54 protein-coding genes, 2 tRNA genes and 1 riboswitch (2 of these 57 running past the window's edge) are annotated in these 55,950 nt (G+C 63.0%); of the genes, 20 read left to right on the forward strand and 36 right to left on the reverse strand.

Annotated elements, in window-relative coordinates; all coding sequences use genetic code 11:
• The 10 genes from K7B09_RS06620 to K7B09_RS06665 form a co-directional block, all read right to left on the reverse strand.
• Nucleotides 1-2,084, reverse strand: the 5' portion of a protein-coding gene (locus K7B09_RS06620; protein WP_223628077.1) for a TonB-dependent receptor. Its footprint begins 796 nt before the window's first position; only the first 2,084 of its 2,880 coding nucleotides appear in the window; the start codon lies at nt 2,082-2,084; its stop codon lies beyond the left edge, outside the window.
• A gap of 253 nt (nt 2,085-2,337) precedes the next feature.
• A complete protein-coding gene (locus K7B09_RS06625) occupies nt 2,338-3,201 on the reverse strand; it encodes a Rossmann-fold NAD(P)-binding domain-containing protein (RefSeq protein ID WP_223628079.1) in 864 nt (287 codons plus the stop codon).
• A gap of 85 nt (nt 3,202-3,286) precedes the next feature.
• Nucleotides 3,287-3,841, reverse strand: coding sequence for a lipocalin family protein (locus K7B09_RS06630; RefSeq protein ID WP_223628081.1), 555 nt, complete (start codon nt 3,839-3,841; stop codon nt 3,287-3,289).
• 11 nt (nt 3,842-3,852) lie between these two features.
• Nucleotides 3,853-4,932 (reverse strand): SAM-dependent methyltransferase, encoded by a 1,080-nt coding sequence (locus K7B09_RS06635; protein ID WP_223628083.1) that lies wholly within the window; start codon nt 4,930-4,932, stop codon nt 3,853-3,855.
• 21 nt (nt 4,933-4,953) lie between these two features.
• Complete coding sequence (locus tag K7B09_RS06640; RefSeq protein ID WP_223628085.1) at nt 4,954-5,727, reverse strand: DUF1295 domain-containing protein; 774 nt, start codon at nt 5,725-5,727, stop codon at nt 4,954-4,956.
• A complete protein-coding gene (locus K7B09_RS06645; protein WP_223628087.1) occupies nt 5,724-6,257 on the reverse strand; it encodes a DUF2878 domain-containing protein in 534 nt (177 codons plus the stop codon). Before K7B09_RS06645 ends, K7B09_RS06640 begins: the two co-directional genes overlap by 4 nt.
• Complete coding sequence (locus tag K7B09_RS06650; RefSeq protein ID WP_223628089.1) at nt 6,254-7,507, reverse strand: SAM-dependent methyltransferase; 1,254 nt, start codon at nt 7,505-7,507, stop codon at nt 6,254-6,256. The genes K7B09_RS06645 and K7B09_RS06650 overlap by 4 nt, the downstream gene beginning before the upstream one ends.
• Nucleotides 7,504-8,280 (reverse strand): DUF1365 domain-containing protein, encoded by a 777-nt coding sequence (locus K7B09_RS06655; RefSeq protein ID WP_223628091.1) that lies wholly within the window; start codon nt 8,278-8,280, stop codon nt 7,504-7,506. The genes K7B09_RS06650 and K7B09_RS06655 overlap by 4 nt, the downstream gene beginning before the upstream one ends.
• Entirely contained in the window at nt 8,277-9,539 is a 1,263-nt protein-coding gene (locus K7B09_RS06660) for an NAD(P)/FAD-dependent oxidoreductase (protein WP_223628093.1), read from the reverse strand. The genes K7B09_RS06655 and K7B09_RS06660 overlap by 4 nt, the downstream gene beginning before the upstream one ends.
• A 1-nt stretch (nt 9,540) precedes the next feature.
• Nucleotides 9,541-10,464, reverse strand: a complete 924-nt coding sequence (locus tag K7B09_RS06665) for an acyl-CoA desaturase (RefSeq protein WP_425507845.1) — start codon at nt 10,462-10,464, stop codon at nt 9,541-9,543.
• A gap of 240 nt (nt 10,465-10,704) precedes the next feature.
• Between K7B09_RS06665 and K7B09_RS06670 the strand changes: the two genes are divergently transcribed.
• Entirely contained in the window at nt 10,705-11,280 is a 576-nt protein-coding gene (locus tag K7B09_RS06670; RefSeq protein ID WP_223628095.1) for a sigma-70 family RNA polymerase sigma factor, read from the forward strand.
• Nucleotides 11,277-11,951: a ChrR family anti-sigma-E factor gene (locus tag K7B09_RS06675; RefSeq protein WP_223628097.1), complete on the forward strand. Its 675-nt coding sequence runs from the start codon at nt 11,277-11,279 to the stop codon at nt 11,949-11,951. Before K7B09_RS06670 ends, K7B09_RS06675 begins: the two co-directional genes overlap by 4 nt.
• Nucleotides 11,952-12,044: 93 nt before the next feature.
• Here K7B09_RS06675 and folE read toward each other — a convergent pair whose 3' ends face one another.
• From folE to K7B09_RS06750, 14 genes are all read right to left on the reverse strand, one after another.
• Entirely contained in the window at nt 12,045-12,764 is a 720-nt protein-coding gene (gene folE / locus K7B09_RS06680) for a GTP cyclohydrolase I (protein WP_223628098.1), read from the reverse strand.
• Between the two features lie 158 nt (nt 12,765-12,922).
• Nucleotides 12,923-13,684 carry a hypothetical protein gene (locus K7B09_RS06685; protein WP_223628100.1) on the reverse strand — a complete coding sequence of 254 codons (762 nt, stop codon included), beginning with the start codon at nt 13,682-13,684 and terminating at the stop codon, nt 12,923-12,925.
• Nucleotides 13,681-14,256 carry a lipocalin family protein gene (locus tag K7B09_RS06690; RefSeq protein WP_223628102.1) on the reverse strand — a complete coding sequence of 192 codons (576 nt, stop codon included), beginning with the start codon at nt 14,254-14,256 and terminating at the stop codon, nt 13,681-13,683. The genes K7B09_RS06685 and K7B09_RS06690 overlap by 4 nt, the downstream gene beginning before the upstream one ends.
• 200 nt (nt 14,257-14,456) lie before the next feature.
• Nucleotides 14,457-15,872 carry a cryptochrome/photolyase family protein gene (locus K7B09_RS06695; RefSeq protein WP_223628104.1) on the reverse strand — a complete coding sequence of 472 codons (1,416 nt, stop codon included), beginning with the start codon at nt 15,870-15,872 and terminating at the stop codon, nt 14,457-14,459.
• Nucleotides 15,873-16,188: 316 nt separating this feature from the next.
• A complete protein-coding gene (gcvP, locus tag K7B09_RS06700) occupies nt 16,189-19,089 on the reverse strand; it encodes an aminomethyl-transferring glycine dehydrogenase (RefSeq protein ID WP_223628106.1) in 2,901 nt (966 codons plus the stop codon).
• A 33-nt stretch (nt 19,090-19,122) separates the two neighbouring features.
• Nucleotides 19,123-19,257: riboswitch (glycine riboswitch) on the reverse strand.
• A 395-nt stretch (nt 19,258-19,652) separates the two neighbouring features.
• Entirely contained in the window at nt 19,653-20,972 is a 1,320-nt protein-coding gene (locus tag K7B09_RS06710) for an amino acid permease (RefSeq protein WP_223628108.1), read from the reverse strand.
• Entirely contained in the window at nt 20,959-22,068 is a 1,110-nt protein-coding gene (locus tag K7B09_RS06715) for an aromatic ring-hydroxylating oxygenase subunit alpha (RefSeq protein ID WP_223628111.1), read from the reverse strand. Before K7B09_RS06715 ends, K7B09_RS06710 begins: the two co-directional genes overlap by 14 nt.
• Before the next feature lie 75 nt (nt 22,069-22,143).
• A complete protein-coding gene (locus K7B09_RS06720; protein ID WP_223628113.1) occupies nt 22,144-22,485 on the reverse strand; it encodes a carboxypeptidase-like regulatory domain-containing protein in 342 nt (113 codons plus the stop codon).
• 94 nt (nt 22,486-22,579) lie between these two features.
• Nucleotides 22,580-24,562, reverse strand: coding sequence for a M2 family metallopeptidase (locus K7B09_RS06725; RefSeq protein ID WP_223628758.1), 1,983 nt, complete (start codon nt 24,560-24,562; stop codon nt 22,580-22,582).
• A gap of 65 nt (nt 24,563-24,627) precedes the next feature.
• Nucleotides 24,628-25,179 carry a hypothetical protein gene (locus K7B09_RS06730; protein WP_223628115.1) on the reverse strand — a complete coding sequence of 184 codons (552 nt, stop codon included), beginning with the start codon at nt 25,177-25,179 and terminating at the stop codon, nt 24,628-24,630.
• Nucleotides 25,180-25,234: 55 nt separating this feature from the next.
• Nucleotides 25,235-25,498 (reverse strand): cell division topological specificity factor MinE, encoded by a 264-nt coding sequence (minE, locus tag K7B09_RS06735; protein WP_223628117.1) that lies wholly within the window; start codon nt 25,496-25,498, stop codon nt 25,235-25,237.
• A 3-nt stretch (nt 25,499-25,501) separates the two neighbouring features.
• On the reverse strand, nt 25,502-26,314 hold the full coding sequence (gene minD / locus K7B09_RS06740) for a septum site-determining protein MinD (protein WP_223628119.1): 813 nt from the start codon (nt 26,312-26,314) through the stop codon (nt 25,502-25,504).
• A gap of 88 nt (nt 26,315-26,402) precedes the next feature.
• The gene (gene minC, locus K7B09_RS06745; RefSeq protein WP_223628121.1) at nt 26,403-27,176 is read right to left on the reverse strand and encodes a septum site-determining protein MinC; all 774 of its coding nucleotides are present in this window, start codon (nt 27,174-27,176) and stop codon (nt 26,403-26,405) included.
• A complete protein-coding gene (locus K7B09_RS06750; protein ID WP_223628123.1) occupies nt 27,173-27,772 on the reverse strand; it encodes a GNAT family N-acetyltransferase in 600 nt (199 codons plus the stop codon). Before K7B09_RS06750 ends, minC begins: the two co-directional genes overlap by 4 nt.
• Nucleotides 27,773-27,904: 132 nt before the next feature.
• Here K7B09_RS06750 and K7B09_RS06755 point away from each other — a divergent pair, with 132 nt between their 5' ends.
• From K7B09_RS06755 to K7B09_RS06775, 5 genes are all read left to right on the forward strand, one after another.
• Nucleotides 27,905-29,095: a sensor histidine kinase gene (locus tag K7B09_RS06755; RefSeq protein WP_223628125.1), complete on the forward strand. Its 1,191-nt coding sequence runs from the start codon at nt 27,905-27,907 to the stop codon at nt 29,093-29,095.
• Entirely contained in the window at nt 29,092-29,733 is a 642-nt protein-coding gene (locus tag K7B09_RS06760; protein WP_223628127.1) for a response regulator, read from the forward strand. The genes K7B09_RS06755 and K7B09_RS06760 overlap by 4 nt, the downstream gene beginning before the upstream one ends.
• 133 nt (nt 29,734-29,866) lie before the next feature.
• Nucleotides 29,867-30,925, forward strand: coding sequence for a GyrI-like domain-containing protein (locus tag K7B09_RS06765; RefSeq protein ID WP_223628129.1), 1,059 nt, complete (start codon nt 29,867-29,869; stop codon nt 30,923-30,925).
• A gap of 84 nt (nt 30,926-31,009) precedes the next feature.
• Nucleotides 31,010-31,384 (forward strand): DUF423 domain-containing protein, encoded by a 375-nt coding sequence (locus K7B09_RS06770; protein WP_223628132.1) that lies wholly within the window; start codon nt 31,010-31,012, stop codon nt 31,382-31,384.
• Between the two features lie 3 nt (nt 31,385-31,387).
• Nucleotides 31,388-32,062: a DNA-3-methyladenine glycosylase family protein gene (locus tag K7B09_RS06775; protein WP_223628134.1), complete on the forward strand. Its 675-nt coding sequence runs from the start codon at nt 31,388-31,390 to the stop codon at nt 32,060-32,062.
• Here the strand turns inward: K7B09_RS06775 and K7B09_RS06780 are convergent.
• Nucleotides 32,043-32,456: a DUF488 domain-containing protein gene (locus tag K7B09_RS06780; protein ID WP_223628137.1), complete on the reverse strand. Its 414-nt coding sequence runs from the start codon at nt 32,454-32,456 to the stop codon at nt 32,043-32,045. The two genes, K7B09_RS06775 and K7B09_RS06780, sit on opposite strands and share 20 nt — an antisense overlap.
• Nucleotides 32,457-32,607: 151 nt before the next feature.
• Between K7B09_RS06780 and K7B09_RS06785 the strand changes: the two genes are divergently transcribed.
• From K7B09_RS06785 to K7B09_RS06810, 6 genes are all read left to right on the forward strand, one after another.
• Entirely contained in the window at nt 32,608-33,645 is a 1,038-nt protein-coding gene (locus tag K7B09_RS06785) for a TraB/GumN family protein (protein ID WP_223628139.1), read from the forward strand.
• Nucleotides 33,646-33,837: 192 nt separating this feature from the next.
• Entirely contained in the window at nt 33,838-36,483 is a 2,646-nt protein-coding gene (gene alaS, locus K7B09_RS06790; protein WP_223628140.1) for an alanine--tRNA ligase, read from the forward strand.
• Between the two features lie 129 nt (nt 36,484-36,612).
• Nucleotides 36,613-36,810, forward strand: a complete 198-nt coding sequence (gene csrA, locus K7B09_RS06795; protein WP_223628759.1) for a carbon storage regulator CsrA — start codon at nt 36,613-36,615, stop codon at nt 36,808-36,810.
• 56 nt (nt 36,811-36,866) lie between these two features.
• Nucleotides 36,867-36,959 (forward strand) — tRNA-Ser (locus K7B09_RS06800).
• 79 nt (nt 36,960-37,038) lie between these two features.
• A tRNA-Arg gene (locus K7B09_RS06805) sits at nt 37,039-37,115 on the forward strand.
• Nucleotides 37,116-37,308: 193 nt separating this feature from the next.
• Nucleotides 37,309-38,109, forward strand: coding sequence for a DUF3298 and DUF4163 domain-containing protein (locus K7B09_RS06810; RefSeq protein ID WP_223628143.1), 801 nt, complete (start codon nt 37,309-37,311; stop codon nt 38,107-38,109).
• 62 nt (nt 38,110-38,171) lie between these two features.
• On the opposite strand, the gene K7B09_RS06815 is transcribed toward K7B09_RS06810, so the two are convergent.
• Entirely contained in the window at nt 38,172-40,346 is a 2,175-nt protein-coding gene (locus K7B09_RS06815) for a M3 family metallopeptidase (protein ID WP_395648746.1), read from the reverse strand.
• A gap of 155 nt (nt 40,347-40,501) precedes the next feature.
• Here K7B09_RS06815 and K7B09_RS06820 point away from each other — a divergent pair, with 155 nt between their 5' ends.
• The gene (locus K7B09_RS06820) at nt 40,502-40,987 is read left to right on the forward strand and encodes a glutathione peroxidase (protein ID WP_288969325.1); all 486 of its coding nucleotides are present in this window, start codon (nt 40,502-40,504) and stop codon (nt 40,985-40,987) included.
• A complete protein-coding gene (locus K7B09_RS06825; RefSeq protein WP_223628146.1) occupies nt 40,984-41,388 on the forward strand; it encodes a hypothetical protein in 405 nt (134 codons plus the stop codon). The genes K7B09_RS06820 and K7B09_RS06825 overlap by 4 nt, the downstream gene beginning before the upstream one ends.
• Before the next feature lie 17 nt (nt 41,389-41,405).
• Here K7B09_RS06825 and K7B09_RS06830 read toward each other — a convergent pair whose 3' ends face one another.
• The 3 genes from K7B09_RS06830 to K7B09_RS06840 form a co-directional block, all read right to left on the reverse strand.
• Nucleotides 41,406-42,215 (reverse strand): ferredoxin--NADP reductase, encoded by an 810-nt coding sequence (locus K7B09_RS06830; protein WP_223628148.1) that lies wholly within the window; start codon nt 42,213-42,215, stop codon nt 41,406-41,408.
• 155 nt (nt 42,216-42,370) lie between these two features.
• A complete protein-coding gene (locus K7B09_RS06835) occupies nt 42,371-42,871 on the reverse strand; it encodes a TerB family tellurite resistance protein (protein ID WP_223628150.1) in 501 nt (166 codons plus the stop codon).
• A 64-nt stretch (nt 42,872-42,935) separates the two neighbouring features.
• Entirely contained in the window at nt 42,936-44,102 is a 1,167-nt protein-coding gene (locus K7B09_RS06840; RefSeq protein WP_223628152.1) for a PQQ-dependent sugar dehydrogenase, read from the reverse strand.
• A 77-nt stretch (nt 44,103-44,179) separates the two neighbouring features.
• Between K7B09_RS06840 and K7B09_RS06845 the strand changes: the two genes are divergently transcribed.
• Together K7B09_RS06845 and K7B09_RS06850 are read left to right on the forward strand one after the other, a co-directional pair.
• Nucleotides 44,180-45,700: a fumarate hydratase gene (locus K7B09_RS06845; protein ID WP_223628154.1), complete on the forward strand. Its 1,521-nt coding sequence runs from the start codon at nt 44,180-44,182 to the stop codon at nt 45,698-45,700.
• On the forward strand, nt 45,697-46,092 hold the full coding sequence (locus K7B09_RS06850) for a hypothetical protein (RefSeq protein WP_223628156.1): 396 nt from the start codon (nt 45,697-45,699) through the stop codon (nt 46,090-46,092). Before K7B09_RS06845 ends, K7B09_RS06850 begins: the two co-directional genes overlap by 4 nt.
• Here the strand turns inward: K7B09_RS06850 and K7B09_RS06855 are convergent.
• The 5 genes from K7B09_RS06855 to gluQRS form a co-directional block, all read right to left on the reverse strand.
• On the reverse strand, nt 46,080-47,111 hold the full coding sequence (locus K7B09_RS06855) for a mechanosensitive ion channel family protein (RefSeq protein WP_223628158.1): 1,032 nt from the start codon (nt 47,109-47,111) through the stop codon (nt 46,080-46,082). The genes K7B09_RS06850 and K7B09_RS06855 overlap by 13 nt on opposite strands.
• Before the next feature lie 34 nt (nt 47,112-47,145).
• Nucleotides 47,146-47,646: a DUF456 domain-containing protein gene (locus K7B09_RS06860; protein ID WP_223628161.1), complete on the reverse strand. Its 501-nt coding sequence runs from the start codon at nt 47,644-47,646 to the stop codon at nt 47,146-47,148.
• A gap of 80 nt (nt 47,647-47,726) precedes the next feature.
• Entirely contained in the window at nt 47,727-48,167 is a 441-nt protein-coding gene (locus tag K7B09_RS06865; protein ID WP_223628163.1) for a cytochrome c, read from the reverse strand.
• 70 nt (nt 48,168-48,237) lie between these two features.
• Nucleotides 48,238-48,978, reverse strand: coding sequence for an acetoacetyl-CoA reductase (phbB, locus tag K7B09_RS06870; protein ID WP_223628165.1), 741 nt, complete (start codon nt 48,976-48,978; stop codon nt 48,238-48,240).
• 40 nt (nt 48,979-49,018) lie between these two features.
• Nucleotides 49,019-49,927, reverse strand: a complete 909-nt coding sequence (gene gluQRS, locus K7B09_RS06875) for a tRNA glutamyl-Q(34) synthetase GluQRS (protein ID WP_223628167.1) — start codon at nt 49,925-49,927, stop codon at nt 49,019-49,021.
• 90 nt (nt 49,928-50,017) lie between these two features.
• On the opposite strand from gluQRS, the gene htpX reads away from it, so the two are divergent.
• Entirely contained in the window at nt 50,018-50,875 is an 858-nt protein-coding gene (gene htpX / locus K7B09_RS06880) for a protease HtpX (protein ID WP_223628169.1), read from the forward strand.
• Between the two features lie 60 nt (nt 50,876-50,935).
• Here htpX and K7B09_RS06885 read toward each other — a convergent pair whose 3' ends face one another.
• Together K7B09_RS06885 and epmB are read right to left on the reverse strand one after the other, a co-directional pair.
• The gene (locus K7B09_RS06885; protein WP_223628171.1) at nt 50,936-53,032 is read right to left on the reverse strand and encodes an EAL domain-containing protein; all 2,097 of its coding nucleotides are present in this window, start codon (nt 53,030-53,032) and stop codon (nt 50,936-50,938) included.
• Between the two features lie 40 nt (nt 53,033-53,072).
• Nucleotides 53,073-54,119, reverse strand: a complete 1,047-nt coding sequence (gene epmB, locus K7B09_RS06890; RefSeq protein WP_223628765.1) for an EF-P beta-lysylation protein EpmB — start codon at nt 54,117-54,119, stop codon at nt 53,073-53,075.
• Between the two features lie 91 nt (nt 54,120-54,210).
• On the opposite strand from epmB, the gene efp reads away from it, so the two are divergent.
• Together efp and K7B09_RS06900 are read left to right on the forward strand one after the other, a co-directional pair.
• Nucleotides 54,211-54,777, forward strand: coding sequence for an elongation factor P (efp, locus tag K7B09_RS06895; protein ID WP_223628173.1), 567 nt, complete (start codon nt 54,211-54,213; stop codon nt 54,775-54,777).
• Between the two features lie 3 nt (nt 54,778-54,780).
• Nucleotides 54,781-55,950, forward strand: partial view of a TRZ/ATZ family hydrolase gene (locus K7B09_RS06900; protein ID WP_223628176.1) — the 5' portion only. It continues 168 nt past the right edge of the window; the window shows 1,170 of its 1,338 coding nt (coding positions 1-1,170); its start codon is at nt 54,781-54,783; its stop codon lies beyond the right edge, outside the window.

Genomic DNA, 55,950 nt, shown 5'->3' on the forward strand with positions numbered 1-55,950 from the left:
TTGCAGTTGGCCACATCCGGGTTGTAACGACCATTCGGGCATTTGGCAGGATCGGCCAGATCCAGGCCGGTGTATTGGGTTTCGGTGATGCCACGGAACAATTTCGCAAAGTCCGGCACCTTGAATCCGGTGCTGTAGGCACCACGGAACACCAGCCAATCGATGGGGTGCCACTTGAACGAATATTTCGGGTTGGTGGTGCCGCCAAATCCGTCGTATTGGTCGTGACGCACGGCGATGTTCAGTTCCAGACTGTTGGTGACCGGCAGGTTGAATTCGGCGAATACGGCTTTGACATTCCGTTTTTTGGGCGACATGTAATTGGAAGCATCACCCGGGGCGCCAAAAATGAAGGCATTGCCCTGCGCCCACTGGCTGGGGCCATTGAACTCATATTCTTCACGCCGAATATCCACGCCGACTGCAGCTTTCACGTCTTCTTCGCCCCACAGCTTGAAGCCCAAGCTGCCACTGGCACTGGCATCCAGCGTGGTCGTGGTGGAGACACCTTTATACAGCAGCAAACCACTGGCGTCGGCTGCAGCCAACGCCGCATAGGCGGCTTGCGATTGATCTTGCCCTGGCATCAGAAACGGGTTGAGCAGCCCACTTTTCAAGGCGGCCTTCAGTTGCGGGGTGTAGTAATAACCACCGGCCAGCACCGATTGCGCACTGCTTTGCGCGCGCGACAGGCCCACGTCGTAGTCCCAGTTGGCAAGGGTGCCGGTCAGGCCAAACAACAGTCGGTACGCCTTGGTCTCGGTTTCCAGTTGGCGTGGGCCACAGGCGTAGCAACGCCAGCGGTAGGTGATCGGCTTGCCATAGGCCAGATTGGTCTGATCGCCGAAATAGGCGTGGATCTGGTTGTAGATCGCGTCGTAGGTGGCTTTGGTGTTGGCGTTCAGCTCATAGGCATCCAGCTGGGTGGCACTGGCATTGATGCTGGAGCTGATTTGCTGGGCTTCGAAGAAACGCGTTGACGTGACTTTGGAGCCCATGAATTCGGCAAAAAATTCATGGTTGTCATTGATCTTGAAGGTGGCGCGGCCAATGCCTTGCAACGTGTCCACCGGTTGCTGGATGGTACGTGCACGGCCGTAGTCCCATGCGCAGCCGAAGCTGGCACCGGGGCTGGCCCAGGCTTTGTCATCGTACGGGCCCATCATGTCGCCGCCATTGATGCAGCCGGCACCACCGGGCAAATCCAGGGTATTGATGGTGGTCTTGGTCAGACCGGTGGCGGGATCTTTCAGGCCGCCACCAATCATGCTGCCGGTGCCGGTGACAACGTTGGCAAATGGTGTGCCACGGGTATCCGGACCCAAGCCACGTTCAGGCTGAAAGCTGTTGGCAAAATCGCGTTGGTTGCCGCGCAGGATTTTGTTTTTCTTGACGTTGACCGCAGCCCACACATTCCAGTGATCAGTGTCCAGATCACCCCAACCACCGAGTAGGCTGGCGTTGTAGATATTGCCGCCGCCTTGTTGGGTGACATCGGCACCAGCGCTGATCGAGTAGCCCTGATAATTTTTGCGGGTGATGAAGTTGATTACGCCGCCGATGGCGTCGGTGCCATACACCGCCGAGGCCCCGTCGCGCAGTACTTCCACGCGTTCGATGGCGGCAAACGGGATCGAGTTCAAATCCACCACTTGCCCGGCCAGACCGTGTGCCGCCACGCGGCGGCCATTCAACAGTACCAAGGTGGCATCGGCTCCTTGCCCCCGCAGATTGGCACCGGACACACCATTGTTGCCGCGAGTGCCGGGAGGAGCAACGCCACTGTTGGCGGCAAGACTGTCCGGTCCGTTACTGGCCACATTCAACTGCTGCAACAGCTGTTCCGCAGAGGTAATGCCTTGGGCATCAATTTCCGCGCGCTGGATGATGGTGATCGGCAGCGCCGCTTCAACGTCGGTGCGCTGGATGCGCGATCCGGTCACCGTCATGCGATCCAAAGTTTTGACCTTGCTATCGGTACTGCTGTCTTTGGAGTCAGCCTGCTGCGCCATGACGGGCATGGTCAGGGCGGCCAACAGCGCAAGGCTCAGGCGGCGCATATGGAGTGTGGTGCGTGAAGACATCGCGATTCCCCAGTGGTGTGTGTGACCGGCCGCATCTGCGACCGCTGCAATCGATGTCGCTCTTTGTTCCCCTGAGCGTCATGCGGTTGTCACCTAATCTAGCGGGTATTGCCGAGCTGTGGAATAGGTGTTTCCGATCAGGTTTGTTTTTGGAATAGCGCATTCCGAAACAGCCAAAGCCCCGCAGAACGGGGCTTTGGGGGGGGCGCAAGCAGGTGCGCTTGGGCTTGACCAAGTGACAAAGCAGTCTCGGTCAAACCTGCAGCAACGCACGGTATGCGGCTACGGCATCCGGCCAACGCGGGCGCCAGCCGCTTTCCAGCAAGCGCGCATTGGACAGCCGCTTGCCGGTGGGGGGCATTGGCGTACGCGCAGGCCGGGGGACACGCAGCAGATCGGCAAGCTGATCATAAAATGCCGCTTTCTCTGCAGGGTTGCCATCGGTGCCGATATAACAGGGCTGCGGTTGCGTGATTTGCAGCAGATGTACGCAGGCGGCAGCGGCATCTTCAATATGGATCCGGTTGGACCAATGTCCGGGACCCTCCGGCGCAAGCAAACGCTGGTGCCGCAAGCTGTCCAGCAGGCGCGTGCGCCCGGGGCCGTAAATGCCGCCCAACCGAAGGGTGACGGCCTGCTGTGGCAGATGCTGCTGCAACCATGCTTCGGCCATCAGCAGGGCGTGACTGCGAAATTCATTCGCCAGCGTGGGGGTGCGCTCATCGACCCAGGACGCTGCGGATTCGATGCCCGCTTCTGGCCAAACCACGGTGGAGCCTACCAGCAGCACGCGTTGCAGGTCCTGCCGGCAAGGGAGCGCGGCAAGCAAATTCTGCAAGCCGGCAGGGTAGGTGGCCTGATAGCAAGCCGCAGTCCTTTGATCCGGTGAGGGCGCAAACAGGATGTGGCTAACCTGCGGAAGCACCCCGCGTAGCGTATGCGGTGCGGACAAGTCGGCTTGAATGCCGAGCACGCCGGGTGCAGCACTGGGCCTGCGCCGCAAATGCCAGACCTGCCATCCGCTGGCGTGCAGTGTTGCCGCGACACGTTGGCACAACTCGCCGCCCACCAGCAAAATTGACGGATCCATCTGCGCGCTTGGCTGGAGCATTCCCATGTGCCTAGTGTGCGTGAATCGCTAGTGTGCGTGAATCGCGGGGGTTGCCATAGAGTGCGCGCCGCTGCGCAATCGGTCGGCTGCGTCAGTCATTGGCAGTCAGTGTGGCGGTGTGTGGCACGCGCCGCCATTTGTCCACGTTGTAGCCCCAGCCGCGCAGTTGCTGTCGCGCATGCTCAAGATCATCGACGGAAACCTGCTTGGAACGTGAAAAGACCCAGGCATAGTCACGCGTGTCGCGGGCGACCACCATCAGGCTGTAGTCGTCGCGCAGCCAGGCCACCACGTACTGTGCCTTGACGGGGCCGAACACGCGCACGTCCCAGACCGCGTTGTTGGTCCCCGGGCGCACCCGCGCCGGCGCCTCGATGTGCTTGCGCGGACCGTTGGCACGCCCCTGGTTGAAGGTCAGGGTGGTGCGGATGCTGCCGTCCTTGCGCAGCGTGTAGGTTTCCACCGCGTTCCACGCGTCGCGCTCGAACGCGGTGGGAATGCCGCCGACGAGGTACCAGGTGCCCATGAACCGGGCCAGGTCCACGTGCGGGACGGGGCGGATGGCGGGCAGGTTGGCGACCACCGCGCCGGCGAGCAGCAGCAGGGCCAGCAGCGATCCAGGACGGAGCAACGGGCGCCGGTGCATGGCCGGCCCCGTCAGCGACGCTCGAACAGGTAGTGCGACACCATCCATTCCTGGCCGTCGGCATAACCGAACAGCTCCGCACAGGCCATCCAGAACATCCGCCAGCGCTGGTACCACAGGCCGGCGGCCTCGCCGTAGGCGTCGCGCAGGATCGCCATCACCTCGGTGCGGTGCGCGTCCTGGTGCTCCAGCCACTGGTTGGCGGTCTTCTCGTAGTGGGTGCCTTCCACCAGCCACTGCTGGCGGATCGCCAGCGGCCCCTGGAAGTGCAGCAGCGTGTCCGCCGCCGGCATCAGGCCGCCGGTGAAGAAGTGTCGGCCCATCCAGTTGTCCTCGCCCTGCGTCTCGAACGGATACAGCAGGGTGCGATGCACGAAGATGTGCACGAACAGCCGGCCACCCGGGCGCAGCCAGCCGGCGATGCGGCCCAGCAGGCTGTCGTAGTTGCGCATGTGCTCGAACATCTCGACCGAGACGCAGCGGTCGAACGCGTCCGCGGGCAGGTCCAGCGTGTTCACGTCGCGGGTCAGCACGCGCACGTTGTCCAGCCCGCGCTCGCGGCAGCGGGCTTCGATGAAGCCGCGCTGCCCGTTGGAATTGGACACCGCGGTGATGCGGGCGTTCGGGTAGTGCTCCGCCATCCACAATGTCAGCGAGCCCCAGCCGCAGCCCAGCTCCAGGATGTCCTGGCCGTCGGCCAGTCCGGCGCGTTCGCAGTAGAGCGCCAGCATGGCCTCCTCGGCCTCGCCCAGCGTTTCGTCGCCACGCGGGTAGTAGCAGCAGGAATATTTCAGCCGCGGGCCGAGGCACTGGGTGAAGAACGCCGGCGGCAGCTCGTAGTGCTGGGCGTTGGCGGCCTCGGTCTCGATCGCCACCGGGCTGTGGCGCAGCTCGTCCAGCCGGGCACGCTGGCGCGCGGACTGGGCTTCCACGCCGCCGGCCAGTTCGTCCTTCAGGCGCTGTTCGCACAGGCGGCGGATGCCGGCGCGGATGGCGGCGTCCGGCAGCCAGCCGCGCTCCGCCAGGCCCAGCAGGCCGGGGGCGGGGAGGTCGCGGGCCAATTCGTTGGCGTCCAGGGTGGTCGTGGTCATCGCGCGCTCCTCGTGGCGGTGTCAGGATTTCGGGAACCAGGGGAACAGCATCGGCGTGCTGCGCTGGTAGTCCCGGTAGTCGTCGCCCCGCGTGCGCAGGGCCTGCTGTTCGGTAAACGGAATGCCGCTGATGTAGCGCAGGAACAGGTACATCACGACCGGTCCCAGCCAGCCCAGCCAGGCCAGCGGCGCGCCGATGGCGGCGACCGCGTAGGCGCACCAGTGCAGCCATTCGAAGAAATAGTTCGGATGGCGCGAATACCGCCACAGGCCGCTGCGGCAGGTCTTGCCGCGGTTCGACGGGTCGGCGCGGAAACGGGCCAGTTGTGCGTCCGCCAGCGATTCGCCGCCCACCGAAACCAGCCAGATCACGGCGGCCACGGCCAGCTGCCAGGGTGCGGGCGCCGGATGCCCGGCCACGGCCGCCAGCGGCAGCGAGAACAGCACCACCAGCAGCGCCTGGAACTGGAAGAAGCCGAAGAATTTCAGCTGGCTTCCCTGCCAGTGCTCCCGCAGGGCGCGGTAGCGGCAGTCCTCCGGTTCGCTGCGCACGCGCGCCCACAGGTGCAGGGCCAGCCGCAGCGCCCAGGCGGTGGCCAGCACGCCCACCAGCAGGCGTGCGCCGGGTGCGCCGGTGCCGGTCAGCGCCAGCAGGAGCGCCGCGGCGGCCAGGCCGGCGGACCAGAGCACATCGACGATGCCGGCATTGTCGCGGCGACGCTGCCACTGCCAGCCGAGCACCATCAGCACGGCGGCCAGCAGCCAGATCCATGGCAGTTGTTGGGCGGTGGTCATGCGGTACCTCCAGGAGACGTGGATTGCAGGCCGCGCCGGGCCAGCCAAGCCAGCAGCGGCATCGCCACCGCCCAGCCCGCCGCCAGTGCCAGCAGGCTATGCCACTGTGGTTGGGCGAACTGGACGACGTGCCAGCCGCGCGCGGCGCCGAGATAGGCCAGCGGGCCGCCGATGGCCCCGAACACCGCCGCCAGCAGCAGGCGCCGGTGCAGATAGCCCAGCAGCGGGACGATGGACAGCGCGAACGCCCACCACAGCGCCAGGATCCACGCCGGCGAGCTGGCCCACGGCCAGGCCACCGCGTAGTCGAGCAGGCCGGTGCGCACCCACAGGTTTTCCAGTAGCAGACCCAGCCCCAGCGCGACCACCACCAGCCGTGCTTCCAGCGCCCGGTGCGGCGATACCAACAACCGCCAGAGCGCGAACAGCCCGGCGGCGGCGACGCCCGGCCACCACAGGCCGTGGCCGGCGCCGATCACCGCCGCGAACCAGGTGGCCTGGTAGGCCAGCAGGGTCAGCCAGAAGGTCATGCCGCCTCCGAACCCGACGGACGCCAGCCCGGCTTGGCCATCAGCAGGTGCGAGACGCCGATGGAGCGCTCGCGGAACCCGCCTTCGCAATAAGCAAGGTAGAACTCCCACATGCGGACGAAGCGCTCGTCATAGCCCTGCGCACGCACCGCCGGCAGCTGCGCGAGGAAGCGCTCGCGCCAGGCCTGCAGGGTGCGGGCATAGGACAGCCCGAAATCCTCCAGCCCCACCAGCGCCAGGTCGCTGCTGCGGGTCTTCGAGGCCAGCATCGCGCTGACCGAGGGAATGAAGCAGCCGGGGAACACGTGGCGCTTGATGAAGTCGACCGAGGCCAGCGCCTGCTCGTAGCGGTGGTCCTCGATGGTGATGGCCTGCACCAGCGCCAGCCCCTCCGGCTTCAGCAGGTGGCCGATCTGGGCGAAGTAGCTGTCCTGGAAATCCGCGCCCACCGCCTCGATCATCTCGATCGACACCAGCTTGTCGTACTGGCCGGTGAGGTCGCGGTAGTCGGACTGCAGCAGGGTGATGCGGTCGCCCAGCCCCGCCTGCTGGATCCGCGCCGCGGCCAGGTCATGCTGCTCGCGCGAAATGGTGGTGGTGGTGACGCGGCAACCGTAGTGCTTGGCGGCGTGCACGGCGAACCCGCCCCAACCGGTGCCGATCTCCACCACGTGGTCGTCCGGGCCCAGCGCCAGCTTGCGGCAGATCAGGTCCAGCTTGCGGGTGGAGGCCGCTTCCAGCGTGTCGTCCGTGCCGGCCCAGTAGGCCGACGAATACATCAGGTCTTCGGAGAGGAACAGGCGGAAGAATTCGTTGCCCAGGTCGTAATGGGCGGCGATGTTGCGCCGGCTGCCGCTGCGCGTGTTGCGGCGAAGCAGGTGGATGGCCTTCATCGCCAGCCCGCCCAACCGCGCGCTGCCGGTTTCCATGCCGTCCAGCAGATCGCGGTTGCGCACCAGCAGGCGCACCAGCGCCACCAGGTCGCTGCAGCGCCACAGCCCGTCCATGTAGGCCTCGCCGGCGCCCACGCTGCCGTTGCCGGCAAGCGCGCGATAGAAGCCCGGATCCAGCACCTCCAGCGTGACCGTGGGGCCATCGCCGGCGCGGCCGACCGCGATGGTGCCGAGGGCGTCGCGCACCTCCAGGTGGCCGTGGCCGAAGCCGGACAGGCGTTCGAGCAGGCGCTGGCGCAGGAACCGGTTGAAGGCGCCGAAGGCGCTGGCCGGTGCGGACTGGACGATGGCGTTCAAGAACGGCCTCCTGAAAGTCGGGGGTGGTCGTGGAAAGGTGTGCGCTTGAGCCACAGCCGCAGCGCCTGCCAGTAGATGGCGCCGATCACCTGCGCGGTCATCAGCGGATAGCGCCACAGCACCCGCGCCAGCGTGGCGGTGCCCAGCGGCCGACGCTGCAGCTGCAGGTGTGCGTCGAACTCGCGGCCGTGCGCGCCCAGCACGGCCATGTTGACGTGCAGGGTGTCGCCCGGGACCGTGAAGCGCCAGTCGTAGCGGCGGGCCATGCCCACGAACGGGGAGACATGGAAGGTCTTGTCGAAGTCCCAACGCAGCATCCGCCCGTTGCCGCGGGCGGCCCCCACCGGCAGCACATAGGCATGCCGCTCCAGCCAGGGGGTGTTGGTGATCTCAGCGACGATGCTGTGCAGGGTCTCGCCGTCCGCATCGAAGCAGTAGTAGAAGCTGACCGGGTTGAACACCACGCCGGCATAGCGCAGGTGCGCCAGCAGCCGCACCGGGCCGGCCGGCCGTTCGCCGGTGGCGGCCTCGACGCGGTCCTTCACGGCTTCCTTGAGCGGGCGTTCCGGCGGGCCCAGGAAATCCGAGCGGCGGAACTCGGCCAGCGCGCGTCGCGCCGCCGACCACAGCCAGCGGCCGCGGAACACGGTGTCGATTTCATCGAGGTCGAGGTAGAGCTGCGCCATCCGGTACGCAAACGCATGCGGCCGCGGCGCGGCGCGGCGATGGCGCACCACGCCCTCGTACACGGCGCTGTGCAGGGGCGTGTTCATGCCGATCCGCCGTCGTCCGGCCAGTCCACGCCCAGCCCCGCCGCCACGTCGACCGCGCTGCGCATGCCGTCCTCGTGGAAGCCCCAGCCCCAGTAGGCGCCGGCGAACCAGGTGTGGTTGCGGCCCTGGATGCGGTCCTTGCGCCGCTGCGCCGCTACCGAAACCGCGTTGTAGACCGGATGCTGGTAGTGCAGCCGGCGCAGCACCTTGGCCGGGTCGATGGCCTCGCTGCGGTTCAGCGTGACCACGAAGGGCTCGGGCGAACGCAGGCCCTGCAGCAGGTTCATGCAGTAGCTCACCGTGCAGGGCGCGCCGGGCGTGCCGGGCACGAAGGCGTTCCACGCCGCCCACGCCTTGCGGTGGCGCGGCAGCAGGGAGGCATCGGTGTGGAGCACCACGTCGTTGGGCTGGTAGGCGATCGCGCCCAGCACGTCGCGCTCGGCGTCACTGGCATCGCCCAGCAGGGCCAGCGCCTGGTCGCTGTGGCAGGCCAGCACGATGCGGTCGAAGCGCTCGCTGCCCACCACGCTGTCCACGATCACGCCGTGGGCATCGCGGGTCACCGACCGCACCGGGCAGCGCAGCCGTTCCTGCACCTGCCAACGGGCCCGCAGGGCCGATACATAGGTGGACGACCCGCCGCGCACCACCCGCCATTCGGGGCGGCCGCTGACCTGCAGCATCTGGTGGTTGGCCATGAACTGCACGAGGTAGCGGGCCGGGAAGGCCAGGACCTGCTCCGGCGGCGAGGACCACAGGGCCGAGGCCATCGGCACCAGGTGGTCGTCGCGGAAGGCGGCGCCATAGCCGTTGTCATCGAGCCAGTCGCCGATGCCCGGACCGGGACCGTCGCCGTCCAGCAGCGACGGGGCCTGCCGGTAGAACCGGAACAGGTCGCGCACCATGCCGAGGAAGCGCGGCGACACCAGGTTGCGGCGCTGGCAGAACAGCGTGTCCAGCGTGGCGGCGTTGTATTCCAGCCCGGTGCGCGCGTTGTGCACCGAGAAGCTCATCGTGGTGGGCTGGGTGGCCACGCCCAGCGCGCGGAACAGCCGCGTCAGCAGCGGGTAGTGGGCCGGGTTGTGGACGATGAAGCCGGTGTCCACGGCGTAGCGCTGGCCGGCCAGCTCGATCGGGTGCGTATGCGTGTGGCCGCCGAGGTAGTCGTGGGCCTCGAACAGCACCACGTCGTGCGCCTGAGATAGCAGCCAGGCGCTGGCCAGGCCGGAAATCCCGGAGCCGACGACGGCGATCCGCATCTCAGCGCTCCGCCTTCGCCAGCACCCAATCGGGCACCGGCTTGAGGTCGCGCACCAGGCCCAGCAACGCCATCATCCGCAGGCCGTACCAGGTCAGGTCGATTTCCCACCAGCGGAAACCCTGGCGGGCGCTGCTGGAGTAGAAATGGTGGTTGTTGTGCCAGCCCTCGCCGAAGGTCAGCAGCGCCAGCCAGAGGTTGTTGCGGCTGTCGTCAGTGGTGGCGAAGCGGCGGCTGCCGAAGCGGTGCGCCAGCGAATTGATCGTCACCGTCGCGTGGAACAGCACCACGGTGGAGATGAAGAAACCCCAGACCAGAAGCTGCGGGCCGCTGGTACCCAGCCCCGGCGCGACGCGCTCCAGCACCTCGCCTAGGACATAGAGGCCCACGGCCATCGCCGCCGGCACCGCCACGTCGTAGCGGTCCAGCCAGCGCAGTTCCGGGAAGCGCGCCAGGTCGGGCACCCGGCTGAGGTCGGTGGCGAAGGCGCGCTTGGTCAGGAACCAGCCCATGTGGCTGCGCCAGAACCCGTGGCGGGGCGAATGCAGGTCTTCCGCGGCATCGGAATGGCGGTGGTGGTGGCGATGGTGCGCGGCCCACCACAGCGGCCCGCGCTGCACGCTGGCGGCGCCGATCAGTGCGAACACGAACTGCAGCGGACGCGAGGTACGGAACGCGCGGTGCGAGAAGTAGCGGTGGTAGAAGCCGGTGATGGCGAACATCCGCACCACGTAGAGCAGGGCGGCGACCAGCACCGCCACCGGCGAAACGCCGACCCACAGCACCCCGATGCAGCCCAGGTGCAGCAACACGAACGGCAGCACCCGCAGCCAGTCCACCCGGTCCGCATCGGCGCCCCCGGCAGCCGGCACGGCGGCGCTGTCGAACCATTGCAGCAGGCTGCACCGAGCCATGCGCACGGGCATGTCGTCGGGTGATGGAGGGGCGAGTGCAGGGTGTTGGGGCATCGCGGTCTTCCGCTTCGGTTGCCCCCTGTACGCCCGCTTGCGCCGATTGGATGCAGCCGCGGCAGGGCGATCACGCTGCATCCGATCCGCCGCTGCGTGCGTACAGACCGGCAACCATCCTCCATCGTCGGTGTTTGTCCTACCATGCGTGTCGATGCCACCCACGGGAATCTGTCACCTTTCGAGGTGGCCCGAACCATGTCGATCGCCGAAGCAAGCCCCGGGGACCCGGGCTACTGGTCCGGGCAGATGCAGGCGGTCGCCCGCCGCCGCGACCAGACCTGCTTCATGCGGATCTACGACCACTTCGCCCCGCGGGTGCGGCTGTACCTGCGCGGCCTGGGCGCCCGCGAAGCGGTCGCCGAGGAGCTGGCGCAGGAAGCACTGCTGCGCCTGTGGCAGCGCGCCGACAGCTACGACGCAGCGCGCAGTTCGCTGGCCACCTGGCTGTTCCGGATCGCCCGCAACCTGCACATCGACCGGCTGCGCCGGGAGAACCAGTGGATCGCCGTGGACATGGAGCCGCTGGAGTTCGAGGCGGAAACCGACAATCCCGCGTTCTCCTCCGCGGAGAGCTTTGCTGCCCACGCCGACCTCAACGAACGCATCGAGCGCCTGTCCGCGACCCAAGCCCGCCTGATTCGCATGTCCTATTTCGAAGCCAAGTCCCACCAGCAGATCGCCGATGAACTCGGGATGCCGCTGGGCACGGTCAAATCCTCCATCCGCCGTGCCTTCCTGCGTCTGCAGTCGGGCGTGCAGGAGGCCACATGACCCCGCGCCATCACCTCGATCCGGCCACCCTGGTCAGCCATGCCGCCGGCGCGCTGTCGCCGGAAATGGCGGCAGTGGCCGACACCCATCTGGAAGGCTGCGGCTACTGCCGCCAGCAGCTGGCAGCGGCCGAGCGGGTCGGCGGCGTGCTGCTGTCGCAGCAGCAACCCGCGGCGCCGGAGCCGCAGCAGGCCGCACGCCTGCGCGAGGACATGCTGGCGCGCCTGAGTCAGCCGCTGCCCGCGGCGGCAAATGGCCTGTCCGAAACCGCCGATGCCCCGCGTTCGCTGGACGCGCTGCCACGTCCGTTGCAGCCGTATTTCGGCAAGAGCTGGAAAGCGCTGCGCTGGCGCTGGATGGCACCGGGCGTGCACATGATCCGCGCGCCGCGCAGCAGCGGCGATACCTTGGTCCTGCTCAGGATCGCGCCGGGCAAGAGCATGCCGGTGCACAGCCATGGCGGCAGCGAGCTGACCCAGATCCTCAAGGGTGCCTACGACGACGAGCTGGGCCATTTCGGCCCCGGCGACATGGCCGACCTGGACAGCGACATCGAGCACCAGCCGGTGACCTCGCCGGGCGTGCCCTGCATCTGCGTGGCGGCGCTGGACGGCCCGCTGCAGTTCCGCGGCTGGCTGGCGCGCAAGCTGCAGCCGCTGGTGGGCCTGTAACCCCGGCCCACCGCCGAACGCCTCTCCTGTCCCAGAAGGAAACGGCCCGCATCTCGCGATGCGGGCCGTTCGTCTTGGTGAAGTGGGCCCCGGTCAGCCGCGGTGGCGCAGCGACAGGAATTCCTTGCGCAGCGACGGGTCGGCCAGGAAGCGGCCACGCATCACGCTGTTGATCATCTTCGACTCGTCGTCCTTCACGCCGCGCCAGTGCATGCAGTAGTGGTCGGCTTCCATCACCACGGCGATACCGTCCGGCTTCAGCCGCTGCTCCAGCAGGTCGGCGATCTGGCTGACGGCTTCCTCCTGGATCTGCGGCCGGCTCATGATCCAGTCGATCAGGCGGGCGTATTTGGACAGGCCGATCAGGTTGGAGTCGGCGTCGGGCAGCACGCCCACCCAGACCCGGCCCATGATCGGGCACAGGTGGTGCGAGCAGGCGCTGCGCACGCGCAGCGGGCCGACGATCATCAGCTCGTTCAGGCGCTCGGCGTTGGGGAACTCGGTGACCGCGGGCGCATGCTGGTAGCGGCCGGCGAACAGTTCGCGCACGAACATCTTGGCCAGCCGGCGGCCGGTGTCGCGTGTGTTGTGGTCGTTGTCGACGTCGATGACCAGCGCCCGCAGCATCTCCTGCGCCTTGGCGGCCACCTCGCCTTCGATCGCCTCCAGCTCGCCGTCCTCGAGGTAGTCGGCGATGTTGTCGTTGGCGTGGAAGCGGCTGCCGGCGCTGCGCAGGCGTTCGCGGACGCGCTGCGACGCCGGCAGCAGCGCCAGGTGATGGATGGATGCGGGATCCCGCAAGGGCTGCGACATGGAGGGGCCTCGAAGGCTGGGGAAGGGGGACACTGGCTGGGCGCAGGCCATCTGCGGCAGTGCGGCATGGCAGTACTTACGCGGCAGCGACGGGGTTGGATGCAGTGGTGTGTTGACAGCGCATCGAGATCGGCCAGCAGCAGGCGCAGGCTGGTCATTCATCCCGTGCGGAGCTTGCGGCGTTCGCGCCAGCCCATGGCGCCTGCGACCAGTGCGGTCAGCGCCACCAGCACGGCCAGTACCAGCGCGACATTGGCGGCCATGTCGGCGCCGGGCAGATCGGACGCCTGCTGCCGGGCATGCACGCCCAGCAGGCCCCACACGGCCGCCAGCGCGTACCACGGGTTGCCGCGCAGCTTCACCACCACGGCCAGCAACAGGAGCCCGGCCAGCGCGAACAGCACCAGCGTCCACGGCAGCATCCGCTCGATCGACAGCAGCTCGAACGCGACCACCACCTGCGCCACGTTGAGGAACACCGCCAGCGAGACCCATCCGGCGTGCAGTGATAGCGGCAGCCATTGCCACCATGGGCCGCGCCGGTGTTGGCTTGTATGCGACGCCAGCCACGCTGCGCCCAGCAGGCAAGCCAGGCTGCCCCAGATGACCGCCAGCGCCAGCCAGAACCATTGCAGGGTGAATACCACCATCCACAGCGAGGTCAGCGCGAATCCGATTGCGGTGAGCACGCGGATGCGACGCAGGCGCGCGTCGGGCGCGCGCACGCCGGCCTGGGCAATGCCGAACACCCCATCCAGCAGGAAGATCGGCCCCCAGATAGCGAAGGCGTAGCCGGCCGCCACGATCAGCGTGGGGTAGCGATTGGAGATCTCGCCGTTGGTCGGGCCCAGCCATCCGCTGTTGGACAGCCAGCCCACCAGTGGCATCGCCAGCGCCAGCGCGAGGACCAGATACCTCATTTGCATGCCCCTTGGAACGTATCCTTGCCAACATCCGTCTCTGGCCAGTGTTGCGGCACACGTTCGATGCGGCTTGCGTCGTAGCCTAGTGCGCCAGCACGCACCAGCATCGCCTGATAGTCGCTTTCTGATACCGAGGGCGTGCGTGCCATGTACCAGAGGTAGTCGCGGGCATCCCGCACAATCATCACTTGGCTGTAGTCTTCTGCCAGCCAGCCCACTTTGTACTGGGCCTTGAACAGGCCGAAGAAGCGGATTTTCCATTCCGCATTGCCGGTGCCGGGCACGACCAACCCGGTGGATTGCAGCAATTTGACCGGCGCATTGGCTGCATCCGGCCGGTAGCGATACCAAGTGCAGACATTGCCCTTGCTATCCAACTGATAGGTTTCCACCGGATTGTGGTTGCCGCGTTCCAGCCGGGTGGGAAGGATGCCGATCACGTACCAGCGGCCCATGAAGCGCTGCAGGTCGACGTTCTGCACGGTCGGGATGGGGGGGCGGGCCTCGGCACAGCCGGTCAGCAAGAGCGTCAGCAGGAGGGGCAGGGCGGAGGCAACAAGGCTGCGCATGGCGGCAAGGCAATAGTTTGAGATGCGGCCTGTACGCAGTCCCGCCGGAATCGGATGCAGCAGGCCCGCGGCGGTGTGTATCCGATCGTGCGTACTGCGCGTATCAGCTTGCATTCGAAAGCGTGGGGCCAGTGATGCCGAGCGCGGCACCGATGCGGTCTTCGGTGGTGCTGTCCTCGGCGGTGGCGGCGCAGGTCTGATCAGTCCGCCAACGCGCTCCACGCCGCCAGCGCGGCATCGCGCGAGGCGCCCAGATCCACCATCGGGGCAGGGTAGCCCTTGCCGGCGAACACCGACGGGTGACGCCAGGCCTCATGGATCACCTTTGCCGGCAGCCCCGCCAATTCCGGCAGCCAGCGTTTGAGATAGACAGCCTCGGGATCGAACTTCGCCGCCTGCAGGTAGGGATTGAACACGCGGAAGTAGGGCGCCGCGTCGGCACCGCAACCGGCCACCCACTGCCAGCCCAGCGTGTTGTTAGCCAGGTCGGCATCCACCAGCGTGTTCCAGAACCAGCGGGCGCCGTGCTGCCAGTGCTGGCGCAGGTTCTTGGTCAGGAAGCTGGCCACCACCATGCGCACGCGGTTGTGCATCCAGCCGGTATGCCAGAGCTCGCGCATGCCGGCATCGACCAGCGGGATGCCGGTGCGGCCGCGCCGCCAGCGCTCCAGCAGCACCTCATCCGCTGCGGCCCAGCGGAAGCCATCGAAGCGCGGGTTGAAGTTGGCGTCGGGCGTGTGCGGGAAGTGGTACAGCAGGTGGTGGGCGAATTCGCGCCAGCCCAGCTCGCGCAGATAGGGTTCCAGGTCAGGGTGCCGACGCGCATCGGTGGCCGCTGCGCGGTCCTGCAGCATGCGCTGGATCTGGCGCGGGGTGATTTCGCCGAAATGCAGATGCGGCGACAGGCGCGAGGTGCCGTGGCGTGCCGGCAGGTCGCGGCCTTTCGCATAATCCGCCACGGCATCGTCGGCGAAGATCTCCAGCAGTTCGTGCGCACCGGCTTCACCGGGGGTCCAGCTGCTGGCCAGTCCCGCGTCCCAGCGGATCGTGGGTAGCAGCCCCAGCGCTGCGGTCGGCAGGCTGCCCGGCTGGCGTAGCCATTGCCGCGCGTGCGCCGAGGGCAGCGGTGCCGCGTCCGGCAGGCCGGTGCGCAGCTTGCGCCAGAACGGGGTGAACACCCGATACGGCTGCCCAGCATCGGTGGCCAGCGTCCACGGCTCGCTCCAGAGCGCGCCGGCATGGCTGTGGACGGCGACGCCATCCTCGTGCAGCGCCGCCTTCAGCGCAGCGTCGCGGGCAATTCCCGCCGGGTCGTAGCGGCGGTTCCAATGGATGGCGGTGGCGCCGGTGGCGCGGATCAGGGCGCGCAGATGATCCAGGGTGTCACCGGCCAGCAGGTGCAGATCGCCGCCTTGCGCCGCCAGCTGGCCGTGCAGCGCTTCCAACCCGTGGTGCAGCCACCAGCGGCTGGCGGCACCGGGTGCCCATGGGGCTTGCTCATCGGGAGCATGGATGTAGGTCGGCAGGATCCGGTCATGCTTGGCGCACGCTGCGACCAGAGCAGGATTGTCTGCCAGCCGGAGGTCACGCCGGAATAGGACAATTGCGGTGGACACAGCGTTAACCGCCTCATGCAATACAACACAGGATCAGGGTACGAAGACTTGCCGATTTTGGATGCATCGTCATCACCCAGCGTCTGCCGGGATTGCCTTGCCCGGCTTGCAACGCACCCACCCGGATGCTCCGGGCAACCGCATCCGTGTGCACCGGATGCGGTTGCCGTCATGAGCAGGCTGGTGAAGCAGCATCGGCAGATCCCGATGGTTGCGATCACTGCAATCCGCAATTGCGCGTAGTCAATCGGGGAATGTCCTCACCGCATCACGCACAGTCTGTTCGGTACCATGACTGCTGCCCCCGAGCGTACTGTCAGTCTTTGTACGCATCCACCGGGATGCAAGCACACATCACGTTCTTGTCGCCATGCACGTTGTCCACGCGCGCCACCGGCGGCCAGTACTTGACCTGCTTGAGCACCGGCAGCGGGAATGCGGCCAGCTCGCGCGGGTAGGCATGCGCCCACGCGCTGGCCGACACCTGCACTGCCGTGTGCGGAGCGTGCTTGAGCGGATTGTCGGCGCGGTCCAGCTTGCCGTCGATCACATCCTGAATTTCGGCGCGAATCTGGATCATCGCGTCGATGAAGCGATCGAGCTCGTGCTTGGATTCGGACTCAGTGGGTTCCACCATCAATGTGCCGGCGACCGGGAAGCTCAGGGTCGGCGCGTGGAAGCCGAAGTCGATCAGGCGCTTGGCCACGTCTTCGGCGCTGATGCCGGAGAGCTTCTCCAGCGGGCGCAGGTCGAGGATGCACTCGTGTGCCACCAGGCCATTACGGCCGGTGTACAGGGTGGGGAAGTGCGGGGCCAGCCGCTTGGCGATGTAGTTGGCGTTGAGCATCGCCACCTGGGTCGCCTTGCGCAGGCCGTCGCGGCCCATCATCGCGATGTACATCCAGCTGATCGGCAGGATCGAAGCGCTGCCAAAGCTGGCGGCACTCACCATCGCGCCCTTGCCAGTACCTTGCGTGCGCACGCCATGTTCACCAAACGCCTTGGGCAGGAACGGTGCCAGATGCGCCTTCACCGCGCACGGGCCGACGCCGGGGCCGCCGCCGCCGTGCGGGATGCAGAAGGTCTTGTGCAGGTTGAGGTGGGAGACGTCCGAACCCCATTTGCCGGGCTTGGCCAGACCCACCAGCGCGTTCATGTTGGCGCCGTCGGTGTACACCTGGCCGCCATGCGCATGGATGATTTCGCAGATCTCCACCACGTCTTCTTCGAACACGCCGTGGGTGGACGGGTAGGTCATCATGATCGCGGCAAGGTTGGCCGAATGCTTTTCAGCTTGTGCGCGAATGTCGTTGACATCCACGTTGCCGTTGGCGTCGCACTTGGTGACGACCACCTTCATCCCGCACATGTTGGCGGATGCCGGGTTGGTGCCGTGCGCCGATTCCGGGATCAGGCAGATATTGCGGTGGCCCTCGCCGCGTGAGACGTGATACGCGCGGATTGCCAGCAGGCCGGCGTATTCGCCCTGCGCGCCGGAGTTCGGCTGCAGGCTCACCGCGTCGTAGCCGGTGGCTTCCACCAGCATCGCTTCCAGCCCGTCGATCAGCTCCTTGTAGCCCTGCGCCTGCTCGGCCGGTACGAACGGATGCAGGTTGCCGAACTCCGGCCAGGTCACCGGGATCATCTCGGCGGTGGCGTTGAGCTTCATGGTGCAGCTGCCCAGCGGGATCATGGTGCGATCCATCGCCAGATCCTTGTCGGCCAGCGTGCGCAGGTAGCGCAGCAGTTCGTGCTCGCTGTGGTGGCTGTTGAACACCGGGTGGGTCATGAACGTGCTGGTGCGCGTCAATTCGGCCGGGATCAGCGACGGCGCGCTGGCGTCCAGCGCGTCGATCGACGGCAGCTTGGCCGCATCGCCGCCAAAGATCGTCCACAGCAATTCAAGATCGTTGCGCGTGGTGGTTTCATCCAGCGAGATGCACAACGAGCCATTGCCACGCACACGCAAGTTGGCACCCAGACTGCGCGCACGTTCGGCAATCGCAGCGTTGTTGTCGCCGGCATCGATGCACAGCGTGTCGAATGCGGTCGCGTGCACGGTGCCAAAGCCCAATTCCTTCAGGCCCGCAGCAAGAATCGCGGTGTAGCGCGCCACGCGCTGCGCAATGCGCTTCAGGCCGTCCGGGCCGTGGTAGACGGCATACATCGAGGCCATCACCGCCAGCAGCACCTGCGCGGTGCAGATGTTGGAGGTGGCCTTTTCGCGGCGGATGTGCTGCTCGCGGGTTTGCAGGGTGAGGCGGTAGGCGGGGTTGCCGTCGGCGTCGATGGACACGCCGATCAGGCGGCCGGGCATGCTGCGCTTGAACGCATCGCGGCAGGCCATGAACGCGGCATGCGGGCCGCCGAAGCCGAACGGCACACCAAAGCGCTGGCTGTTGCCGATCACGATATCGGCGCCCATTTCGCCCGGCGACTTCAGCAGGGTCAGGGCCAGCAGGTCGGTAGCGACCACGAACAATGCGTTGTGCGCGTGGATGGCCTCGGCGTCCTTCTCCCAGTCGGCGACCCAGCCGCTGGAGGCCGGGTACTGCACCAGCACGCCGAAGTAATCGCCCTCGGCGATCGCGGCGTGCACCGCGTCGGTGCCGCGCACCACGTTCACCTTCAGGCCCAGCGGCTCGGCGCGGGTTTGCAACACTTCGATGGTCTGCGGATGGGTGTCACCCACCACCAGGAACGTGTCGGATTTCGACTTGGCACTGCGCTTGGCCAGCGTCATGGCCTCCGCTGCGGCAGAGGCTTCGTCCAGCAACGAAGCGCTGGCGATGTCCATGCCGGTCAGGTCGGCAATCATGGTCTGGAAATTGATCAGCGCCTCCATCCGGCCTTGCGAAATCTCGGCCTGATACGGTGTGTACGCGGTGTACCACGCCGGGTTTTCCAGGATGTTGCGCAGGATGACGTTGGGCGTGTGGGTGCCGTAGTAGCCCTGGCCGATGAAGCTCTTGAACAGCTGGTTCTTCTGCGCGATGGCGCGGATCCTGGCCAGCGCGTCGACCTCGGTCATCGCCTCTGGCAACGCCAGCGGGTTGGCTGACTTGATCGAGGCCGGCACGATGGCATCGGTGAAGGCTTCCAGCGAAGCGTGGCCGACCTGCGCAAGCATGGCGGCAATTTCGGCATCATTCGGGCCGATATGGCGTTCGATGAAAGCGTCGTGGTGTTCGAGCGAGCGAAGCGAGGGCTGAGTCATGGCGGCATCCGAGGGCGCAGTGCGCGTGAAAGGGATGCCCGCTCTGTCCTTTTGCCTGAGAGTTTGGAAGCGCGCGGATGGGGAGGGGATCCCGCGCAGCTTCTTGCCCCTTCGGCGCCGGCCGCGTCTGTGGGGGGACGACGGGCCAATCTCTCCAGAGTGTGGTCACACAGCGGTCTTGGGCCTGAGCGATTCCGGGCGGTTGCGCCTTCGGCAGCGCGACGAGACCCGAAAGCCTGCGCGCTTCTCCCACTGTGCCGGGCGATTATACCCTGCCGGCTGGCACGGGTACTGGCCCCGGTGTTGCGCAAACGGGGTGGATGCTATGGTCAGCGTCCTCCTCCTCCCGCCCCCGCCTTCCGCCCGCTGTCCCTGCAAGCGTTTTTCGGCTTGGGCAAATGCCGTGATCGCCGGCATGCTGTCGCCGCTGCTGAGCAATAGGGGGCTGCACCAGGCCTTGGGCATGGCGGCTTTTGCGCTGACCGGCTGGCTGTTCGGGCGGTGGGAAACCCATGCCCATCGGCGTGCGCTGCGGGTGCCCGAAGCTCCGGCAGCACGCAAGTCTATCGCGTTGCAGGTGTGCTTCGGCGCATCCACGCATACACCGGCAGCCCCGCCAGCAGCAGCACCGCACCCCAGCCCAGCGCTTCGGCGCCGGCACCGGATAGCGCGTACAGGCTGTACAGCAGCGCCAGGGCGGCGACGATGCGCCCGCCGCCGGTGCCGCGTCGCAGCCAGGCGGCGCTGCTGGCCGCATATGGCAGCAGGATGGCCGAGGTGGAGATCAGCAGGATGAAAGTGAACAGGTCCACCAGCGAGCGGCTGTAGCTGGCGATCACCAGCACGGTGGCAAGGCTGCTCCCCACCAGCACGCCGAACACGGGCGTGCCGTGGCGGTCGCGCCGGGCGAAGGCGCGCGGGAACAGGCCGTCGCCGGCCGCGGCCAGCGACACCTGCGCGCAGACCATCACCCAGCCGTTGATGGCGCCGAAGGTGGACACCGCGGCCAGCGCGGCGATCGCGATGCCGGCGCCTGGCCCCCAGGTGCGCGCGGCGGCTTCCGCCATCGGCGCGCCGGATGCCTTCAGCACCTCGCCCGGCACCAGCCCGATCACCGCCGTGCAGGCCAGGATGGTGGCGACGCCCGCCAGCAGCGTGCCCAGCAGGGTGGCGCGCGGGATGGTGCGGGCGGGGTCGCGGATCGCGCCGGCCGGCACGGTGGCTACTTCCAGCCCGCACAGCGCCCACATGGTGAGGATGACCGTGGCGTTGGCCACCTGCGGCAGCGACTGCCCGCTGGGATTGAACGGCACGTAGCGGTCGGGGCCGACCCACCACAGGGCCACCAGGCCGAACAGCAGCAGCGGCAGCAGTTTCAGCGTGGTCAGCGCGACCTGCAGCCGGCCGGCCTCGCGCAGGCCCGCCACGTTCACCAGCGTGCACGTCCACAGCGCCGCCAGCGCGCACAGCGCCGCCCGCACGGGGGTGGCGGTCAGCGCGGGAAACAGCGCGCCCAGGCTGCCGGCGAACGCCACCGCGATCGCCGCCATGCCGGACCAGATGGACACCCAGTAGCTCCACGCGATCGCGAAGCCCGCGGTGTCGCCGAACGCGCGCCGCACGTAGGCGTAGGGGCCGCCGGTGCACGGCCAGTGCACCGCCAGCCGCGCGAAGGTGGCCGCCAGCAGCAGTGCGCCGCCCAGCGCGATCGCCCAGCCCAGCAGGCTGGACGCACCGAAGGGCGCCAGCGCGGCCGGCAGCAGGAACACGCCGCTGCCGATCATGCTGCCGATCACCAGCGCGGTGGCCATCCACAGGCCCAGCGGGGCACGTGCAGGCGTCGTCGTGGTGGCCTCTGCCCCGGCGATTTCAGGCGCGGGCATCGACGGCGCCCCCGGCCTGACCGGTCGCGGCATCGGCGGCGTGCCCGCGGTAGGCCGCGCGCAGCAGTTCGTGGAAGTGGTGCACGCCGGTCTCGCGCAGCGGGTTCAGCCGGCCCGGCACGTAGCTGCCGGAGGCCATCCCGCGCTGCACGTCCTCGCAGATGCCGATGTCCTCGTGCTGCACTTCATCGCTGAAAGCAAGATCCGCATCGCGCTTGGCAGAGTCATCACTTTCGGCGTAATAACTGTCAAAGATCACCCGGCAATGATCCACCCCCAACGGCACCACGGTATTGGTTTGCAGGCGCCCCGGCAGGATATTGAGCATGGTGTTGGGCCACAGCCAGTAATACAGCGCATCGCCGTTGCCATACAGCGCGGCATCACTTTCGAGTGGGCTCCATTGCAGCGAATGCCATATCGACAACTCGGTGCGATAGCTGCGGTAATCCAGCAACCGGTTCAGGCCGGGATGCACGTGCGGGACGTGGTAGCCCTCCAGATAATTGTCGATGTACACCTTCCAGTTGCAGGCGATGTCATAACTTGCGCGATGGTGGTCGCCGTAAGCGTCCAGACCTCTATCTGCGCCCAGCCGTGCGTCGATACCGGCAACGAAGGCATCGAAATCGGGCGCGTTTGCGGCATCGACAGCGGCAAATACCAAACCCTGCCAGACCTTCACCGCCAGCTGCGGCAGCTGCACATCGGCCACATCGAAGTCTTGCGCGCCCTTCATTTCCGGTGCCGAGCGCAATTGCCCCTCCAGGGTGTACGTCCACCCGTGATAACGGCAGCGCAGCGATTTCGCGGCCAGCCCATCGCACTGCGCAATCGGCCCGGCGCGATGCCGGCAGACGTTGTGCATGACCCGAATGACAGCATCGCTGCCGCGCACCGCAATGACCGGCAGGCCAGCGAGATTGGCGATGACGTGGTCGCCGGCGGCGCGCAATTGCGAGACATGCGCCACCCATTGCCAGGCACGGCCAAACAGCGCGCGCCGGTCGAGATCGGCCATCGCGGGTTCCACATAAAACCGTGCAGGTAAGGCGGTAGCCGTGGCGGCAGGCTGCGGAGCGAGGTCGGTTTGCATGTGGGCAGTATGGCGCTTGGATGCTCCAGAAAAACAGACCAACCCGTATTGGCCTATGTCGGGTCTTGCTGAATTTCAGGGATTTCCTGTGTTTTCACTGACTTCAGTGGCCTTGCCCGGAGTAGACGCTCGGGAAGTAGCATCGGGGCGAACTTGAACATCCTGCAGGGTAATTATTTTGCCGTCTGCTTGAATGAACGTGACGTGATAACTGCCGATCGGGACATGGCGCAGCTTGTACTTGCCATCACTTTTGATCGAAATCTCGCGCTTGAATCCATTGCTATCACCGCTGATTACGACAGTATCGCCTGGGTTGCCATCGCCTATGATGTTGCCAGAAGTGGCTTGCGTGAAAGCAGAGCCGGTGATTGCGAGAAGTAGCGAAAAAACAGTGAGCCTGCAGGGATTGGTCATGGTGTCTATATTCCTGATGTTCCTGTCAGGCTGGCATCCGATATGTGTGCCATGCAAGTGACTTTTGAGATGGCCACTCTGGAATTTGAGGGAATCAATTGCGGTCAGGGTTCGGCGTGCTGCCCGTGATCCAACCACACTGCAGTCCGGCGTTCTGCTGCTTCAGCCAAGTGTGCAGGGGGGCGAAGTATTCCAGCAGGGGTGCGGCATCCATGTGGTCGCTGCCGGTGAGTTCTTGCAGGGTTTGCTGCCACGGTTGGCTGTTGCCTTTGCGCAGCATGGCCCAGTATTTGTCGCCGGCGGCCTTGCTGCCGTAAAAACTGCATTCGGACAACCGGCCCTTGTAGCCGGACGCATCGCACAGCGCCTTGTAGAATTGGAATTGCAGGATATTGGCCAGAAAGTAGCGTGTGTAGGGTGTGTTGGCGGGAACGTGGTATTTCGCGCCGGCATCAAAATAGTCTTCGCCACGTGCTGTCACCGGGGCCACGCCTTGGTATTGGGCTTTCAGTGCCCACCATGCTTTGTTGTAATCGGCCGGCTTGATCGAGCCATCGAACACCCCCCAGCGCCAGCGGTCGATCATCAAGCCAAATGGCAAGAAAGCAACCTTGCTTAGCGCCATCCGCATCTGTGCGTTGATCTGTGATTGCGAATTTTGTGGTGCTTCTTGCAGCAGCCCCACCGAGGCCAAGTAGTGCGGCGTCATCGCCAGCACGATGGTGTCGCCGATGGCTTCGTGGAAGCCATCCTGCGCGCCATTTTGAAAGAGCGGCGGTAGTGGGTTGTAGGCCATGTCGTAATACAGGTGGCCCAGCTCGTGGTAGATGGTGGTGTAATCCTCTTCGCTGGGGGTGATGCACATCTTGGTGCGCAGATCGCCTTGCATATTCATGTCCCAGGCACTGGCGTGGCACATGACATCGCGATCCAGTGGCCGGATGAATTGTGACTTCTGCCAATAGCTGCCCGGCAATTTTGGAAAGCCCAGCGAGACATAAAAACTCTCGGCATCACGAGTCATCAATTTGGCGCTGGCCAGTTGCGCGGCGCGTTCAATGTTGAATGCACGCGCGGCGGCAGTGCCGATGGTGTCATCCTGCTTTCTGACCTGCGCGTAGAGCAATTCGGCTTGTGCACGCTGTTGCAGGGTGCCACTGATGTCCAAGTTGACGGCTGCCGGGTATGGGGCCAGCAGATCCCACAGGTTGCTCCAGTCTTGCTGCCATAAATTGCCCAGCAAATGTGCGGGTAACAGACCACCTGGCAGTTCGCCTTTGTCTTTGCCGTACTGTGCATCGAGCTTGCCGCGCGCATAGCAATGCAATTGTTCGTACAGCGGTTTGACTTGATTCCACAGACGATCACTTTGCTTGGCAAGCTCGGGCGGTGGCATGTCGTAACCGGCGCGCCACAGTTCGCCGGTATCGGCGTAGCCAAGTTGCCGGGCACCGATGTTTACCAGTGTGACAAAGCGGGTGTAGTCCTTGCGCATCGGGATGCTGATGCTATGCCAGCCGGTCCATGCTTGCAGCTGTGCATCGTAATCACGATTCTTGGCCAGTACGTCGCCGAGCTGGCCGATGTCGCGACAGGTTTTGTGGCGGCCCTCACTATTGCAAACACGGCCCGCGCCATACATGCCTTCCATGCGGCTGGCGATTTGGGTGAGCTCTTCCCGTTGCTTGGGGTCTTGCGGTGCCGGCATCGCTGTCCACAGCGTTAGCAGCTTGAGTGCGCGGGCGGTTTGCGGTGCCATCGGCTGGCCTTCAAATCGCTTGGCTTCGGCAAGCCACACAGCGAGGTGCGCCAGCCAGCGTTCATTGGCCTTGGCCGCAATCAGCTCACTATCCGAATTGATATCGGTATTGGAAAGCCACTGCGCTGAATTCAATTCCGGGTAGTGCTGGCGCACTTCTTGATTGACGCGGGCGATGAATTGATCGGCGGTTTCGCCGGTGCTTGCAGCGGGCGTGGGCGGTGGTGCCGGGGCCGGTGTGGGTGCTTTGCGTTGACATGCAGCAAGGCCACCCAGCACGGTGAGCATGGCAACGGCGAGCAGGGCGGGGCGTAACATCACGATGGCAACTCTGGGTGACGCGGGAGTTGCAAGGCTAGTAGGCCAAGGTGGGCGGCCGCAAGTCAGGCCGCAGGCAATACCAGCTGACGCTTGGCATCGGTCAGGCCATGCGTATGCAGCCACTGCCATGCGGTGTCGGCATCGTGCTCGGCATAGGCGCGGGCGCTACCCAAACGAAAGGTGTAACCCCAAACATCCATATCGGCCCAGATGCGTGTGCGGTCGATGCCCAGCGCTTCGCCTAGCAAGGCTTGCAGAACGCACACGGCATCTTCTTCCGGTACCGAATCGGTGGCGTCGGTGTGTACGGCGGCGCGTGTGTCGGGCGGCAGCACGATCAAATGACCGGCTTCATGCAGCAGCGAATGCACCGGCGTATCGCTGCGCGCATACACGGTGTTGCCGATGATGCCGGCCTCGCAATCGCCCCAGTAGCTGCCGGGGATGGGTTGGGCGTCTGCGATGTGTTCCAGCACCAAGCCGTAGCGCGCCAACAGTGCGGTCGGCGCGTTGAAGCCAATGTCTGACAGGATCAGTACACCGTGCTCGTCATTCCGGCGCAAGCCGGCATCAATTCGCACACCTGGTACCTGCGTATCCGGTTGTTCTGGCATGTCGTGATCGATAGCCGGATCCCGGCGTGGGTCGGGATGGCATGACAGGTTGAAGTCAGGCCGGCGTGGCCCCGCGTTCGGGCAGCGACACCGAAATATCCAGCACGTCGTGCTCGCCGTCTTTCACCACATCGACCTTGACCGCATCGGTATCCACGTTCACGTACTTGCGGATCACTTCCAGAATTTCGCGTCGCATCAGCGGCAGATAATCCGGCGCGCCGGCCGAGCTGCGCTCCTGCGCGATGATGATCTGCAAGCGATTCTTGGCCGTCTGCGCGGTGTTCTTCTTGGGCTTGAGGAAATCGAAAATGGACATGCGTCAGCCCCCGAATAACTTGCTGAAAAAGCCTTTCTTTTCCACCGTGGTGAAGCGCAGTGGGCGGCTTTCACCCAACAGGCGCGCCACCGCGTCCGCATACGCTTGGCCGGCGATGGATTCGGGGTCCATGATCACCGGCTCGCCTTTGTTGGAGGCATTGAGCACATCGCCAGATTCCGGGATCACGCCAATGGTTTTCAGGCCCAACACTTCTTCAACATCGGCAATCGAAAGCATTTCCCCGCTTTCCACCCGTTGCGGGTTGTAACGTGTCAGCAGCAAATGCGCAGAGACTTCGCCCTCCCCACGTTCGGCGCGGTGGGTCTTGGAGGCCAGCAAGCCCAGCACGCGATCGGAGTCACGCACACTGGAGACTTCCGGGTTCACCACCACCACCGCCTTGTCGGCGAAATACATGGCAAGGAAAGCCCCCTTCTCGATACCGGCCGGTGAGTCGCAGATGATGAATTCAAAGCCTTCAGCGGCCAGGTCTTTCAGCACCTTTTCCACGCCGTCTTTGCTCAGCGCATCCTTGTCGCGGGTCTGGCTGGCGGCCAGCACGTAGAGGTTTTCGAAACGCTTGTCCTTGATCAGCGCCTGCTTGAGTGTGGCCTCGCCATGGATGACGTTGACAAAGTCATACACCACGCGGCGTTCGCAGCCCATGATCAGGTCAAGGTTGCGCAGGCCGACGTCGAAGTCGATGACCGCAACTTTCTTGCCGCTGCGTGCAAGGCCGGTGGCGAGGCTGGCGCTGGTCGTGGTCTTGCCCACGCCGCCCTTGCCCGAAGTGACTACGATGATGTCGGCCAAGTTGTCTTCCTCCTGTCGTGCCAGCGCGTCTGCAAAGGGCGCTGGCCTTGAAGCATCTGATGGGAGCCGGGCAACGTCCGACCTTGCGTTAATCCATTGCCACGAGTTTGATCTGCCCGTGTTCCAGCCAAACTTGCACGGGTTTGCCACGCAGCTCGGCCGGAATGTCTTCCAACACTTTGTATTGCCCTGCCACGGACACCAGTTCGGCGTGAAATTCGCGGCAAAAAATCCGTGCCTCCATATTGCCTTGGGCACCTGCCAGTGCTCGCCCGCGTAGAGCACCGTAAATGTGGATGCTGCCATCGGCAAGCACCTCCGCGCCAGCACCCACGGTGGTCAACACGGTGAGGTCGCGCTGCTCGGCGTACACCTGCTGCCCCGAGCGAACCGGCGTGGTTTGAATCAGGCCGGGGGCGCTGCTGCCAGCGGTTGCCGGGGCGGGTGTTGCGACGGCCGGCGAGGCGGCTGCTTGCGTCGTGGCAGGTTGCAGGCCTGCAGCCGGTGCGGAGGGTTCGCTGCGCTCATATTGGGCACGGAACTTGGCCAGCAGTGGCAGGCCCAACTGTTGCGACAAGGCGTCGATCTCTTTGGTGCCGTATGCCACTGCCACCGGCAGCACGCCAGCACTGCGCAGGCCATCCACCAGTGCTTGTGCGGAGGCGTGCGTGGGTGGGTGGCTGAGGCCGCCAAAATCCAGCACTATCGCGGCGCGAGAAAACAGGTTGGGTGCGCGTTGTATCCGCTCACGCATTTCAGTGACCAGCTGTGCCACATCCAGCGTACGCACGCGCAGATTGGCTATGCCTACCTGGCCAAATTTCAATTCACCTGCTTGTGCGTAATCGGTCGCTGTACTCATGCATCGGTTCCGGTGGGGCGCACCGCCAAGATCTGCTTGCGCGGGCGTTGCAGCCAAGCGACATCCGGCAGCACGTTGCCGTAGGTGTCACGCACCCAAGGATAGCTGCACAGGGTCTTCATCAGCATCGCAGCGCGCAGACCATCTTGCGTCATCACATGCTGGCCAATTTCGCGGAACCCAAAGCTGCCGTGGAACAGCAGCGCATGATCGGCGCCATGCTCCAGAAAGACTTCGCATGCCAGCTGCGGGTAGCGTAATTCGGCATAGCTTTGGACGTCCGCATACAGCGCCCGGCCGACACCGCCGCCACGTCGGCGACTGGCCACCGCGACACGATCGATATAGAAAAAATCCGGGTAGCGCTCAGCAAACCACGCAAAGTTGCGGCTGTCGTGTTGCGCGTGCGAACCAAAACCAATCAGGAAGCCGGCAAGTGCGCCATCACGTTCGGCCACGCGGAAGTATTCGGCATGGTCATACAGCTGCCGCAGCCGGGCGGACTCCAAGGGGAGGATCGCAGGGCCGGCCGCATTATTGAGGGCCAAGACAGAATCCAGCTCGTGCTCGCGCACGTCGCGGATGGCGATCGACATTCCTGAAAACTCCAGTCACTGTTGCAAGGCACCCGCAACGCGGGGCAAGTTGGCATTATCGCATGCCTCCCCGGCGCGCGGAGCATGACCTTCGGAGCAAGCCGAACGCGCTGGCAGCGGGTATAACACGGCATGCTTGTCAAAATCTCCCATACCCGATTGCTGCGCTACGCTGGTTTATTCACCTGGGCCATGGTGGGCCTGCCGCTGCTGTATTTCTGGCTGCGGCCGCAGCCTGCAGCCATCAGCGAGAATATGGCAATGCCCTGGCAGGGCTGGGCGGCCTATTTGGCATTTGGCGGCGGATACATCTGGCTGACCCGCAATCTGGGCGAGCGCCACCGCAATCCGGCTGACTATTTGTTGCTGCTCGTGCTGACTGTGGCCGCACTGGGGGTCAGTTACTTCAGCGGCACGGGCATGGGCAGCGTACTGTTGATGGTGGCGGCCTGCGTGCTGCCATGGCTGCTGCCATTGCCGCTGGGTGTGGTATGGCTGTTGGCCAGTCAGTTGGCGGTGGTGCCGGTGTTTATCCGCTGGCTGGGCTTCCCGCCGTTGGAAGCCTTGATGCAATCGATGCTGTATGCGGGGTTTTCCGGGTTTGTATTCGTCGTCAGTCTTGTTGCATTGCAGCAAGTGCAGGCGCGAGAAGAACAGCGCCGGCTCAATGCCGAGCTGCGTGCCACCCGCGCATTGCTTGCCGACAGTGCGCGGGTCAATGAGCGCACCCGTATCTCCCGTGAATTGCACGACTTGCTGGGCCATCATCTGACCGCGCTCAGTCTGAATCTGGAAGTCGCCGGGCATTTGTCCGAAGGGCGGGCCAAGGAGCATGTCCAGCAAGCGCACACCTTGGCCCGTCTACTGTTGACCGATGTGCGCGAGGCGGTTAGCCAGTTGCGCGAAGGCGGCGCGATCGACTTGGCATCGGCACTCCGTCTGCTGGCTGAAAATGTGCCGAAATTGGACATTCATATGCAGATTGATGAGCCGCTGACCGTAGATGATCCCGAATGCGCGCATGTCCTGCTGCGCTGCGCACAGGAGGCCATCACCAATGCGGTGCGTCACTCCGGTGCCAGTGGTTTATGGTTGAATGCGCGCCGTGAAGGCAGCCACGTCATCTTGCAAGTGCGCGATGATGGCCGCGGCTGCGATCAGGTGACAGCAGGCAACGGGCTGCGCGGACTGGGCGAGCGCTTGCGTCAACACGGTGGCCGGGTTGAAATCGTGAGTCAGCGCAATCACGGGTTTCAACTTACCATCACTTTGCCGGTGGCTCCCAATGCCGCCACCCGGCTACCCGAAGGAGTCACCGCATGATTCGTGTCTTTCTGGTCGATGATCAGACCTTGGTGCGTCAGGGTATCCGCTCGTTGCTAGCACTGGCCGACGGTATCGAAGTAGTGGCCGAGGCCATTGATGGCCAGCAGGCTGTGGAGCTGATTCCGCAAGTCAAGCCTGATGTGGTGTTGATGGATATGCGCATGCCGATAATGTCGGGCCTGGAGGCGCTGCAGGCACTCGGCCGGGTGGGCGCCTTGCCACCCACGATTATCCTGACCACTTTCGATGACGATGCGCTGGTACTGGCCGGGATCAAGGCGGGTGCCAAAGGCTACATGCTCAAGGATGTCTCGTTGGAGCAATTGGTGGATGCCATCCAGGCCGTCGCCGGCGGTGGCTCACTGGTACAGCCGGCGGTGACCCAGCGCCTGCTGTCTGGGCTGGAGCATATGCGCAACGAGTTTGTCAGCCTGGATCGGCCTGACCCCCTGACCGACCGTGAAACCGAGATCCTGCGGCTGATGGCGTCTGGCTTTTCCAACAAGGAAATTGCCAATTCGCTGGGGGTGGCCGAGGGCACCATCAAAAATCACGTCTCCAATATCCTGTCGAAATTGGGGGTGCGTGACCGTACCCGGGCGGTACTCAAGGCGTTTGAGTTGCAGCTGGTTTAGAGTGAAAGCGCAAATTGGTGCCGTGCATCGCGATTTATGCTGATCAGCCTCTCGCCCAGCGGGGGTTCAGTTTGCTAGGATGGGGGGTCTGTGCGGTATTAGGCCGTACTTGGTTTTCCCCGGAGATTCCTGAATGACTCGTTTGCTCGAGATCCTGATTTCCCTTGCGATCGTCTTTGCGCTGTTTCTGATCGTGGGGGTGATGTTGCCTTCCTCACGTCATTTGACCGAGAAGACCGAAACCAATCGCAAGCTCACCATCGTGTTTGACACGATGAACAGCTTCCGCCGTTTCAAGGATTGGAACCCGCTGGTGCTGCGCGACCCGCGCATGCAATTGTCGCTGTCCGGCCCGGCTGAAGGTGTGGGTGCGAAGCTCGACTACACCTCGCAGGAACCGCGCCTGGGTAGCGGCTCCTACGAAATCGTGGAGAGCGTGCCGAAGCAGAAGATTGCGATCAATATCAATAACATCGAGCGTGGCGAGAACAAGCGCACGGCGTTTTTCTTCAAGCCGACCGGCCGCAACAACCGTAACGTCGAAATCACCCAGACGTATGACGTGGACTACGGTTGGAACCTGCTGGGTCGTTATGCGGGCCTGTACGTGACGCGCCATATCGGCGATGACATGAAGATGGGCTTGTCGCGTTTGGTCGGCGTGCTGACCTCGGTGCCGAATATCGACTACGCAGCGCCCGGCTTCAAGATGGGCACCCCGAAGGTGGTGGATCGCCCGGCTGAAGACATGCTGGTGGTGAGTGCAGGTCAGGTCGATCGCGGCAACGCACAGATCCAAGCCTCGATCACCTCCAACGCCGAGTGGATCAAGCGTACCCTGGAAGCCAATTCCGGCGTGGAGGCGGTCGGCCCGCTACGTATCGTCACCACTGACATGGGACGCGAGAAGTACACCTTCGACGTGGTGCAAGTGGTGCGCAAGAAGTCGGGCACCGGCAATGTGGTCGTGCAAGGCCCGGTGAAGTTTGTGCAGGCGCCGGCCGGCAAGGTTGCCGTGGCTTCGTACACCGGCTACATGGCCGAGCTGGAAAACACTCGGAATGCTCTGCGCGCTTGGGCGGCGACGCATGGATATGAAGTCAAGGATCGCGCCTACGAAGACTACAAGTCTGGGATTGCCAACGCGTTCACCGAGAATGGTCAGTTCGACGTGTACTGGCCGGTCAAGTAAGTTCACCTGCCGATTGTTCCCGCAAACGCCGCGCATTGACGCGGCGTTTGCATGTGCGGTGTCCGAACTTGGCACAATGCGGGCATGAACAGCCTCTCGACGCCCAGTTTTGTTGTGTATCGCCGCTACCTTGCCGCCATCGGCAGCTTGATGGCGGGATTGTCCGTAGCCATGTGCGCGTATGCCTTTCACGCGGCGGCCCCCGCTGCCAGTGCGCGGCTGCTGCAGGCGGCGGTGTTTGCGTTCCTGCATGGGTTGGCGCTGACCGCGCTGGCACCGCTGGCGCAACGCCCCACCAGCTTGTTGGCATTGGCCATGCTGCTGCTGGGCGTGTTGCTGTTCGGCGGCAGCTTGTTGGCGGCGGTGCTGCTGGGGCTGACACCGGCGTTGGCGCCGTTGGGCGGAGGGCTGGTGATCAGTGGTTGGTTGCTGCACGCCTATGACCGGCTGCGGGGCTGACCGATGCCCAAGCAGGCGCGTGGGTTTGACACCGAGGCGGCGTTTGCGCACCTGTGCAAGCGCGACCGCAAATTGGGTGCATGGCTGCGCAAACTGCCATTGATTGAAGCCGATCCGCGTTGGCAACAACCGTTCGATCCAGTGGATGCGCTGGCGCGCGCCATTTTGTATCAGCAACTGAGTGGCAAGGCGGCTGCGACGATTGTGGGCCGCGTGGAAACCGCGATCAGTAGCGATCGTTTTCATTGCGACACGCTGGCGCGGATTGATGATGCAACGCTGCGCGGTTGTGGTGTCTCCGGCAACAAGGCCTTGGCCTTGCGTGATCTGGCCAGGCGCGAAGAGGCGGGTCAGATCCCCACCCTGCGGCAAATGGGACACATGGACGATGACGCCATCGTGGCGGCCTTGCTGCCCATTCGTGGTATCGGCCGTTGGACGGTGGAAATGATGCTGATGTTCCGGTTGGGGCGGCCCGACGTATTGCCGATTGATGATTTGGGTATACGCAAAGGTGCGCAAACGATAGACAAACTGGACGCGATGCCCACCCCGAAAGCGTTGGCCGCGCGTGGCGAATGCTGGGGCCCGTATCGCAGCTATGCCAGTGTTTACTTGTGGCGGATTGCAGATGCCGCCAGTGCAAGCAAGCAGGCGGTCAAGCGTTCGCAGGATTGATCGCCTGCGCAATCATCTCCGCACCCGCTTCCAGCAGCAATTTGCGTAGTTCGTGGCGGTGGCAATGTGCCTCCACCTCGCAATAGCAGCCTAAGCTGAAGTTGGTGCTGTGCGACAGTGCTGCCAATAGCGCGATGGCATGCGCGGCGTCCGGGCGTTTCATTTCGCTGCGGTAGTGTTTGAAGAAATTGGCCCAGTCCTTATCTGTTTTGGCGGCGTGCGCGATGTCCATTACCGCTTGACTGGGGGCTACCGTGGGCAACCAGGTATCGTAAAAATCGCGCTTGGAAAATTCGGCCTTGGGAACCCCGCGTGGCGGGCGGCGTACGGTGCCGATCCGCAGACCTTCGCCCGCTGCACGTGGCGTTCCCAGTCGCACCATACGGATGGCCATCGCTGTTCTCCCAAAGGCGAGGTGATTAGCATCCTGCGCAGGCCGTACCACTGCAAGCGCTTGTTCAATTTCCATTATTCAGCGGGCAGCGAGAAATCTATCATTGACTGCCGTCACACTGCGCCCTTCCCATTGCACAAGGATAGGCAGAATGCGAGTTTCCGGATTGGCTGTGGCATTGCTGGTGGCATTGAGTTTGACCCCGCTGCACGCGCAACAAGCGCAGCCAACACCATCAGCGTCAGCGCCGCAGTCGGTGCCCAATGACGGCATCCGCACCGAAGCCACCGTGGTGGTAGAGGGCGAGCAACCCGGCCCAGGCATGTGGATCGTACGCAAGGACAATCACGATTTGTATATCCTCGGGACGCTCAGTCCATTGCCTGCAAAGATGCAGTGGCAATCCGCACAGGTCGATCGCGTGTTGGCGCAAGCACAAGAAGTAATCCGTGCGCCATATGCTGGCTTCAAGGTGGATGTGGGCTGGTTCAAGGGCATGTTGCTGTTACCCAAGCTACTAGGTGCGCGCAACAATCCGGACGACAAGAAACTGCAAGAGGTGGTGTCGCCGGCTTCGTACGCACGCTGGCAAGTGCTGAAATCCCGCTATATCGGTAGCGACAGTAGTGTGGAAAAGTGGCGACCGATTTTTGCTGCGCAAGAGTTATATGGCAAAGCAATGAAGAAGCAGGGATTGGATGGCAACAATATCCTTGCCCCTGTGATCAACAAAGCCATCGAAACCCATCATCCTGCGGTGACTGTGGTGAAGGAGGAAATCGTCATCACTGATCCCAAGCCATTACTGAAGGAATGGTCGAAAACCACCTTGGATGATCTGGCCTGCTTCGATAAAACGATGACACAGCTGGAAACCGACATCGATGCGATGCGTGCCCGCGCCAATGCCTGGGCCACCGGTGATATCGCGGGCTTGCGTGCGTTGCCGCCGGCCTATCAGTGGGAAGCATGCAGCAATGCGATCAGTGAAGCGGGTATCGGCAAGCGACTGGGCTTTGGCGATGCCAGCAGGAAAGTAGAGGCCAAATGGATGGCCGCGGCAGAGGCGGCGTTGGGCAAGAACGCGGTGACATTTGCCACATTGCCACTCAACAAAATGTTGGGTAGCCATGGTTACCTGGCGCAATTGCAGTCCAAGGGCTATACCGTCATCGCGCCGGATGAGTAAGCGGGCGCAAACCCAGGCAGCGTCACGGCCAATCGACCACTCTGCGGGCGTGAAGCATTGAGGCGTTGTGCGACGGGGCCATGGAGCGCCCATCCCCTGTAAACTGGCGATATTGGGTTGCCAACTCGGTTCCGTACCCGCATCGTGCTGGGTTCGCGGGCGCAGTGCTGCCCGTCACCTCTTGATGCCCGTATGCACACGCCAGCCAAAACCACCTCTGATATCCGCCGCGACTTTCTCGACTTCTTCGCCTCCAAGGGCCATACCATCGTGCCGTCGGCGCCGCTGGTGCCGGGCAATGACCCCACCCTGCTGTTCACCAATTCCGGCATGGTGCAGTTCAAGGACGTGTTCCTGGGTGCGGAAAAGCGCAGCTATGTGCGCGCCGCCGATGTGCAGCGCTGCCTGCGTGCGGGTGGCAAACACAACGATCTGGATTCGGTGGGTTACACCGCGCGCCACCACACCTTCTTCGAGATGCTGGGCAACTGGTCGTTCGGCGACTACTTCAAGAAGGACGCCATCGCCTGGGCCTGGGAGCTGCTGACCGAGGTCTGGAAGCTGCCTAAAGAGCGCCTGCTGGCCACGGTCTATCACACCGACGACGAGGCCTACGACATCTGGCTGAATCAGATTGGTCTGCCACCGGAACGCATCATCCGCATCGGTGACAACAAGGGCGCGCCGTTTGCGTCCGACAATTTCTGGCAGATGGCCGATACCGGTCCCTGCGGCCCGTGCAGTGAAATCTTCTACGATCACGGCCCGGACCACTTCGGTGGTCCGCCCGGTTCGCCGGATGAAGATGGCGATCGTTTCATCGAAATCTGGAACAACGTGTTCATGCAGTTCGACCGTGCGGCCGACGGCACGTTGACGCCGCTGCCTGCCCCCTGCGTGGATACCGGCATGGGCTTGGAGCGCATCACCGCGATCTTGCAGCATGTGCATTCCAATTATGAAATCGATCTGTTCCAACGCCTGATCCGGCACGCGTCCCAACTCACCGCCACCGACGATCTGGAAAACAAATCCCTGCGCGTGATTGCTGACCACATCCGCGCCTGCGCTTTCCTGATTGTCGATGGTGTGCTGCCTTCGAACGAAGGCCGCGGCTATGTGCTGCGCCGGATTATCCGCCGTGCGCTGCGTCACGGCTGGATGCTGGGCGTGCGCCAGCCGTTCTTCCACAAACTGGTCGCCACGCTGGATGACTTGATGGGCGAAGCCTATCCGGTCTTGCGCGAAGGCCGCGCCACCGCCGAGCGTGCCTTGCTGGCCGAAGAAGAGCGCTTCGCCGAAACGCTGGATTCGGGCATGAAGATTTTCGAAGAGGTGGCGGCCCGCGTCAGCGACAACGTCATCCCCGGCGCTGCTGCGTTCCGCTTGTACGACACCTACGGCTTCCCGCTGGATCTCACCCAGGACATGGCCCGCGAGCGCGGCATGTCGGTGGATGTGCAGGGGTTTGACGCGGCGATGACGCAGCAGAAAGAAACCGCGCGCGCCGCTGGCAAGTTTGGTGGGGGCGTGCAATTGCCGGCCGACTTGGTGGCCACGCTCACACCCACGCAGTTCCTGGGTTATGACAGCCTGACGGCCGATGGCGTGCATGTGCTGGCCTTGTTGAAAGACGGCAAGCCGGTGGATGCCATTGCGGCAGGCGATACCGCTATCGTCATCCTGTCGGCCACGCCGTTCTATGCCGAGTCCGGCGGGCAGGTGGGCGATACCGGCGTGTTATCGGCCTTCGGTGTAGCGTTCGAAGTGGCTGATACGCTGAAGTTGGCGGGCCAGTTCCACGGGCATCGCGGCAGCCTGAAGCAGGGCGCACTGAAGCTGGGCGACCGTCTGTCGGCGGAGGTCAACGCCGCACGGCGCGCCGCCATCGTGATCAACCACAGTGCCACCCATTTGCTGCACGCCGCTTTGCGCAACGTGCTGGGTACCCATGTGCAGCAGAAAGGCTCGCTGGTGGCACCGGATCGGTTGCGCTTCGACTTCTCGCATTTCCAGCCGATGACGGCAGCGGAACTGGCCGAGGTCGAACGCCGGGTCAATGTCGAGGTGCGTGCAAATCATCAAGGTGAAGTGCGCAACATGGCCATGCAGGACGCGCTGGATTTTGGCGCAATGGCATTATTCGGCGAGAAATACGGCGAGCATGTGCGCGTGCTGCGCTTTGGCCCGACCTCGACCGAACTCTGCGGCGGCACCCATGCCAGCCGCACCGGCGATATTGGCCTGTTCAAACTGGTCAGCGAAGGCGGCGTGTCGGCGGGTGTGCGCCGGATCGAGGCCGTCACGGGGCAGGCTGCGCTGGACTTCGTGATCGAAGAAGAACAACACCTGCACGATGCCGCGCAGTTGCTGGGCGGGCACGTGTCCGAGCTGGGCGACAAGTTGCGTCATTTGCTGGAGCAAAAGAAAAAGCTGGAGCGCGAGCTGGACACGCTCAAGGCGCAGGCCGCTTCCAACGCGACCGGCGATTTGGCCGGGCAGGCGCAAGACGTGGCCGGGATCAAGGTGTTGGCCGCACGGTTGGAAGGCTTTGACGCCAAAGCCTTGCGCGATGCGATGGACCGGCTCAAGCAACAACTGGGTGATGCCGTCATCGTGCTGGCAGGCGTAGAACACGGCAAAGCCGCACTGGTGGCGGGCGTCAGTGGTGCGGCACTGGGCAAGATCAAGGCCGGCGACGTGCTGGGTGATGTGGCCAAGCAGGCCAATGGCAAGGGGGGCGGCCGGCCGGATATGGCGCAGGGCGGCGGTGATGATGGCCCGGCACTGGCTGCTGCGTTGGCGGGCGTGGCCGGCTGGGTGGGGCAGCGCGCTTGAAATTTTGGCGGTAGTGTGATCCCGTGCTGATTGCAGCATGCGAATCATTCAGTATGATGGACTACACTGGAGAGAGCCATGCTTGCAAGTGCATGCGTGGATATGGGCCGCAGCGACAGGGGAGTTGCGATGTTGATTTTGACAAGAAGAGTTGGCGAGACCTTGATGATTGGTGATGCAATTACCGTGACTGTGCTCGGTGTCAAGGGCAATCAGGTGCGAATTGGCATCACCGCACCGAAAGATGTGTCGGTGCATCGCGAAGAAATTTATCAACGGATCCAGGGTAGTTCGCAAAACGGCGAAGATGAAGAAAAATCGTCCTGAAGTTTGCCGGATTGTATAATTGCCTGTATCCTTGCCGGCTCACGATTTCGCCTTACGGAGACTTGCCCGAGAGGCCGAAGGGGCTCCCCTGCTAAGGGAGTATGGGGTCAAAAGCTCCATCGAGGGTTCGAATCCCTCAGTCTCCGCCAGTTTGTCGAAATTGTGATTCAGCGGTGAGCGTCAACATGTATTGACGCATTGCAGATCAAACTGCATAATTCCGCCCATGCGCCCGTAGCTCAGTTGGATAGAGCACCAGGCTACGAACTTGGGGGTCGGGCGTTCGAATCGCTCCGGGCGCACCATCTTAAAAAACCGACCTTTGGGTCGGTTTTTTTTTATGCCGGCGCAGTAGTGAATGAAGGCTACACATAGCCGACCGTGCCACCCGCATGGCAAACTTCAGTGGCGGCGACTGCACCGCAGCCGATTTTCCCCCACCGGTTTTTTTTGCCCATGTGCATTTGCCTGCCCCCGCGTTTGCAAACCATTGCCGTTGTGCTGCTTGTACCTGCGTTTGTGCTGGCAGGTTGCGATCGCGGCACTGGCACGCATGCGGGCAGTGAGGCGGCAGCAAGTGCGCCACCACCAGCCCCTGCCGCGCCTGCACCGGTGGTGTTGCAGGATGTGATTGAAACCACACCGACTTATATCGTGGGCATTAGCTACCCGCAGGTGGCGTCCAAATACCCTGCGCTCGCGCAAGCGGTACATGCCTATGCCGAGGCCACGCGGGGACAACTGATGCGCGCAGTGGCCGGCCTGCACGGACGAAAGCCGGAAGTGCCGTATGACCTCAGTTTGTCCTTCACACAGGTGGTGGAGACCTCGCGCGTGGTGGCGGTAGCAGCAGAGGGCAGCAGCTTCATTGGTGGAGCCCATGGCAACCCACTGGTAGAGCGGTTTGTGTGGCTGCCGCAGCGACAGCAAATGCTGGCCGCCGAGCAATTGATTCCGGATGCCGCCAATTGGGTGCCGGTGGCTGCGTATGTGCGTGAGCAGCTGATGACTGGTCTATCGCAGCAGCTGGATGATGATGGTGGTGAAGCCGATTTGCGTACGCAACAACTCAAGCGCGGCAGCAAATGGATCGACGCGGGCACCACGCCAGAGCCGAAACATTTTTCCCGCTTCGAGCCGGTGATGAACGCCGATGGCAGCATTCGCGCGCTGCGCTTCGTGTTCCCGCCCGAACAGGTGGCAGCTTATGAAGATGGCACGCGCACTGCCGAAGTACCGGCAAAAGTATTGCTGCCACTGGTGGCAGCGCAGTATCAGTCGCTGTTCCACGCAGAGTAATCAGCAGATGCATACGACAACGCCGCCCGAAGGCGGCGCTGTCGCACCGGAATAGCGAAGGATTACTTGCTATTGAGGCCGCGCGCTTCCAGCAGTGGTTCAATCCTGGCCTCGTAACCGGACAAGTTCGGGAACAGCTTGCCAGCTTCAATTTGGCCGCCGGGAGCAAGCACAGTGGCGCGCACGCGTGCCCCGTTTTCTTGTGTCAAGCCGCCGTGTTGGCGGATCCATTGGGTGGTGTTGGCGGCCAGCACTTCCGACCAGATGTAGGCGTAATAGCCGGCCGCGTAGCCGCCCATGATATGGCTGAAATAAGGCGTGCGGTAGCGTGGCGGCACCGGTGCGTAATCAAAGCCATCGGCCTTCAACGCCTTGGCTTCGAACGCCATCACCCCGGGGGCATCCGGAATCTGTTCCAGCGGGAGCTGGTGCCAGCGTTGGTCCAGCATGGCTGCCTCCAGATATTCGGTGGTGGCAAAGCCCTGATTGAACTTGGATGCCGCAATCACTTTGTCCAAGAGCGGCTTGGGCATCGCAGCACCAGTCTGATAGTGCCTCGCGTAGTGGCCCAGCACTTCCGGCCAGTCAGCCCACATTTCATTGACCTGCGACGGATATTCGACAAAGTCACGCGGTACATTCATCGAAAAATACGGGTAGCGCACATCCTGGAAGAAGCCGTGCAACGCGTGGCCAAATTCGTGGAAGGCGGTGGTCACTTCATCCCACGTCAGCAAGGTGGGCTTGCCCTCGGAAGGTTTCGGGATGTTCAGGTGATTGGCGACCACGGGTTTTTCGCCCAGCAATGCGGACTGCGACACGTAGGTGTTCATCCATGCGCCACCGCGCTTGGATGCGCGCGCATACGGATCGAAGATGAAGATCGCCAGAGGGCTGCCGTCCTTGTCGAACACTTCATAGGTGAAGGTATCGGCGCGATATTTGGGCAGATCAGTGCGTTCCTTGAAGCTGATCCCGTACAGCCGGTTGGCGGCATAGAACACGCCATTTTCCAGCACGTTCTTCATTTCGAAGTAGGGCTTGAGTTGCGCTTCGTCGAAGCTGAATTTCTCCGCACGTACTTTTTCGCTGTAGTACGACCAGTCCCACGGTTGCAGCTGGAAGCTGGCCTGATGCGCGGCTTTTTGCTGTGCGTCGATCATGGCCTGCAGCTCGCCACCTTCACGGCGGGCATTGGTCACCGCTTTCGGGGCCAGCGCGCGCAGCATTTTGTTGACGTTGTCTTGATTAGCGGCGGTCTCATCGGCCAGCACAAAATTGGCCGACGTGTCGTAACCCAACATGCGCGCACGCTCTGCACGCAGCTTGAGGATTTGCGAGACGATGCCGGTATTGTCCCATTGGTTGCCCCGGCTGCCGCGCGCCACCGAAGCTTCGTGCAGGCGCTGACGCAGTACGCGGCTTTCCAGCTGTGTTTCGGCTGGCTGGCCGGTGGTGTTAAGCAGCGCAATCACGTATTTGCCGGGCAGGTTGCGCGTCTTGGCAGCTTCTGCGGCGGCGGCAATCTGCTCATCACTCATGCCCTTGAGTTCTTCACGGCTGTCCACCACAACTGCAGAGGCGTTCACTTCGGCCAATACGTTTTGGTTGAACTGGGTGCCCAGTTTGGACATCTGCGTATTGATTTCGCGAATGCGGGCTTGCTGTGCTTCGCTCAACGCGGCGCCGGCCCGTACAAAATCCTGGTAGCGCTTTTCCAGCAAGCGCTTGTCAACGGCGTCCAGTCCCAGCGTGTCGCGAGCGTCATACAGCGACTTGATGCGGGCAAACAATTTTGGATTGAGCGAAATCGCGTCGCTGTGCGCTGAGAATTTTGGTGCGTACTCGGTTTCGAGTTTTTCGCGCGCATCATTCTTGTCGGTGCCGACCAAATTGAAAAACACGTTGCTGGCGCGATTGAGCAGCTGTCCACTTTTTTCCATTGCCACGACGGTGTTCTGGAAGCTTGCGGGCTCAGGGTTGTTGGCAATGGCGTCGATCTCGCGCAACTGCTGCGCCATGCCGGCATCGAACGCCGGTGCAAAATCACGATCGGCGATCTTGTCAAATTGCGGGTAGTTCAGCTCCAGCGGACTGGCTGCGGCGAAGATGCCGTTATAGGTGGGGGCGGCGGGCATGGACGCTTCCTGCTTGTGGGCTAGCGGCGTGGAGGTGGCGCAGCCGCTGATAACGGTGGCAATGGCAATGGCTAGGGTGCAGACGACGGGTCGTTTCATGGCAACTCGCAAACGGGACAAGACAATCGCTAAGGTTAGCGCATCGCCGAGTTGGCGGTTGTGGTAAGCCATGCAACATGGCCTACGCCGATGGGCAGTTGCCAAACGGAAGTGCCGGAACGAGAATCATCGGAAATGGCAAATCAAAGGCAGGCATGGATATGAACGCGTTTGATTTCGATGCGATGGCGTTGGATGGCAGCCAACAACGGCTGTCGCAATATCGTGGTCACGTGTTGTTGGTCGTGAATGTGGCCAGTAAATGCGGCTTCACGCCGCAGTATGCCGGCCTGGAAACGCTGTGGCGTGACTATGCCGCGCAAGGCTTGGTGGTGCTGGGTTTTCCCTGCGATCAGTTCGGCCATCAGGAGCCGGGTGACGCGGAGGAAATCCGCAATTTTTGCTCACTCAGTTATGACGTCAGCTTCCCGATGTTTGCCAAGGTGGAAGTCAATGGCAGCAATGCGCATCCATTGTGGAAATGGTTGAAGCAGCAAAAGGGCGGGTTGTTGGGGATCGACGCCATCAAGTGGAATTTCACCAAGTTCCTGGTGGGGCGCGACGGCAATGCGTTACGCCGTTATGCGCCCACCGACACACCCGAATCGATGCGCAGTGACATCGAAGCGGCATTGGCATGAGCCACGAGGAAGTGCATGGCAGTGGCTATCAGTTGGTGTTGGACTACCAGCCGCCGTTGCTTTGCGTGCAAGTATTTGGCAATGAGGACAGTAGCCTGCCGGTGACCAGTGAATATTGGATCACCATCATCCGGCGTTTGCGTGCGCTGGGGGCCAGTCAATTATTGGTGCTGGATGCCAAGGAAAGCGATGTGATGTCGAGTGAAGATCTGGAACGCTTCTTCGCGGCCATCGCAGGCTTGGGGCTGGAACAGGCCAAGATTGCCTATGTGGAGGGGCGGGCAGACCAAATGCCCCGGATTCAAGAAGCCGAAATCATGGCGATGGAGCGTGGCTACAAGATTCGCATGTTCGGAAATGAAGCGGATGCCAGGATCTGGCTGCGTTATGGGAGCGCTTGAGTGATTGATCGCGGGCTTTATTTTTCGACGAACGCACGCTCGAACACGTATTCCCCGGCAGTACCAATGCGCGGTGATGCACGCATGCCGCTGTTGTCGAGAATCCGGCGAAAATCGGCCAGCATCTGCGGGCTGCCACAAATCATGGCGCGGTCATGGGTAGCATCCAGCGGCTCGATCCCCAGCACTTGGGCAATGCGGCCTTGCTCCAAATGGTCAGTGATACGGCCGTGTTGGGGGTGGCCGTTGTATTCGAATTCCTCGCGTGACACCGCCGGGTAGTACAGCAGGCGGTCGCGGATGACATCGCCCAGCAGCTCGTGGTTAGGGAGTTCGCGTTCGATATAGTCGCGGTAGGCAAGGTCTTCGCTGCCGCGCACGCCATGACACAAAACCACGCGCCCAAAGCGCTGGTAGGTCTCGGGGTCCTTGATTACCGACATCCACGGAGCAAGCCCGGTGCCGGTGGCCAGCAAATACAGGTTGCGGCCAGGATGCAGATCCGAAATCAACAGCGTGCCGGTGGGTTTGCGGCCGATCAGAATGGTGTCACCCGGTTGGATGTGTTGCAGGCGCGAGGTCAATGGCCCGTCCTGCACCTTGATGCTGAAGAACTCCAGTTGCTCCTCCCAATTGGCACTGGCGATGGAATAGGCGCGCATGAGCGGCTTGCGCGAACCATCGGCTTGCTCGACCTCCAGCCCAATCATCACGAACTGGCCGTTGTCGAAACGGAAGCCGTCATCACGGGTGGTGGTGAAGCTGAAGTAGGCGTCCGTCCAGTGACGAACGTCAAGCACCGTTTCGGTGCCGTAGGGAGCGGCCATGCGGGCAAGTAGGGAAGATGAGGCAGGCGATCATTTTACGCCGCAACGCAGCATTCCGGTTGATCTGGCGCAAGTCCACGGCAGGCCGGGATACAGGAGTCCCGTACCGGACAAGGAAACTTGCTTGAGCAGGTGGGCGCGATCGTCCCGCCAATTCAACGCTTGACGTTGAACATTGCCAAGCGATTGTCCAAGGTCACCGCGGGCAAGCCCAAGTCACGGGTGACTTGCACCATTGTCTCGTACTCGCGTGGATCCAGCCGGCCATCCGAAGTGGCCAAACGCAGCAGTGCGTTGTAGAGGCGTTCGGCGGGTTCAGAGCCAGCGGGGTGGGCATCCACAAAGCGCAGCAGCTCCGCGTGCACGTTGATGTTGCGTAGCATGCCGCGTTCAAAGGCCTCCATGGCGATACGGCGTGCCGTCATCGACAGGTCGGTTTCGTCCATGATCTGGTTGGCCAGATTGGATTCATGGCTACTCACCAGACGATCGGCCTTGGCCATATAGCCCATCAGCCCGAAGATCACTTCGATCACCATCTGCGTGTCTTCATCGGGCTTGCCCAGCCCCAACAGATCGCCCAATAGCAGACGAATATCATTGATGACGCCGCGGATGCCTTCGAACTTGCCACTCGCAGAAGTACTGTCGGTCATGCCTGCTCCCCCATGAATGTCCCCGCAACATCCTGCGCCAGATCTGCGCCGCTGAAAAGGGGGGCTAGCGCTTTGGAGGGGTCAATCGCAGCAATTGGCCGTCGTCCTCGTCAGTCAGCACGTAGATGTGACCATCGGCGCTTGCCCGCACATCGCGAATACGGCTGCGCAATGTGCCAAGCAATCGTTCTTCGGCAACGATGCGATCGCCATTCAAGCGCAACCGGATCAAGCTTTGTCCGGCCAACGCGCCCAGCAGCAGGCTGTTGTTCCAGGCACTCTCGGGGTGGCCGACAAAAAAGGCCATGCCTGACAGTGCCGGTGATTTGGCCCAGACATGGTACGGGCGCTCCATACCGGGTGCCTGGCGGCCAATAGTTTCCGAATACGGGAGATTGGTCAGATAGTTCATGCCGTCGCTGATCACCGGCCAGCCGTAGTTTTTGCCGGCTTCGGGCAGGTTGATTTCATCCCCGCCGCGCGGGCCGTGTTCGCTCTGCCAGAGCCGGCCGCTGCGCGGATCCACCGCCAATCCTTGCATATTGCGGTGGCCGTAGCTCCAGATTTCCGGGCGTGCGTTGGCGCGGCCCACGAAAGGATTGTCGGTAGGAATACTGCCGTCCAAATTGAGCCGCACCAGCTTGCCCTGCAGCTTGTCCAGTTGTTGTGCCAGCTCCTTCTGGTTGCGCTCGCCCTGACTGATAAATACATGGCCCTTGCCATCAAACGCGATGCGCGAACCAAAGTGATTGGGCCCTTCGAGTTTGGGTTCTTGCCGATACACCACACGCATATTGGAAAGCGCAGCTTTGCCCAATGTCGCGGTGGCTACCGCCGTGCCGGCGGTGTCATCGGGTCCCGGCTCGGCATAGCTCAGCCAAATACGTTGATTGCTGGCGAAGGCCGGATCCAGCACCACATCCAGCAACCCGCCCTGGCCTTCGGCGAAGACCTTGGGCACCCCGGCAAGCGCTGCCGAGAGTTGCCCGGTTGCGGAAATCCTGCGCAACCGGCCGGGGCGTTCGCTGACCAAAAAGCTCCCATCCGGGAGCAGGGCCACCGCCCACGGGTGGTGCAAACCGTGGGCGAGCCTGTCGATGCGCAGCTCACCTTCGGCGGTGAGTTCTTGTTGTTGCTGGTGCACAGCCGTTGGCGGCTGCGCGCAGGCATTCAGTGCCAAGGGCAACATGCAGCACAGTGCGGTTTGGGCACGGAACAGTGAACTTGGCATCGTGGGCCTCATACATGCTGCCGGAAGTGGGGTTGGCCCTAAAATACCCCCAGTCTCCTCCGCCAGAACATGCCATCGTGACCGTTATCCAGCAAGATCATCTGATCCAGTCCGTCCAGGACGCACTGCAATACATCAGCTATTACCACCCGGTGGACTTCATCAAGGCGGTGACGGCCGCCTATGAGAGCGAGCAGTCGCCGGCGGCCAAGGATGCGATGGCGCAGATCCTGATCAATTCGCGGATGTGCGCCGAAGGCCACCGCCCGATCTGCCAGGACACCGGCATCGTCACCGTGTTCCTGGAAGTGGGCATGGACGTGCGCTGGGAAGGGTTCACCGGCTCGCTGGAGGACGCCGTCAACGAGGGCGTACGCCGTGCCTATCTGGACCCCGACAACAAGCTGCGTGCCAGCGTGCTGGCCGATCCAGCCGGCAAGCGCATCAATACGAAGGACAACACGCCCTGCGTCATCAACGTCAAGATCGTCGCCGGCGACAAGCTCGACGTGATCGTGGCGGCCAAGGGGGGCGGCAGCGAGGCCAAGAGCAAGTTCGCGATGCTCAACCCGTCCGACTCCATCGTCGATTGGGTGCTCAAGACCGTGCCGACCATGGGCGCGGGCTGGTGCCCGCCGGGCATGCTGGGCATCGGCATCGGCGGCACCGCCGAGAAGGCGATGCTGCTGGCCAAGGAGTCGCTGATGGAGGAGATCGACATCCAGGAGCTCATTGCGCGCGGGCCGTCCAATCGCGTCGAGGAATTGCGCATCGAGCTGTTCGAGAAGGTCAACGCGCTGGGCATCGGTGCGCAGGGCCTGGGCGGGCTGACCACGGTGCTGGACGTCAAGATCAAGGATTTCCCGACCCACGCCGCCAACCTGCCGGTGGCGTTGATCCCCAATTGCGCGGCTACCCGCCATGCGCACTTCACCCTGGACGGCAGCGGCCCGGTGGCGCTGGAGCCGCCGTCGCTGGAGGACTGGCCCAAGCTCACCTACAGCCCGCAGAACGCGCGCCGGGTGGACCTAGATACGATCACGAAGGAAGAAGTCGCCACCTTCAAGCCCGGCGAAGTGCTGCTGCTCAACGGCAGGATGCTCACCGGTCGCGACGCCGCGCACAAGCGCATGGTGGATATGCTGAACAAGGGCGAGCCGCTGCCGGTGGATTTGCGCGGGCGTTTCATCTATTACGTGGGCCCGGTGGACCCGGTACGCGATGAAGTGGTGGGCCCGGCTGGCCCCACCACTGCCACCCGCATGGACAAGTTCACCGAACAGGTACTGGCGCAAACCGGCCTGCTCGGCATGATCGGCAAGGCCGAGCGCGGCCCGGCCGCGCTGGAGGCGATCAAGAACCACCAATCGGTGTATTTGATGGCGGTGGGCGGCTCAGCTTATCTGGTATCGAAGGCGATCAAGGCCGCCAAGGTGGTGGGCTTTGCCGACCTTGGCATGGAGGCAATCTACGAGTTCGAGGTCAAGGACATGCCGGTGACGGTGGCGGTGGACAGCACCGGCACCTCGGTGCACCAGACCGGCCCGCGTGAGTGGCAGGCGAAGATCGGCAAGATTCCACTGGCGGTGCTCACGTGAGTGCTTCCCGCCTCATCGATGGGCCCGGCTTCAGGGTCCGCTTCAGCAACGAAGACGGCTATCTGCGCGCACATGTGTTTGATGGCACCGATTCGCAACAGGTGTCGATTGCGATGTGGACGTTGCTGGGTGAGCAATGCCAATTGACGGGGGCAAGCCGTCTGCTGGTGCTGGAAGAGTTGCAGGAAACCGTCGAAGTCGGCGAGATCGTGCCGATTATCGATGCCATGCAGAACGCGGGGCTGGCGACGGTGCGTGTCGCCTTTGTTGAACTGCAGGACGACATTGAAGGCAGCGAATTCGGCGAGATTCTGTGTCTCGAGCGGGGAATGGCCGTGCATTCCTTCAGCGATGAGGGGGAGGCTAGGCGTTGGTTGCTCTACGGAAATTGAGATGGCGAGGAGGCTGCACGCGTAGTTGCGTCTAGCAAGTTGCGGTCACCTTCTTGCTGCTGCGCGTGCCCGAGTTGCTGATCCAACGCGTGATCGACAGATGTATCCCGGGCATGCCCATTCTCAGGTAGCGGAGGATTTTCGCCGTCACTGCGCATCAGTTGCACACGTTGCACGGTTTCCGGCGAACTGATTCCGGCCTGCCGCAGCGCCCTGCGCAAGTGCCGCATGGCTTCGCTGCGGGTACGTGAGAGGTCGTTGTGGGTCTGATCGATCCAGCCGGTAAATTGCAGGGTCACGCCATCGTTGGTCAAGTTCAGGATCAATGCATTGGGTGCCGGCTTGGCCAGCACGCCGCCGGTGGATATCAGAGTAGCAATCCCCAGATCCATGGCCTGATGCAGTGAAGTGCGACTGCCCACATTGATTTGAAAATCAAAGCGCCGCTGCGGGTTGCGCGAGTAATTCAACAGCACGGATTTGAACACCACGCTATTGGGCAATTGCAGGTGATGGCCTTCGGCGGTCATCAGGAAGGTGGCGCGTGAATTGAGTGCAATCACTTTGCCTTCATAGCTATCAATGCGCACACTGTCGCCGGGTGAAAACGGTTGCCGCAGGCTAAGCAGCACGCCGGCAATGTAGTTTTCAGCGATATCCTTGAAGGCAAAGCCGAGAACCAACCCAACCACACCGGCCGAGCCCAGTACCGCACCGACCAGTGATGTGGCGTTAAGTAAATCCAGTGCCACCAGTACGCCAGCCAGTCCCACCAATACCTTCACGGTATTGCGCAATAGCCCGTCCATATACGGGTTGCTGCGGCTGATCCGGTCCAGTACATGCATGCGACGGCTGATTACGCCGCCCAGCCAGATCGCGCCCAGCACAATCAAGACGGCAACCAGCAGTAAGGGGGAGTTGGCCAACAAGTGCAAAAGCTTGTCTTGCACTTGTTCCAGCGCTGCAATGAAGCGATCGTGAAGAGTGTGCGGTGTGGGGGCAGGAATACGCATCATCAACATGGGCAAGGGTTGAAGCCAAAAGGGAGGGTCACAGCCACCACGCCAAGGCAAATACACCCAGCATAGTGAACGCCAAGGCTAACTTGAGTGCGGTGCCCAGCAGGATACCCAACCACGTGCCTGCGCCCACCTTGCCGGCATGGCCGAGGGTGTTCGGGTGCAGGCTGCGCTGATGCAGAAGTTCACCCGCGATCGCGCCGAGGAAGGGGCCCAGAATCAGCCCGGGCAGCGCAAAGAACAACCCGATGAGGGTACCAATGGTCGCGCCCAGCATGGCCAGTTTGCTGGCCCCCACCCGTTTGGCCCCATGTGCGGTGGCCCAAAAATCCACAATCAGACTGATGATCGTCAATACCGCGAGGAGGGACAGCGTCCAGCCGCCAATATGCACAAAGCCATCCACCCATGCGGCTAATAGCAGGCCCGCAAGGACCAGTGGCGCACCCGGTAGTACCGGCAGCAACGTGCCGGCCAGCCCAGCGAGGACCAGCAAGGCGGCGAAAAGGTACAGCAGGAGGGTCCAGTGCATGGGGGTCAAGGTGAGGGTGGGGATGGCAAAAACAAAGGCCGCCAGCGAGGGCGGCCTTTGCCAGCATTGTTAGGCCAGGCTTAGTTTTTGAAATCCCGATGGCAGCCTTTGCAGGTATCTCCCACGGCTTTCATGGTGCCAGCCAGACTTTCACAACTCAGCGGCGGTGCATTGATCGCTTTATCCACCGCACCGCGCATGGCAGCAGCGGCAGTCTTGAAGCGTTCATCATCGCGCAGATCCGGGAAGGCCGGCTCCAGATCGTTGGCGGTCATCCGCAGTGCTTGCAGATGGGGCACCACATCACTGGCACTGCAACGGTTTTGCTCCATAGCAGACTTGAGCTGGCCCATATGCCACCCCTGGACCTCCATCAGTGCTCCCGGGAAGTGATCCTTGCGGGCTTCCAGTGCACGTAGCGCCATCACCGTGGCAATCACACCCACCACTAGGCCAAGGATGAGCAAAAACAAATAGCGGCCAGCGTTGCTTTTTTGGGTAGCAGGATCGGGTGTGGACATGCGATCACCTTGTCGAGGATGTCTGTGGATTGTGCCTTGCGGTTGCGCAGATATGCCAGAGGCGAGGCCATTACCAGCCCATGTGATGGCCGCCGTTGATGTCGAGGTTGGAGCCAGTAATCCAGCTGGCTTGTTCATCGGCAAGGAAGGCCACCCCGTAAGCGATTTCTTCGGGGGTGCCGAGGCGGCCAGTGGGGATATCGGCCACGATCTTGGCGCGCACGTCTTCCGGCACCGCCATCACCATGTCGGTGGCGATATAGCCGGGCGAAATGGTATTGACGGTCACCCCGTTGCGGGCGTTCTCGCGCGCCAGCGAAATGGTAAACCCGTGCATCCCGGCCTTGGCTGCCGCGTAGTTGGCTTGCCCGTATTGGCCCTTGAGACCATTGATCGAGCTGATCTGAATCACCCGGCCCCATTTGCGCTCACGCATGCCGTCAATGACCGGGCGGGTGACGTTGAAGCAGGAGTTGAGGTTGGTGTTGATCACGTCGGTCCACTGCTCGGCCTTCATCTTGTGGAAGGTGCCGTCGCGGGTGATACCGGCGTTATTGACCAGAATTTCGACCGGGCCCAGCTTTGCTTCCACTTCGCGCACCATGGCTTCGGCTTCCTGTGGCGAGGTCACATCGCCCTTGGCCATGAACACGTCGTAGCCATCGGCTTTCATTTTTTCTTGCCACGCGCGCGCTTTTTCCTCATTGCGGTAGTTGGTGGCCACTTTGTGGCCCATGTCGGCCAGGCGCTTGACGATGGCAGTACCGATGCCGCCAGTGCCGCCGGTAACCAATGCAACTCGTGAAGTCATGGTGCTGCTCCTTGTGAAAGAGGTCGTGTCGATGTTGATTCTAGGCACAAGGTGTTGAAATTGTGTTGTGCATTGCGGCGGACACCGTGATCGACTGTCTGGGCACGGCGTTCAGATCGAAGCACGCGGTTGCCGTGTGCAAAAATTCGGCCACGGACGTTGTGGCCGATGGTGGCAGCGCGACCTGCCCCAGGCAGGCCCACAAGCGGGTCAGTGTGACGAGTGGGTTGCGGGTATCCACAGGCAGTGCGGCACTGGATTTGGACAACTTATGGCCATCGGTATCCAGCAGTAATGGCAAATGCGCGTAGTTTGGCGTGGGTAGCCCCAGGGCGCGTTGCAGCAGAATTTGCCTTGGGGTGGACTCCAGCAAATCCGAGCCGCGGACGACATCGGTGATGCCTTGTGCGGCATCGTCCACCACCACCGCCAGTTGATAGGCCCACAGGCCATCACTGCGGCGCAAAACAAAATCACCCACCTCCAAGTCCACGCGCTGGTGAATTACGCCGTGCACGCCATCGATGAACGCAATTTCGCAATCGGCCGGCACCCGCAGGCGAATGGCGGGATCTGGACGCGGCTGGGTCGCCACGCAGTGCCGATGGATGCCACCCACTGCCGCCAGTTCACTGCGGCTGCAATGGCACTCGAACGCCAGCCCGCGCCCCAGCAGCTGATCCAGCACAGCCTGATACAACCCGCTGCGCCGGCTTTGGTAGGCAATCTCGCCATCGTGCTGCAAGCCAAACGCTGCCAGCGTGCGCAGTTGGTCTTGCGCAGCACCGGCTACTTCGCGGGTCAGATCCACATCTTCCACCCGAACCCGCCATTGCCCGCCACGCTGGCGGGCCTGCAACCAACTGCCCAGGGCTGCCAGCAGCGAGCCGGCATGCAGGGGGCCAGTGGGCGAGGGCGCAAACCGGCCGCAGGGGGTGGAGTTAAACATGGCGTTCAGGATGCGAGATTGAATTGGGGGAGAGTGGGCCACACTTTCAATTTCAAACCGTGCATCCGGTGCAGACGAGGCGAATTATCCATGTTCAACCGCATTTTCCTGTTTCTGGCAACCAATCTTGCCGTGCTGGCACTGGTCAGCATCGTCATGTCCGTGTTGGGCGTGAATTCGCAACAGTTTGGCGGCTTGCTGATCATGGCGGCATTGTTCGGTTTTGGTGGCTCGATCATTTCACTGCTGCTGTCGAAATGGATGGCCAAGCGCGCCACCGGTGCACAAGTGATCGAGCAGCCGCGCAACGAGGCCGAGCGTTGGCTGGTGGCCACCGTGCAGCGGCAGGCGCAGGCGGCGGGCATCGGGATGCCGGAAGTGGCCATCTACGACGCGCCGGAAATCAATGCGTTCGCCACTGGCGCGAACCGCAACAACGCACTGGTGGCGGTGTCCACTGGCTTGCTGCGGGCAATGAGCCGTGACGAGGCCGAGGCGGTGCTGGGCCATGAGGTCAGTCATGTGGCCAACGGTGACATGGTGACGATGGCGCTGCTGCAGGGCGTGTTGAACACCTTCGTGATCGTGTTGGCGCGCATTGTGGGCCGGGTGGTGGATGGCGCGATCAGTGGCGACCGTGACCGTGGCCCGGGCTTTGGCTATTACATCATCGTGTTTGTGCTGGAGATGGTGTTTGGCTTCTTCGCTTCGATGATTGCGATGTGGTTCTCGCGCCATCGTGAATTTCGCGCCGATGCCGGCGGCGCCCAGTTGGCCGGCCGCCAGAAAATGATCGCGGCGCTGGAGCGTCTGGCGCAGACCCACGGCGAAAGCACCCTGCCCAAGCAGGTGGCAGCCTTCGGCATCAATGGCGGCAGCGTGCAGCGGCTGTTGATGAGCCACCCGCCGCTGGAGGTGCGGATTGCCGCGTTGCAAAAGGCGGCTTGAGTACAGGTAAAAACAAAGCCCGCGCAATGCGCGGGCTTTGTTTTGGGTCGCCGTGCTGGGTCAATTGTCGAAGTCGTAGTTCATGTCCGGCCCGGCCATTGCCAGGAAGTCACCCTCGGCATAGTCCACCCCGCACGAAAACAGCACGCTCATGCTGGCCGCGTCTTGCACGAACTCCGCAATACTCTGGATGTGGTGCTCGCGTGCTTTTTGTGCCAACTCCCGCACGCGCTGTTGGTTGGCGCTGTTTTTTGGCAACTCGTCGATGAAGCTGCGGTCGATCTTGACGAAGCCCGGGACGAAATGCGCCAGCAATTGGAACGAGTCCAGACCGGCGCCAAATTGTTCCAGCACCATTTTGCAGTCCAATTTGCCAACCGCCGCTGCGAACACCTGTGCTGCCCGCAGGTTGATGAAGACTTTGGATTCCGGCACCTGCAACAACAGCGAAGCTCCACTTGCGTTGTGTTCGGCCAGCTGCTCGGCAATGAATACCGGCATGGCCTCATCCAACAGCGAGGCTTGTGAAATTTTGACTAATAGCGTGACCGGTTTGCCGGCGCGTGCACGGGCAGCAATTGATTTGATCGCATTGAGGATGACCCAGCGATCAATCTGCCCCAGCAAGCCATGTTCTTCCGCGATCGGCAGGAAATGCTTGGGTGCCACCGACTCCCCGCTGTTGCCCTCCAGCCGCAGATAGGTTTCGTACATCGGGCTGGGGCTGCCCAGCAGGGAAATGATGGGTTGGTAGATCAAAGCAAAATGATCGTTGAGCAGCGCATCTTTGATCCGCAGTACCCAGGCCTGGATGCGTTCTTCCTCGGCGCGATCTACCGCACCCGGGTCAAAAATTTCGGCGCGATTGCCCCCCATGCTGGAGGACGACTGGATGCCGTGGCTGGCTTTTGCCAGGACTTGCGACACGCTGGCGATTTTTTCACCAATCTGTACACCGCCGATGCTGGCGGTCAGTGAGCCCGACTTGCCATCGACCTCGAACACATATGCGGCAAACGCGGCACGCAGCTGTTCTGCCAATGCTGTTGTGATTTGGTAGTCACCACGGGTCAGCACAGCAAAACTATTCTCGCTGAAGCGGGCAATTTGTGCGCCGTTGGCGAGTTCTGCGGCCAACGCATCATTCATGCATTTTGCAATCGCCACCAGCAGCGCATCCGCACCGCTCAGGCCGATCTCGTGCAGGATGCGCTGGTAGTTGTCCGGCTCGAGGAGCAACAGACCGTACTGGGCTTGATTCTGGCCGGCATCGACCACCGCATCTTCAAGCTTGCGCAGGAATGTGGGGCGATTGAGTAGGCCGGTGGTTTGGTCGCGTTTGCGCAGCTCTTCCAGCTCCTGCACCAGCTCGGGGTCGGATTCGGTGGCCTGATGGCGGAAAATGATTTGCTGGCAATGCTCGCCTTGATATTCGGCGGCCACAAACTCCATGACCGCCGGAAATTCTTCGCCATTGCTGTCGTGTGCGGTCAGCTCGTAACGCGGTGGCGGGTCTTCGCCCTTGGACAAGCGCTTGAGCAAGGCCTTGAACGCCTCCACGTCGGGAGTGGCGACCAGATCCAGCAGCGACATGCCTTCGATATCGTCAAACGACTCGTAACCAAACATGTCCAGATAAGCCTGATTGGCGCGGATGTGCATGCCTTCGTGGATATAGGCAATGGGCTCGCGCGAGGAGTCGATCAGCATGTCGCAGCGGCGTTGGGTTTCGCGCATTTGCGCTTCCAGCCGGCGCTGCGAGCGACGCGCCTCCAGATCATTCCATTCGGTCAGCACGTTCTTCAGGAACTGCTGGTTGCGGCTATGCAAGGCCACTGCCTGTGCGCCAAGGCCCTGCACGTTTTCCAGGATGTCGTCGGTTATGCCGTCCAGCACGGCCAGCAACGGCACGTCCTTGCCGCAGCCCATCACGGCCTTGGCGACGTGATCAAACGGAATGACCACGGCGGTGTAGTCGGCCAACACCATATCCACCGGTTGCTGCGCCAGTATCGATACCAGTTCGTCCAGCGATTCCGCACGCAGCGGGCGCACTGCGGTGCCGGCATTGCGCAAGCGACTGACCATGGCTTCGGCCTCGTTGACCAAATCGGCAACGAGCAGCAAACGCAGAGCGGTGTCCTTTCCAGTAGCCATACACGTCGGGGGTCGTGGTGGAAGTTACTGCAAGGCTACATCATCCAGCGGTCAGAATGCCGCTCTGCGGGCTTGTGAGCGGGGTCTTGCCGGGTTGTCCCGCGATTTCGCGCACCAGTTTGGGCACCAGATAGCCGGGCAGGCGCGCGGCCAGTGCCGCGTGCAGAGCCAGTGCCTTGTCATCGGCCACTTCAAAATGGGCCGCGCCGGCCACGCGGTCGAGTTGGTGCAGGTAATACGGCAGCACACCGGCGCGATAGCCACGCTCGCACAGGCCGGCCAGTGCATCGACTGCATCATTGACCCCGCGCAACAGCACTGCTTGATTCAGCAAGGTGATGCCGATACCACGCAGGCGAGCCATCGCGGCATCGACTGCGGGGTCGAACTCGTTGGCATGGTTGGCATGCACCACCATGGCCACCGGCCACGGCAGGCCGCGCAGCCAGTCCAGCAGGCCGGTGTCCACGCGCTCGGGCAGCACGATGGGCAGGCGAGTGTGGATGCGCAGGCGGCGAATGTGCGGAATGGCGCGCAGGGCGTGGGTCAGCTCGGCCAGTTTGTGGTCGACCAGCGCCAGCGGATCGCCGCCGGACAGAATCACCTCGTGAACCGACGCATCGCCAGCGATCACGCCCACCGCGTCGCGCCAGCCGCCGCTGGCGGCGCTGTCATCGGCATACGGGTAGTGGCGGCGGAAGCAGTAGCGGCAGTTCACCGCGCAGCTGCCGGTGGCAATCAGCAGGGCGCGTCCGTTGTATTTCTGGATGACGCCGTGGCCGCTGCGGGCGGCGTGATCGCCCACCGCATCCAGCCCGAAGCCGGGCACGATGCGTTCCTCGTTCAGCACCGGCAGCACCTGTCGCAGCAACGGATCCGCCGGGTCGCCGTGGCGCATGCGGGCGATAAAGCTGCGCGGTACCCGCAGCGGGAATTGCTGCGCGGCGGCGTCGGAAAACTGCGCCGCCTGTGCTTCCAGCCCCAGCAGTGTCAACAGCTCACGTGGGTCACGTACGGCCTGCCGCCAGTGGGTTTGCCAGCGGTGGGCTAGGGGTTGCTGCAATGGGGTGGGGGCTGCGGGTATCATGTCGGGCTGTAAAAACATCATTCCGGCGCGGCCGGAATCCTCGTCAAACCCACAGTTTAGCCGCCCTGCCGGGTGGCCCCAAGGAGCACCCATGGCCACCCTCGGCATGAACGACGTCAAATCCGGCCAGAAAATCCTGGTCAACAACGAACCTTCGGTCATTTTTGAAACCGATTACGTGAAGCCGGGCAAAGGTCAGGCGTTCACCCGCGTGCGCTATCGCCAGATCCGCACCGGCCGCGTGCAGGAAATCACCATGAAGTCCACCGACTCGGTGGAAGCCGCCGACGTGGTGGATACCGACATGCAGTATCTGTATTCCGATGGCGAGTACTGGCATTTCATGAACCAGGAGTCTTTCGAGCAGGTGCAGGCCGACAAGGCCGGCGTTGGCGATGCCGCCAAGTGGTTGAAGGGTGAAGAGGATTGTGTGGTCACCTTGTTCAACGGTAGTCCAATCCAAGTGACCCCGCCGAATTTTGTGGAATTGAAAATCATCGAAACCGACCCCGGCGTGCGCGGGGATACCTCCGGCGGCGGCGGCAAACCAGCCACGCTGGAAACCGGCGCAGTGGTGCGCGTGCCGCTGTTCGTGGGCCAGGACGAAGTGATCAAGGTTGATACCCGCAGCGGCGAATACGTCAGCCGAGTGAAGTAAGCAATGACCAACCTCACCCCACAGCCCTGCGATCTGTTGATCGAAGCCGGCTGGGTGGTGCCTGTGGTGCCGCACGGCGTGGTCTTGACCGATCACGCCGTTGCTGTCTCCGGCGGGCGCATCCAAGCTATCCTGCCGATTGCGCAGGCGCGCATGCAGTACGCCGCAAAGGACACGGTGGCGCGCCCGGAAGCGGTGCTGCTCCCCGGCTTGGTCAACGCGCATACCCACAACCCGATGACTCTGCTGCGCGGGATCGCCGACGACTTGCCGTTGATGACGTGGTTGCAGCAGCACATCTGGCCGGTGGAAGCAGCGGTGATCGGCCCGGATTTCGTGGCCGACGGCACTACGCTTGCCATTGCGGAAATGCTGCGCGGCGGCACCACCTGTGCCAACGAAAATTATTTCTTCCCCGATGTGCAAGCCGGGGTGTACAAGAAGTACGGCTTCCGCGCACGGGTGGGGGCGGTGATCATTGATTTCCCCAGTGCGTGGGCGGCCAGCGATGACGAATATTTCGACCGCGCCTGCCAGCTGCACGATACTTGGCGTGGTGATGTGCTGATTGGCACCGCATTTGCGCCGCATGCGCCGTACACGGTCAATGACGCCAATTTCGAACGCATCCGCATGCTGGCCGATCAACTGGATCTGCCGGTGCATCTGCACCTGCACGAAACCGCGCATGAGGTCAGCGAGTCACTGAAGTTGCACGGCCAGCGCCCGATTGCGCGCATCGACCGCCTGGGATTGCTGAATGATCGGTTGATCGCGGTGCATATGACCCAACTCACCGAGGCAGACATCCACTTGTGCGCCGAACGTGGCGTCAGCGTGGTGCATTGCGCGGAATCCAACCTCAAGCTGGCCTCGGGCTTTTGCCCGGCGTGCGCGCTACTGAGCGCCGGCGTGAATCTGGCGATCGGCACCGATGGCTGCGCCAGCAACAACGATCTGGACATGTTTGGCGAAACCCGCAGTGCCGCGCTGCTGGCCAAGGCCGTGGCCAACGATGCGGCCGGCTTCAACGCATTCGAAGCGCTGCATGCAGCCACGTTGGGCGGTGCCAAGGCATTGGGGTTTGAAGACAGGATCGGCTCGATTGAAGCGGGCAAGGACGCGGACTTGGTGTGCGTGGATCTGTCCGCGCTGGAAACCCAACCGCTGCAC

Source organism: Thermomonas beijingensis, assembly GCF_020034655.1.
GTDB classification, from domain to species: domain Bacteria; phylum Pseudomonadota; class Gammaproteobacteria; order Xanthomonadales; family Xanthomonadaceae; genus Thermomonas; species Thermomonas beijingensis.

Excerpts from the sequence above, each read along its gene's own strand:
- K7B09_RS06840 (WP_223628152.1), bottom strand. The coding sequence starts at position 44,102 with ATGCCAAGTTCACTGTTCCGTGCCCAAACCGCACTGTGCTGCATGTTG.
- K7B09_RS06760 (WP_223628127.1), top strand. The coding sequence starts at position 29,092 with ATGATTCGTGTCTTTCTGGTCGATGATCAGACCTTGGTGCGTCAGGGT.
- K7B09_RS06770 (WP_223628132.1), top strand. The coding sequence starts at position 31,010 with ATGAACAGCCTCTCGACGCCCAGTTTTGTTGTGTATCGCCGCTACCTT.
- K7B09_RS06710 (WP_223628108.1), bottom strand. The coding sequence starts at position 20,972 with ATGCCCGCGCCTGAAATCGCCGGGGCAGAGGCCACCACGACGACGCCT.
- K7B09_RS06815 (WP_395648746.1), bottom strand. The coding sequence starts at position 40,346 with ATGAAACGACCCGTCGTCTGCACCCTAGCCATTGCCATTGCCACCGTT.
- K7B09_RS06820 (WP_288969325.1), top strand. The coding sequence starts at position 40,502 with ATGGATATGAACGCGTTTGATTTCGATGCGATGGCGTTGGATGGCAGC.
- K7B09_RS06885 (WP_223628171.1), bottom strand. The coding sequence starts at position 53,032 with ATGGCTACTGGAAAGGACACCGCTCTGCGTTTGCTGCTCGTTGCCGAT.
- K7B09_RS06665 (WP_425507845.1), bottom strand. The coding sequence starts at position 10,464 with ATGCCCGTGCGCATGGCTCGGTGCAGCCTGCTGCAATGGTTCGACAGC.
- K7B09_RS06635 (WP_223628083.1), bottom strand. The coding sequence starts at position 4,932 with ATGACCACGACCACCCTGGACGCCAACGAATTGGCCCGCGACCTCCCC.
- K7B09_RS06825 (WP_223628146.1), top strand. The coding sequence starts at position 40,984 with ATGAGCCACGAGGAAGTGCATGGCAGTGGCTATCAGTTGGTGTTGGAC.
- K7B09_RS06715 (WP_223628111.1), bottom strand. The coding sequence starts at position 22,068 with ATGCAAACCGACCTCGCTCCGCAGCCTGCCGCCACGGCTACCGCCTTA.
- K7B09_RS06755 (WP_223628125.1), top strand. The coding sequence starts at position 27,905 with ATGCTTGTCAAAATCTCCCATACCCGATTGCTGCGCTACGCTGGTTTA.
- K7B09_RS06655 (WP_223628091.1), bottom strand. The coding sequence starts at position 8,280 with ATGAACACGCCCCTGCACAGCGCCGTGTACGAGGGCGTGGTGCGCCAT.
- K7B09_RS06865 (WP_223628163.1), bottom strand. The coding sequence starts at position 48,167 with ATGTCCACACCCGATCCTGCTACCCAAAAAAGCAACGCTGGCCGCTAT.
- K7B09_RS06690 (WP_223628102.1), bottom strand. The coding sequence starts at position 14,256 with ATGCGCAGCCTTGTTGCCTCCGCCCTGCCCCTCCTGCTGACGCTCTTG.
- csrA (WP_223628759.1), top strand. The coding sequence starts at position 36,613 with ATGTTGATTTTGACAAGAAGAGTTGGCGAGACCTTGATGATTGGTGAT.
- minE (WP_223628117.1), bottom strand. The coding sequence starts at position 25,498 with ATGTCCATTTTCGATTTCCTCAAGCCCAAGAAGAACACCGCGCAGACG.
- minC (WP_223628121.1), bottom strand. The coding sequence starts at position 27,176 with ATGAGTACAGCGACCGATTACGCACAAGCAGGTGAATTGAAATTTGGC.
- K7B09_RS06720 (WP_223628113.1), bottom strand. The coding sequence starts at position 22,485 with ATGACCAATCCCTGCAGGCTCACTGTTTTTTCGCTACTTCTCGCAATC.
- K7B09_RS06625 (WP_223628079.1), bottom strand. The coding sequence starts at position 3,201 with ATGGGAATGCTCCAGCCAAGCGCGCAGATGGATCCGTCAATTTTGCTG.
- K7B09_RS06780 (WP_223628137.1), bottom strand. The coding sequence starts at position 32,456 with ATGGCCATCCGTATGGTGCGACTGGGAACGCCACGTGCAGCGGGCGAA.
- K7B09_RS06725 (WP_223628758.1), bottom strand. The coding sequence starts at position 24,562 with ATGTTACGCCCCGCCCTGCTCGCCGTTGCCATGCTCACCGTGCTGGGT.
- folE (WP_223628098.1), bottom strand. The coding sequence starts at position 12,764 with ATGTCGCAGCCCTTGCGGGATCCCGCATCCATCCATCACCTGGCGCTG.
- K7B09_RS06730 (WP_223628115.1), bottom strand. The coding sequence starts at position 25,179 with ATGCCAGAACAACCGGATACGCAGGTACCAGGTGTGCGAATTGATGCC.
- K7B09_RS06660 (WP_223628093.1), bottom strand. The coding sequence starts at position 9,539 with ATGCGGATCGCCGTCGTCGGCTCCGGGATTTCCGGCCTGGCCAGCGCC.
- K7B09_RS06645 (WP_223628087.1), bottom strand. The coding sequence starts at position 6,257 with ATGACCTTCTGGCTGACCCTGCTGGCCTACCAGGCCACCTGGTTCGCG.
- gluQRS (WP_223628167.1), bottom strand. The coding sequence starts at position 49,927 with ATGTTTAACTCCACCCCCTGCGGCCGGTTTGCGCCCTCGCCCACTGGC.
- K7B09_RS06835 (WP_223628150.1), bottom strand. The coding sequence starts at position 42,871 with ATGACCGACAGTACTTCTGCGAGTGGCAAGTTCGAAGGCATCCGCGGC.
- K7B09_RS06860 (WP_223628161.1), bottom strand. The coding sequence starts at position 47,646 with ATGCACTGGACCCTCCTGCTGTACCTTTTCGCCGCCTTGCTGGTCCTC.
- K7B09_RS06750 (WP_223628123.1), bottom strand. The coding sequence starts at position 27,772 with ATGTCGATCGCCATCCGCGACGTGCGCGAGCACGAGCTGGATTCTGTC.
- K7B09_RS06670 (WP_223628095.1), top strand. The coding sequence starts at position 10,705 with ATGTCGATCGCCGAAGCAAGCCCCGGGGACCCGGGCTACTGGTCCGGG.
- K7B09_RS06765 (WP_223628129.1), top strand. The coding sequence starts at position 29,867 with ATGACTCGTTTGCTCGAGATCCTGATTTCCCTTGCGATCGTCTTTGCG.
- K7B09_RS06675 (WP_223628097.1), top strand. The coding sequence starts at position 11,277 with ATGACCCCGCGCCATCACCTCGATCCGGCCACCCTGGTCAGCCATGCC.
- alaS (WP_223628140.1), top strand. The coding sequence starts at position 33,838 with ATGCACACGCCAGCCAAAACCACCTCTGATATCCGCCGCGACTTTCTC.
- phbB (WP_223628165.1), bottom strand. The coding sequence starts at position 48,978 with ATGACTTCACGAGTTGCATTGGTTACCGGCGGCACTGGCGGCATCGGT.
- htpX (WP_223628169.1), top strand. The coding sequence starts at position 50,018 with ATGTTCAACCGCATTTTCCTGTTTCTGGCAACCAATCTTGCCGTGCTG.
- gcvP (WP_223628106.1), bottom strand. The coding sequence starts at position 19,089 with ATGACTCAGCCCTCGCTTCGCTCGCTCGAACACCACGACGCTTTCATC.
- K7B09_RS06830 (WP_223628148.1), bottom strand. The coding sequence starts at position 42,215 with ATGGCCGCTCCCTACGGCACCGAAACGGTGCTTGACGTTCGTCACTGG.
- K7B09_RS06640 (WP_223628085.1), bottom strand. The coding sequence starts at position 5,727 with ATGACCACCGCCCAACAACTGCCATGGATCTGGCTGCTGGCCGCCGTG.
- K7B09_RS06685 (WP_223628100.1), bottom strand. The coding sequence starts at position 13,684 with ATGAGGTATCTGGTCCTCGCGCTGGCGCTGGCGATGCCACTGGTGGGC.
- K7B09_RS06785 (WP_223628139.1), top strand. The coding sequence starts at position 32,608 with ATGCGAGTTTCCGGATTGGCTGTGGCATTGCTGGTGGCATTGAGTTTG.
- epmB (WP_223628765.1), bottom strand. The coding sequence starts at position 54,119 with ATGATACCCGCAGCCCCCACCCCATTGCAGCAACCCCTAGCCCACCGC.
- efp (WP_223628173.1), top strand. The coding sequence starts at position 54,211 with ATGGCCACCCTCGGCATGAACGACGTCAAATCCGGCCAGAAAATCCTG.
- K7B09_RS06855 (WP_223628158.1), bottom strand. The coding sequence starts at position 47,111 with ATGATGCGTATTCCTGCCCCCACACCGCACACTCTTCACGATCGCTTC.
- K7B09_RS06630 (WP_223628081.1), bottom strand. The coding sequence starts at position 3,841 with ATGCACCGGCGCCCGTTGCTCCGTCCTGGATCGCTGCTGGCCCTGCTG.
- K7B09_RS06775 (WP_223628134.1), top strand. The coding sequence starts at position 31,388 with ATGCCCAAGCAGGCGCGTGGGTTTGACACCGAGGCGGCGTTTGCGCAC.